At 64.8% G+C, this 50,260-nt stretch carries 42 protein-coding genes, 2 tRNA genes, 2 rRNA genes, 1 pseudogene and 1 riboswitch (2 of these 48 running past the window's edge); of the genes and pseudogenes, 20 read left to right on the top strand and 27 right to left on the bottom strand.

All coding sequences use genetic code 11. The annotated features are described in order from the left end of the window. The 4 genes from GGD66_RS15940 to GGD66_RS15925 all read right to left on the bottom strand — a co-directional run. Positions 1 to 1,068: ribosomal RNA gene (locus tag GGD66_RS15940) — 23S ribosomal RNA — on the bottom strand; it reaches 1,778 nt to the left of the window's first position. A 414-nt stretch (positions 1,069 to 1,482) separates the two neighbouring features. Beyond that, positions 1,483 to 1,558 (bottom strand) — tRNA-Ala (locus GGD66_RS15935). A 109-nt stretch (positions 1,559 to 1,667) separates the two neighbouring features. Next, positions 1,668 to 1,744 (bottom strand) — tRNA-Ile (locus GGD66_RS15930). A 192-nt stretch (positions 1,745 to 1,936) separates the two neighbouring features. Further along, a 16S ribosomal RNA gene (locus tag GGD66_RS15925) occupies positions 1,937 to 3,425 on the bottom strand. Together the 16S and 23S rRNA genes with 2 tRNA genes alongside form the textbook arrangement of a ribosomal RNA operon. Positions 3,426 to 4,567: 1,142 nt before the next feature. Between GGD66_RS15925 and GGD66_RS15920 the strand changes: the two genes are divergently transcribed. Further along, positions 4,568 to 6,631, top strand: coding sequence for a M23 family metallopeptidase (locus GGD66_RS15920; RefSeq protein ID WP_026201632.1), 2,064 nt, complete (start codon positions 4,568 to 4,570; stop codon positions 6,629 to 6,631). Positions 6,632 to 6,784: 153 nt separating this feature from the next. After that, positions 6,785 to 8,404 carry an SMP-30/gluconolactonase/LRE family protein gene (locus tag GGD66_RS15915; RefSeq protein ID WP_183258308.1) on the top strand — a complete coding sequence of 540 codons (1,620 nt, stop codon included), beginning with the start codon at positions 6,785 to 6,787 and terminating at the stop codon, positions 8,402 to 8,404. A gap of 93 nt (positions 8,405 to 8,497) precedes the next feature. Here the strand turns inward: GGD66_RS15915 and clpB are convergent, their stop codons facing one another. Next, positions 8,498 to 11,137: an ATP-dependent chaperone ClpB gene (gene clpB / locus GGD66_RS15910; RefSeq protein ID WP_183258307.1), complete on the bottom strand. Its 2,640-nt coding sequence runs from the start codon at positions 11,135 to 11,137 to the stop codon at positions 8,498 to 8,500. A 239-nt stretch (positions 11,138 to 11,376) separates the two neighbouring features. On the opposite strand from clpB, the gene GGD66_RS15905 reads away from it, so the two are divergent. Further along, positions 11,377 to 12,165, top strand: a complete 789-nt coding sequence (locus GGD66_RS15905) for an MOSC domain-containing protein (protein WP_183258306.1) — start codon at positions 11,377 to 11,379, stop codon at positions 12,163 to 12,165. 148 nt (positions 12,166 to 12,313) lie between these two features. On the opposite strand, the gene GGD66_RS15900 is transcribed toward GGD66_RS15905, so the two are convergent. Continuing rightward, positions 12,314 to 12,973 (bottom strand): TIGR02594 family protein, encoded by a 660-nt coding sequence (locus tag GGD66_RS15900; RefSeq protein ID WP_183258305.1) that lies wholly within the window; start codon positions 12,971 to 12,973, stop codon positions 12,314 to 12,316. Positions 12,974 to 13,189: 216 nt separating this feature from the next. On the opposite strand from GGD66_RS15900, the gene GGD66_RS15895 reads away from it, so the two are divergent. Next, positions 13,190 to 14,050 carry an alpha/beta fold hydrolase gene (locus GGD66_RS15895; RefSeq protein ID WP_183258304.1) on the top strand — a complete coding sequence of 287 codons (861 nt, stop codon included), beginning with the start codon at positions 13,190 to 13,192 and terminating at the stop codon, positions 14,048 to 14,050. Positions 14,051 to 14,394: 344 nt separating this feature from the next. Here GGD66_RS15895 and metW read toward each other — a convergent pair whose 3' ends face one another. Both metW and GGD66_RS15885 read right to left on the bottom strand, forming a co-directional pair. Continuing rightward, positions 14,395 to 15,057 (bottom strand): methionine biosynthesis protein MetW, encoded by a 663-nt coding sequence (gene metW, locus GGD66_RS15890; protein ID WP_018316242.1) that lies wholly within the window; start codon positions 15,055 to 15,057, stop codon positions 14,395 to 14,397. A 2-nt stretch (positions 15,058 to 15,059) separates the two neighbouring features. Continuing rightward, on the bottom strand, positions 15,060 to 16,265 hold the full coding sequence (locus tag GGD66_RS15885; protein ID WP_183258378.1) for a homoserine O-acetyltransferase: 1,206 nt from the start codon (positions 16,263 to 16,265) through the stop codon (positions 15,060 to 15,062). An 89-nt stretch (positions 16,266 to 16,354) separates the two neighbouring features. Then, positions 16,355 to 16,434, bottom strand: a riboswitch (SAM riboswitch). A 156-nt stretch (positions 16,435 to 16,590) separates the two neighbouring features. Between GGD66_RS15885 and GGD66_RS15880 the strand changes: the two genes are divergently transcribed. The 3 genes from GGD66_RS15880 to GGD66_RS15870 are packed head-to-tail and all read left to right on the top strand — an operon-like array spanning position 16,591 to position 19,505. Next, entirely contained in the window at positions 16,591 to 17,439 is an 849-nt protein-coding gene (locus GGD66_RS15880) for a chorismate mutase (protein WP_183258303.1), read from the top strand. Positions 17,440 to 17,475: 36 nt separating this feature from the next. After that, on the top strand, positions 17,476 to 18,573 hold the full coding sequence (gene hisC / locus GGD66_RS15875) for a histidinol-phosphate transaminase (RefSeq protein ID WP_183258302.1): 1,098 nt from the start codon (positions 17,476 to 17,478) through the stop codon (positions 18,571 to 18,573). Next, positions 18,570 to 19,505, top strand: coding sequence for a prephenate/arogenate dehydrogenase family protein (locus tag GGD66_RS15870; protein WP_183258301.1), 936 nt, complete (start codon positions 18,570 to 18,572; stop codon positions 19,503 to 19,505). Before hisC ends, GGD66_RS15870 begins: the two co-directional genes overlap by 4 nt. 105 nt (positions 19,506 to 19,610) lie before the next feature. On the opposite strand, the gene GGD66_RS15865 is transcribed toward GGD66_RS15870, so the two are convergent. Beyond that, complete coding sequence (locus tag GGD66_RS15865; RefSeq protein WP_183258300.1) at positions 19,611 to 20,795, bottom strand: DUF2125 domain-containing protein; 1,185 nt, start codon at positions 20,793 to 20,795, stop codon at positions 19,611 to 19,613. Positions 20,796 to 20,905: 110 nt separating this feature from the next. Here GGD66_RS15865 and GGD66_RS15860 point away from each other — a divergent pair, with 110 nt between their 5' ends. Next, positions 20,906 to 21,514 carry a gamma-glutamylcyclotransferase gene (locus GGD66_RS15860; RefSeq protein WP_026201635.1) on the top strand — a complete coding sequence of 203 codons (609 nt, stop codon included), beginning with the start codon at positions 20,906 to 20,908 and terminating at the stop codon, positions 21,512 to 21,514. A 97-nt stretch (positions 21,515 to 21,611) separates the two neighbouring features. On the opposite strand, the gene GGD66_RS15855 is transcribed toward GGD66_RS15860, so the two are convergent. From GGD66_RS15855 to ftsE, 4 genes are all read right to left on the bottom strand, one after another. Continuing rightward, positions 21,612 to 22,385, bottom strand: a complete 774-nt coding sequence (locus GGD66_RS15855) for a 1-acyl-sn-glycerol-3-phosphate acyltransferase (RefSeq protein WP_183258299.1) — start codon at positions 22,383 to 22,385, stop codon at positions 21,612 to 21,614. 23 nt (positions 22,386 to 22,408) lie between these two features. After that, the gene (locus GGD66_RS15850; protein WP_018316251.1) at positions 22,409 to 23,113 is read right to left on the bottom strand and encodes a YdcF family protein; all 705 of its coding nucleotides are present in this window, start codon (positions 23,111 to 23,113) and stop codon (positions 22,409 to 22,411) included. A 102-nt stretch (positions 23,114 to 23,215) separates the two neighbouring features. Next, complete coding sequence (locus GGD66_RS15845) at positions 23,216 to 24,184, bottom strand: ABC transporter permease (protein ID WP_018316252.1); 969 nt, start codon at positions 24,182 to 24,184, stop codon at positions 23,216 to 23,218. Beyond that, positions 24,177 to 24,836, bottom strand: coding sequence for a cell division ATP-binding protein FtsE (gene ftsE / locus GGD66_RS15840; protein WP_020508614.1), 660 nt, complete (start codon positions 24,834 to 24,836; stop codon positions 24,177 to 24,179). The genes GGD66_RS15845 and ftsE overlap by 8 nt, the downstream gene beginning before the upstream one ends. Positions 24,837 to 25,010: 174 nt before the next feature. Between ftsE and GGD66_RS15835 the strand changes: the two genes are divergently transcribed. Next, complete coding sequence (locus GGD66_RS15835) at positions 25,011 to 25,892, top strand: MJ0042-type zinc finger domain-containing protein (RefSeq protein WP_183258298.1); 882 nt, start codon at positions 25,011 to 25,013, stop codon at positions 25,890 to 25,892. 41 nt (positions 25,893 to 25,933) lie between these two features. Beyond that, on the top strand, positions 25,934 to 26,308 hold the full coding sequence (locus GGD66_RS15830; protein ID WP_018316255.1) for a response regulator: 375 nt from the start codon (positions 25,934 to 25,936) through the stop codon (positions 26,306 to 26,308). A gap of 192 nt (positions 26,309 to 26,500) precedes the next feature. Here the strand turns inward: GGD66_RS15830 and GGD66_RS15825 are convergent, their stop codons facing one another. Next, positions 26,501 to 27,646 (bottom strand): DUF4175 family protein, encoded by a 1,146-nt coding sequence (locus tag GGD66_RS15825; protein ID WP_183258297.1) that lies wholly within the window; start codon positions 27,644 to 27,646, stop codon positions 26,501 to 26,503. Continuing rightward, a complete protein-coding gene (locus GGD66_RS15820) occupies positions 27,634 to 29,583 on the bottom strand; it encodes a TIGR02302 family protein (protein WP_018316257.1) in 1,950 nt (649 codons plus the stop codon). The genes GGD66_RS15825 and GGD66_RS15820 overlap by 13 nt, the downstream gene beginning before the upstream one ends. A 165-nt stretch (positions 29,584 to 29,748) precedes the next feature. Here GGD66_RS15820 and GGD66_RS15815 point away from each other — a divergent pair, with 165 nt between their 5' ends. Further along, complete coding sequence (locus GGD66_RS15815) at positions 29,749 to 30,132, top strand: carboxymuconolactone decarboxylase family protein (protein ID WP_018316258.1); 384 nt, start codon at positions 29,749 to 29,751, stop codon at positions 30,130 to 30,132. Positions 30,133 to 30,269: 137 nt separating this feature from the next. Further along, on the top strand, positions 30,270 to 31,160 hold the full coding sequence (locus GGD66_RS15810; protein ID WP_183258296.1) for an NAD(P)-dependent oxidoreductase: 891 nt from the start codon (positions 30,270 to 30,272) through the stop codon (positions 31,158 to 31,160). A 103-nt stretch (positions 31,161 to 31,263) separates the two neighbouring features. Here the strand turns inward: GGD66_RS15810 and lysA are convergent, their stop codons facing one another. The 3 genes from lysA to argH all read right to left on the bottom strand — a co-directional run bounded on the left by lysA (position 31,264) and on the right by argH (position 34,338). After that, positions 31,264 to 32,529 carry a diaminopimelate decarboxylase gene (lysA, locus tag GGD66_RS15805; RefSeq protein ID WP_183258295.1) on the bottom strand — a complete coding sequence of 422 codons (1,266 nt, stop codon included), beginning with the start codon at positions 32,527 to 32,529 and terminating at the stop codon, positions 31,264 to 31,266. A 23-nt stretch (positions 32,530 to 32,552) separates the two neighbouring features. Further along, entirely contained in the window at positions 32,553 to 32,846 is a 294-nt protein-coding gene (gene lptM, locus GGD66_RS15800) for an LPS translocon maturation chaperone LptM (protein ID WP_026201636.1), read from the bottom strand. A gap of 94 nt (positions 32,847 to 32,940) precedes the next feature. Then, on the bottom strand, positions 32,941 to 34,338 hold the full coding sequence (gene argH / locus GGD66_RS15795) for an argininosuccinate lyase (RefSeq protein ID WP_183258294.1): 1,398 nt from the start codon (positions 34,336 to 34,338) through the stop codon (positions 32,941 to 32,943). Positions 34,339 to 34,439: 101 nt separating this feature from the next. Here argH and tlpA point away from each other — a divergent pair, with 101 nt between their 5' ends. Next, a complete protein-coding gene (tlpA, locus tag GGD66_RS15790) occupies positions 34,440 to 35,105 on the top strand; it encodes a thiol:disulfide interchange protein TlpA (protein ID WP_018316263.1) in 666 nt (221 codons plus the stop codon). 5 nt (positions 35,106 to 35,110) lie between these two features. Here the strand turns inward: tlpA and GGD66_RS15785 are convergent, their stop codons facing one another. From GGD66_RS15785 to GGD66_RS15760, 6 genes are all read right to left on the bottom strand, one after another. Next, on the bottom strand, positions 35,111 to 35,305 hold the full coding sequence (locus tag GGD66_RS15785; protein ID WP_018316264.1) for a hypothetical protein: 195 nt from the start codon (positions 35,303 to 35,305) through the stop codon (positions 35,111 to 35,113). A gap of 178 nt (positions 35,306 to 35,483) precedes the next feature. Continuing rightward, positions 35,484 to 36,365: a 3-hydroxybutyryl-CoA dehydrogenase gene (locus GGD66_RS15780; protein ID WP_026201637.1), complete on the bottom strand. Its 882-nt coding sequence runs from the start codon at positions 36,363 to 36,365 to the stop codon at positions 35,484 to 35,486. A gap of 210 nt (positions 36,366 to 36,575) precedes the next feature. Continuing rightward, positions 36,576 to 37,520, bottom strand: a complete 945-nt coding sequence (locus GGD66_RS15775) for an electron transfer flavoprotein subunit alpha/FixB family protein (RefSeq protein WP_018316266.1) — start codon at positions 37,518 to 37,520, stop codon at positions 36,576 to 36,578. Then, positions 37,520 to 38,269 carry an electron transfer flavoprotein subunit beta/FixA family protein gene (locus GGD66_RS15770; protein ID WP_018316267.1) on the bottom strand — a complete coding sequence of 250 codons (750 nt, stop codon included), beginning with the start codon at positions 38,267 to 38,269 and terminating at the stop codon, positions 37,520 to 37,522. The genes GGD66_RS15775 and GGD66_RS15770 overlap by 1 nt, the downstream gene beginning before the upstream one ends. Before the next feature lie 127 nt (positions 38,270 to 38,396). Further along, complete coding sequence (locus GGD66_RS15765; RefSeq protein ID WP_183258293.1) at positions 38,397 to 38,969, bottom strand: cob(I)yrinic acid a,c-diamide adenosyltransferase; 573 nt, start codon at positions 38,967 to 38,969, stop codon at positions 38,397 to 38,399. 2 nt (positions 38,970 to 38,971) lie between these two features. Next, positions 38,972 to 39,166 carry a twin transmembrane helix small protein gene (locus GGD66_RS15760; protein ID WP_018316269.1) on the bottom strand — a complete coding sequence of 65 codons (195 nt, stop codon included), beginning with the start codon at positions 39,164 to 39,166 and terminating at the stop codon, positions 38,972 to 38,974. Between the two features lie 233 nt (positions 39,167 to 39,399). Between GGD66_RS15760 and GGD66_RS15755 the strand changes: the two genes are divergently transcribed. Continuing rightward, entirely contained in the window at positions 39,400 to 40,293 is an 894-nt protein-coding gene (locus GGD66_RS15755) for a YihY/virulence factor BrkB family protein (protein ID WP_183258292.1), read from the top strand. Here the strand turns inward: GGD66_RS15755 and GGD66_RS15750 are convergent. After that, entirely contained in the window at positions 40,220 to 41,500 is a 1,281-nt protein-coding gene (locus tag GGD66_RS15750) for an ATP-binding protein (protein WP_183258291.1), read from the bottom strand. The genes GGD66_RS15755 and GGD66_RS15750 overlap by 74 nt on opposite strands. Before the next feature lie 104 nt (positions 41,501 to 41,604). Next, complete coding sequence (gene gluQRS / locus GGD66_RS15745; protein ID WP_183258377.1) at positions 41,605 to 42,477, bottom strand: tRNA glutamyl-Q(34) synthetase GluQRS; 873 nt, start codon at positions 42,475 to 42,477, stop codon at positions 41,605 to 41,607. Positions 42,478 to 42,599: 122 nt separating this feature from the next. Between gluQRS and GGD66_RS15740 the strand changes: the two genes are divergently transcribed. Further along, positions 42,600 to 43,253, top strand: a complete 654-nt coding sequence (locus GGD66_RS15740) for a DNA-3-methyladenine glycosylase (protein ID WP_092255701.1) — start codon at positions 42,600 to 42,602, stop codon at positions 43,251 to 43,253. A 31-nt stretch (positions 43,254 to 43,284) separates the two neighbouring features. Here GGD66_RS15740 and GGD66_RS15735 read toward each other — a convergent pair whose 3' ends face one another. Continuing rightward, the gene (locus tag GGD66_RS15735) at positions 43,285 to 44,172 is read right to left on the bottom strand and encodes a LysR family transcriptional regulator (protein ID WP_092255703.1); all 888 of its coding nucleotides are present in this window, start codon (positions 44,170 to 44,172) and stop codon (positions 43,285 to 43,287) included. A gap of 180 nt (positions 44,173 to 44,352) precedes the next feature. Here GGD66_RS15735 and GGD66_RS15730 point away from each other — a divergent pair, with 180 nt between their 5' ends. From GGD66_RS15730 to GGD66_RS15710, 5 genes and pseudogenes are all read left to right on the top strand, one after another. Further along, positions 44,353 to 45,327, top strand: a complete 975-nt coding sequence (locus GGD66_RS15730) for a nitronate monooxygenase family protein (protein WP_092255969.1) — start codon at positions 44,353 to 44,355, stop codon at positions 45,325 to 45,327. A 35-nt stretch (positions 45,328 to 45,362) separates the two neighbouring features. Further along, on the top strand, positions 45,363 to 46,547 hold the full coding sequence (locus GGD66_RS15725) for an ABC transporter substrate-binding protein (protein ID WP_183258290.1): 1,185 nt from the start codon (positions 45,363 to 45,365) through the stop codon (positions 46,545 to 46,547). A 15-nt stretch (positions 46,548 to 46,562) separates the two neighbouring features. Beyond that, positions 46,563 to 48,098, top strand: a pseudogene (locus tag GGD66_RS15720) (acyl-CoA synthetase); the annotation flags it as partial. Positions 48,099 to 48,265: 167 nt separating this feature from the next. Further along, positions 48,266 to 50,029 (top strand): NAD(P)/FAD-dependent oxidoreductase, encoded by a 1,764-nt coding sequence (locus GGD66_RS15715; protein WP_183258288.1) that lies wholly within the window; start codon positions 48,266 to 48,268, stop codon positions 50,027 to 50,029. A gap of 48 nt (positions 50,030 to 50,077) precedes the next feature. After that, positions 50,078 to 50,260, top strand: partial view of a peptidyl-alpha-hydroxyglycine alpha-amidating lyase family protein gene (locus GGD66_RS15710; protein WP_183258287.1) — the 5' portion only. It continues 795 nt past the right edge of the window; only the first 183 of its 978 coding nucleotides appear in the window; the start codon lies at positions 50,078 to 50,080; its stop codon lies beyond the right edge, outside the window.

Below are 50,260 nucleotides of genomic sequence, written 5' to 3'. Positions count from 1 at the left end.
GGGTTGTTTCCCTCTCCACGACGGACGTTAGCACCCGCCGTGTGACTCCCGGATAGTACTCTCAGGTATTCGGAGTTTGGTTGGGTTTGGTAAGACGGTAAGTCCCCCTAGCCCATCCAGTGCTCTACCCCCTGAGGTATTCATCCGAGGCGATACCTAAATATCTTTCGCGGAGAACCAGCTATTTCCCAGTTTGATTGGCCTTTCACCCCTAACCACAAGTCATCGGAGCCTTTTTCAACAGGCACCCGTTCGGTCCTCCAGTGAGTGTTACCTCACCTTCAACCTGCTCATGGCTAGATCACTAGGTTTCGGGTCTAATACAACGAACTTGACGCCCTATTCAGACTCGCTTTCGCTACGCCTTCGCCTATCGGCTTAAGCTTGCTCGTTAAATTAAGTCGCTGGCCCATAATACAAAAGGTACGATGTCACCCAGAACGTATCTTGGGCTCCATCTGTTTGTAGGTGTCCGGTTTCAGGTCTATTTCACTCCCCTCGTCGGGGTGCTTTTCACCTTTCCCTCACGGTACTGGTTCACTATCGGTCGCTGAGGAGTACTTAGGCTTGGAGGGTGGTCCCCCCGCGTTCAGACAGGATTTCACGTGTCCCGCCTTACTCGTGGATACATCATCGCATTACTCGTACGGGGCTATCACCCTCTGAGGCCCAGCTTTCCTGACTGGTTCCGATTGTCTTTGATGTATCACTGGCCTGGTCCGCGTTCGCTCGCCACTACTAACGGAGTCTCTGTTGATGTCCTTTCCTCCAGGTACTTAGATGTTTCAGTTCCCTGGGTTTGCTTGAAACCTCCTATGTATTCAGAAGTCTCATACCTTCTCTTGATAACCGGAAATCCAAAACCTCGCGGTCATGGTCCCGATCATTTCTGGTCGAACACCAAGACACAAGGTCTTGGAGTTCCGGCTATCGAAGGTGGGTTTCCCCATTCGGAAATCCATGGATCAAAGCTTCTTCGCAGCTCCCCACGGCTTATCGCAGCGTAGCACGTCCTTCATCGCCTCTCAGCGCCAAGGCATCCACCGAACACCCTTAAGGCACTTGATTGCTCTCATTATCAATGTCCACACACTCGGCAGAATGTTGTCTGCAGAATTACCTTGCGGCACGCGCCCTCGATGAACGCTATCTGCAGCCGGACAATGATTAGAAAGACCAGCTTGCTTCGTAAGATCGTTCCGATAGCGAGGCGGTCAAGCTTCGCTAAAAGGATCATTTACAACTCGCTTGTCTTTCCAGCGCAGCCTTGTGAGCTACTCTTGAAAGACGCACGAGCGCCGAAATGATCCGGAGATAATGAAGTCTCGCGTAGCAATTGCTTGCTGCACGATCCAACTCGGATCGATCTCCTCTTTACGATGTCAGAAATCACGCAACTTGCTGTCTATCCAGACTAGCAAGATGCGAAGTGATGTTTCGCGGACGATTGTAGGTGCACGATCAGTCGATGATCAAACCATCTGGTGGAGCCAGACGGGATCGAACCGACGACCTCATGCTTGCAAAGCACGCGCTCTCCCAGCTGAGCTATGGCCCCGTAACCAGAAGACGAATGCTTGCTTGATTAGCCTGCCTTCGCCAAGGCCACCGCACGGCAGCCTTCATATCGAAGGGCTCGCCTAGCCGAAGCAGCGAAGCGCGAAGGCTGGTGGGCCTGGGAAGACTTGAACTTCCGACCTCACGCTTATCAAGCGCGCGCTCTAACCAACTGAGCTACAAGCCCCTAACGCATATCCAGTCAAGGACCAGGGATTCTGCAAGCTTGCAGCCCCAGCGCGTGTTCGTCCGCGAAGAAAGAGAAACGAAGACGGCGAAATCCCGCCAATGCAGCTCAACAATCCTGACGATTGTTGGCCACTGATGTTTCTAAAACGATCCGATAGTGAGCCGAAGCTCGCTGAAGGATCATCCTTAGAAAGGAGGTGATCCAGCCGCAGGTTCCCCTACGGCTACCTTGTTACGACTTCACCCCAGTCGCTGACCCTACCGTGGCCGGCTGCCTCCCTTGCGGGTTAGCGCACCGTCTTCAGGTAAAACCAACTCCCATGGTGTGACGGGCGGTGTGTACAAGGCCCGGGAACGTATTCACCGTGGCGTGCTGATCCACGATTACTAGCGATTCCAACTTCATGGGCTCGAGTTGCAGAGCCCAATCCGAACTGAGACGGCTTTTTGAGATTTGCGAAGGGTCGCCCCTTAGCATCCCATTGTCACCGCCATTGTAGCACGTGTGTAGCCCAGCCCGTAAGGGCCATGAGGACTTGACGTCATCCCCACCTTCCTCGCGGCTTATCACCGGCAGTCTCCTTAGAGTGCTCAACTAAATGGTAGCAACTAAGGACGGGGGTTGCGCTCGTTGCGGGACTTAACCCAACATCTCACGACACGAGCTGACGACAGCCATGCAGCACCTGTGTTCCAGGCTCCGAAGAGAAGGTCACATCTCTGCGACCGGTCCTGGACATGTCAAGGGCTGGTAAGGTTCTGCGCGTTGCGTCGAATTAAACCACATGCTCCACCGCTTGTGCGGGCCCCCGTCAATTCCTTTGAGTTTTAATCTTGCGACCGTACTCCCCAGGCGGAATGCTTAAAGCGTTAGCTGCGCCACTAGTGAGTAAACCCACTAACGGCTGGCATTCATCGTTTACGGCGTGGACTACCAGGGTATCTAATCCTGTTTGCTCCCCACGCTTTCGTGCCTCAGCGTCAGTATCGGGCCAGTGAGCCGCCTTCGCCACTGGTGTTCTTGCGAATATCTACGAATTTCACCTCTACACTCGCAGTTCCACTCACCTCTCCCGAACTCAAGATCTTCAGTATCAAAGGCAGTTCTGGAGTTGAGCTCCAGGATTTCACCCCTGACTTAAAGACCCGCCTACGCACCCTTTACGCCCAGTGATTCCGAGCAACGCTAGCCCCCTTCGTATTACCGCGGCTGCTGGCACGAAGTTAGCCGGGGCTTATTCTTGCGGTACCGTCATTATCTTCCCGCACAAAAGAGCTTTACAACCCTAGGGCCTTCATCACTCACGCGGCATGGCTGGATCAGGGTTGCCCCCATTGTCCAATATTCCCCACTGCTGCCTCCCGTAGGAGTTTGGGCCGTGTCTCAGTCCCAATGTGGCTGATCATCCTCTCAGACCAGCTACTGATCGTCGCCTTGGTGAGCCATTACCTCACCAACTAGCTAATCAGACGCGGGCCGATCTTTCGGCGATAAATCTTTCCCCGTAAGGGCTTATCCGGTATTAGCACAAGTTTCCCTGTGTTGTTCCGAACCAAAAGGTACGTTCCCACGCGTTACTCACCCGTCTGCCGCTGACGTATTGCTACGCCCGCTCGACTTGCATGTGTTAAGCCTGCCGCCAGCGTTCGCTCTGAGCCAGGATCAAACTCTCAAGTTGGACTTGAACTTTGAACCGGCTGATCACAACGTTTGACGAGGTCCCACCATTATCGACCGAAGTCGATGTGCTGCCTGCGATTCACATCGCTGGCAACGATGGTGTTTCCTTTGAAACGTGTACCGCCGAAGTCTTTCGTCCGGTCCCGACCAGAAAAGCCGAAGCTTTTCAGGAGCGAGACCCGCAAGGACTCCGCCGTCCACGTTTCTCTTTCTTCATCTTCACTTGTCAAACAGCCCGGGACCGTGGAGGCCCCAACCTTCCTGAGAGGAAGGGTTCCGACACCCTTACCGACGATGGATGAACTCCAATCGACTTACGTCGACTGTTGTGTCACTCAACAAGGTGAGGAGCATCAGTGGCGCGTTCGCTCGCCTTGGTCAGTGACCCGGCGGCGCCGCGCTCAGTGGTCGGGTTATAGGCCCCCGCACTCGGGATTGTCAACGCCCATTGTCAACAAATCGTCGCACGGTGGATTGTCGCGAAAAACAACGTGTTTCCAGGCGGTTACAAGGACCGCAGATGCGCCGATCCGGTCGGGCCGGTGAAAAAACTTGAAAAAAGTTTGGGCCCCAGGGGGCTCCGGAGCCGACCTGGGAAGGGTTGTGGGTGGGGACTGGGAAGCGACCTGGCGAGCCACCTGGGAAGCCACATGGGGAACGGCTTGGCGAGTGGATTGGCGCGCGGGTCGGGATCGACACAGGGTACTTGGGGAGGGCTTGAGGGGCGGCTTACCGTACCTTCGCGGTGGGAAGCAGCTTGCAGCACCCTCTCGGGAGGCCCCCGCCCTCCGGCCGTTCAGGAAACTTTTTCGATGACAGGCGCCGTACTTGAGCCACAATCCCGCGGCGTTCTGATAAGAGACAAGCTTGAATCGCAGGGATGCCAGTGGGGGCTGCCGGCGGTTTTCATGGGGTCAGAGGAAGGCGATCTTGCAGATGACGCGGCCTTCCTCCGACATTCGAAAGACATCGAGAGAGCTTCACCCGTCCAGCTGTTCGTAATTTCGGCCGGCCCCACCCGAGGGCCTTCTGAGCACGGACGCCTGCGCGGCTTGCCTTTTCCGGCGATCCCCCTTCAAGAGGGCGACCAGGACGAGGTTCGAAAGCGGGCATCTTGGGTCGTTGATTGGGGGACTTGCGTTGAACCACAGGACATCACGCGGCGCTTACGGGCGTGAGACCGGGATCATCGATCTCGGCCACGAGCCGCCGCTGTCCGTCGATGGTTCTGAAGCCGCCGTAATCGACCGCCGTCGCGTCTCGGTGCAATGGTTCAGCGGGACAATTTTGACCGGACTCTGCGGCGCAGCCCTGATCGGCGGCGCCGTTTTCGCATCGCTCGACGGCGAGATGACCTTCGCCAAGGTGCCGGAGCGGGTCGAGGGCGCGTTGCGCGGTGCATTCGGCGCCGCCGATCGCGCCGCCACGCTGCACAAGAGCGACCGCCTGCCGCCACCGAGCGAATCCACCGCGTCCCGCAACATCATGCGCGTCTCCACCGTCGCCCGCGTTGGCAACCGCGACGTGATGCGGGTGCGCCCCTTCGTCCGGATCGCCGGCAATCTGTCGATGACGACGAGCGACCTGTCGGCGAAGATCCCGCCGTTCAACGCCCAGCGCCTGCTCACCGATGTCGGCTCCGATCCGAAGACCGCATCCGACGATCCCAACAATCCCGAAGCGGTCGAGCCCGACGCCGAAGTGTCCTTTGTCACCAAGGACCTGTCGCCGGTGCTGCCGAAAGCCAAGATTTCCGCGGTGGTGGCGCTCGACGACATCCTGATGCGGGTGCGCGATGCCGCCAACTGGCGCGGCAATGGCGGAGTGCGCTACGCCTCGCTCGCCAATGCCGCAGCCGATGTCTCCGGCGCGACCGGCCCGTCCGACATCAGAACCGCCTACGCCGCCGAGGCCTCGCCCTCCGATCCCTATGCCGGCTTCGAGACGCGCGTGGTGCCGGAAAACGTCACGCTGCTGCCCAAGACCAAGGAGCAGATCACCGGCGGCAATCCCAACGGCGAACGCGTCCATCTGGTCAAGAAAGGCGACAGCGTCGCCTCGGTGCTGCGCGATCTCGGCGCGAACGCCGACGAGATCAAGGCGATCACCGCGACGCTCGGCCCCCGCGGCCGCGACGGCGGCCTCAAGGACGGCGAGAAGCTCCGCATCCTGATGGCACCGGCGAGTCCTGGCGCCCGCCTGCAGCCCTACCGCGTCGTCGTCGCCAACGAGACCATGGTCGAGGCGATCGCGGCGCTGTCCGATCTCGGCAAATACGTCGCGGTCGACGTCTCCAGCATGAACACCGTCGCCGATGCCGCCGCCAGCGCCAGCAGCGACGACGACGATGATGACGACGGCTCCGGCGTGCGGCTCTACCAGAGCATCTACGAGACCGCGATGCGCAACAAAGTGCCGATGCCGGTCATCGACGACATGATCAAGATCTACTCCTACGACGTCGATTTCCAGCGCAAGGTGCAGCCGGGCGATTCCTTCGACGTGTTCTACGCCGGCGAGGACGAGGGCGTGACGTCGACGGAGAAGAACGACGTGCTGTTCGCCTCTCTCACGGTCGGCGGCGAGACCAAGAAATACTACCGCTACCAGAGCCCCGACGACGGCGTCGTCGACTACTATGACGAGACCGGCAAGAGCGCGAAGAAATTCCTGGTCAGAAAGCCCGTCAACAACGCTATCATGCGCTCCGGCTTCGGCGGCCGCCGCCACCCGATCCTGGGCTATGTGAAGATGCACACCGGCGTCGACTGGGCCACCGCCTACGGCACGCCGATTTTCGCGTCCGGCAACGGCGTGATCGAGAAGGCCGGCCCCGAAGGCGGCTACGGCAAATATATCCGCATCAAGCACAACAACGGCTACGAGACGGCCTACGGCCACATGTCCGCGTTCGCCAAGGGCATGGAGATCGGCAAGAAGGTGCGGCAGGGCCAGGTAATCGGCTTCGTGGGCTCATCCGGCTTGTCGACCGGCCCGCACGTCCATTACGAGATCCTGGTCAACGGCCGCTTCGTCGACCCGATGCGTGTGAAGCTGCCGCGCGGCCGTTCGCTCGAGGGCCCGATGCTCGCAGGCTTCGAGAAGGAGCGCGACCGGCTCGACGGCATGATGAGCGGCCGCGGCGGCGCCATCGCCCGCATGTCGGATGCGACCGGCGGCCCGTTGCAGGTCAGCAACCGCTAATTGCAACCGGCCCGGCATCGGCCGGACATCTCAAGATCCGATCCGAATTCGACGTTCTCGCGCGAGGCGCGCTTGGCGGCGTCTCAACGTCAAGTTTCGTTTGCCAAAGCGGCACCAGGGGCGAATACTTTCCAAAAAACGGGAGGTCTCGCCATGAAGAACAGGCTCGCCTGCGCAGCATTCGTCGCTGCCCTTTTCGCTACCACGAGCGTATCGGCCGAGACTTGGGAGGTCACCAAGCTGGTCCAGGGCTCGGCATTCCATGGCGTGCATGGGCTCGGCATCGACAAGGCCGGCCATCTGTTCGCCGGCAGCGTCGCCGGCGCCGCTCTCTACGAGGTGGATGTATCAGGCGGTACCGCCAAGGTTGCAATCCCCTCGCCGATCGGAATGGCCGACGACATCGCCTTCGCGCCCGACGGCACCATGGCCTGGACCGGATTCCTCACCGGCGATCTCTATGCGCGCAAGGGCGACGGCCCGATCAAGAAGTTCGCGAGCGGCCTTCCCGGCATCAACTCGCTCGCCTTCCGCAAGGACGGCAGGCTCTACGCCACCACCGTTTTCCTCGGCGACACGCTCTATGAGATCGACGTCGAGGGCGTCAAGCCGCCGCGCCAGATCATGGAGAAGATGGGCGGCCTCAACGGCTTCGAGTTCGGTCCCGACGACAAGCTCTATGGTCCGCTCTGGTTCAAGGGCCAGGTCGCAAAAGTCGACGTCGACAAGTCCGAGCTGACCGTCGTGGCCGACGGCTTCAAGGTCCCGGCCGCGGTGAACTTCGATTCCAAGGGCAATCTCTTCGTGGTCGACACCGCGCTCGGCCAGCTCGTCCGGGTCGATCCCAAATCGGGCGCCAAGACCATGGTCGCGCAATTGAAGCCGTCACTGGACAATCTCGCCATCGACGACAAGGACCGCATCTACGTCTCCAACATGGCCGACAACGGCATCCAGGAGGTCGACCCCGCGACCGGCCAGGCCAGGCAGATCATCATCGGCAAGCTCGCTTTGCCCGGCGGCATCGGCGTCACCTCGGAGAACGGCAAGGATACGATCCACCTCGCCGACGTGTTCGCCTATCGCACGGTGGATGGGGCGACCGGCGAGGTCACCGAGAAGGCGCGCATGCACGCCGCCGACACCACGCTCGAATATCCCATGAGCGCGACGGCGCGGGGCAACGACGTGGTGCTGTCGAGCTGGTTCACCGGCACGGTGCAGGTGATCGACGCCAAGACCGGCGCGACGCGCGACATGCTGCATGGCTTCAAGGCGCCGCATGATGCGATCGTGCTCGCCGACGGCAGCATTTTGGTCGCCGAGCTCGGCACCAAGTCGCTGGTCAAGGTGAGCGGTGAGCACGGCAAGGATCGCACCACGCTGATCGGCGACCTCGAGGGCCCGGTCGGGCTCGTTCGTGGCAAGACCGACGAGGTCTACGTCACCGACGCCTTTGCGGGCACTGTCTCGAAGATCGACAGCAACGGTGAAAAGACTGTGGTCGCCAAGGAGCTGAAGATGCCGGAGGGCATTGCGCGCGGCAGCGACGGCAAGCTGATCGTTGCGGAAGTCGGCGCCAAGCGGCTGATCGAGATCGCGCCGGAAAGCGGCAAGATCACCGAGATCGCCGCCAATCTCCCGATCGGCCTCGCGGGCGCACCCGGCGGGCTGCCGACCAACATTCCGACAGGCGTGGCGGTCGGGGCGACGGGCGTGATCTACTTCTCGTCCGACATCGAGAACGCGATCTACAAGGTCTCGAAGAAATAGCGATCGGCCGGCGGGCAAGCCGGGCAAAAACAATTCGCCCCGGAGAGGATAATCCCTCCGGGGCGATAATGTTTAACGGCGACCGCCCGCGTTTCAGTTCAGCTTCCGCTTCGCCACCGGCGCCTCGAACTGGGTGATCTCGGCGGTCTGCGGCGCCTTGCCGTTGAAGGTCAGGACGTTCCCTTCGGACGAGATCGCGACGGTGTCGCCGTCCCTGACGTCGCCGGCGAGGATCATCTCGGCGAGCGGGTCCTGGACGTGACGCTGGATCACGCGCTTCAGCGGCCTTGCGCCGTAGGCGGGATCCCAGCCCTTGGCGGCGAGCCAGTCGCGTCCGGCGGCATCGAGCGTCAGCACGATCTTGCGATCGGTCAGCAGCCTCTGCAGCCGCGCGAACTGGATCTCGACGATCCGGCCCATCTCGCTCCGCTGCAAGCGGTGGAACAGGATGATCTCGTCGACGCGGTTGAGGAATTCGGGGCGGAAATGCCCGCGCACCATTGCCATCACCTGCTCGCGCACGGCCGAAGTGTCCTCGCCCTCCGGCTGGTTCACCAGGAATTCCGAACCGAGGTTCGAGGTCATGATGATCAGCGTGTTGCGGAAATCGACGGTGCGGCCCTGGCCGTCGGTCAGGCGGCCGTCGTCGAGCACCTGCAACAGGACGTTGAAGACGTCAGGATGCGCCTTCTCGATCTCGTCGAACAGCACCACCTGGTAGGGCCGGCGCCGCACTGCCTCGGTGAGCGCGCCGCCTTCGTCATAACCGACATAGCCCGGAGGCGCACCGATCAGCCGCGAGACCGAGTGCTTCTCCATGTATTCGGACATGTCGAGGCGGACCATCGCGGTCTCGTCGTTGAACAGATACTCCGCGAGCGCCTTGGTCAGCTCCGTCTTGCCGACGCCGGTGGGCCCTAAGAACATGAACGAGCCCGTGGGGCGGTTCGGATCCTGCAAGCCCGCGCGCGAGCGACGCACGGCGGTTGCGACCGCGCGCACGGCCTCGGCCTGGCCGACGACGCGGGTGCCGAGCTGCTCCTCCATCTTCAGGAGCTTTTCCTTCTCGCCCTCCAGCATCTTGTCGACGGGCACGCCGGTCCAGCGCGAGACCACCTGCGCGATGTGGTTGGCGGTGACCGCCTCCTCCATCATCTCGCCGGAGCCTTCACGCGCCTCGATATCCGCAAGCTGCTTCTCGAGCTGCGGGATCCGGCCATAGGCCAGCTCGCCGGCCTTCTGGAATTCGCCGCGACGCTGGGCGTCGGCGAGATCGACGCGCAAGGCGTCCAGCTCCGACTTCAGCTTCTGGGCGTTGGAGAGCTTGTTCTTCTCCGCACTCCAGCGTGCCGTCAGCGCCGCGGACTTCTCCTCGAGCTCGGCGAGCTCTTTCTGGAGCGCCTCGAGACGGGACTTGGAGCCGGGATCGCTTTCCTTCTTGAGAGCTTCCTGCTCGATCTTGAGCCGGATGATCTCGCGGTCGAGCGAATCCAGCTCTTCCGGCTTGGAATCGACCTGCATCTTCAGCCGCGCAGCCGCCTCGTCCATCAGGTCGATCGCCTTGTCGGGCAGGAAGCGGTCGGTGATGTAGCGGTTGGACAGCGTCGTCGCGGCAACAAGCGCGGAATCCGTGATCCGCACGCCATGATGCTGCTCGTACTTGTCCTTCAGGCCGCGCAGGATCGAGATGGTGTCCTCGACCGAAGGCTCGCTGACGAAGATCGGCTGGAAGCGCCGCGCCAGCGCGGCGTCCTTCTCGACGTGCTTCTGATACTCGTCGAGCGTGGTCGCGCCGATGCAGTGCAGTTCGCCGCGGGCGAGCGCGGGCTTGAGCAGATTGGAGGCGTCCATCGCGCCGTCGCCTTTGCCGGCACCGATCAGGGTGTGCATCTCGTCGATGAAGAGAACGTAGGTGCCCTCGCTCGCGGTCACCTCCTGGAGCACGGCCTTCAACCGCTCCTCGAACTCACCGCGGTACTTCGCGCCCGCGATCAGCGCGCCGAGGTCGAGCGAGAGCAGCTTCTTGTCCTTCAGGCTCTCGGGCACGTCGCCGTTGACGATGCGCAGCGCCAACCCTTCCGCGATGGCGGTTTTGCCGACGCCGGGCTCGCCGATCAGGACGGGATTGTTCTTGGTCCGGCGCGACAGCACCTGGATCGTACGGCGGATTTCCTCGTCGCGGCCGATCACCGGGTCGAGCTTGCCGTCGCGCGCCGCCTGCGTCAGGTCGCGGGCATATTTCTTCAGCGCGTCGTACGCGTTCTCGGCAGTGGCCGAGTCGGCCGTGCGGCCCTTGCGCAGGGCCTCGATCGCCGCATTGAGGTTTTGCGGGGTGACGCCGCCCTTGGCGAGGATGGTGCCGGCCTCGCTGGTCTTTTCCAGCGTCAGACCGAGCAGCAGCCGCTCGACGGTGACGAAGCTGTCGCCGGCCTTCTCACCGGCCTTCTCAGCCGCGTCGAAGGTGCGGGCGAGCTCGGGCGCCAGATAGATCTGCCCGGCACCGCCACCGCTGACCTTCGGCACCTTGCTGAGGGCATCCTCGGTCGCCTTCAGAATTGCACGGGAATTGCCGCCGGCGCGGTCGATCAGACCGGAAGCCAGCCCCTCATTGTCGTCCAGCAGGACCTTCAGCACGTGCAGGGTGGAGAACTGCTGGTGTCCCTCGCGCATCGCGAGCGACTGCGCGGACTGGACGAAGCCCCTGGAGCGTTCGGTGTATTTGTCGATATTCATCTTTTCTGTCCCTCGGCCTGCCCTCAGGGCCCTCTAAGGCACCCCAAACGGCATCTTCATTGGGTTTCCGATTACCGCATTGACGTTTCTCAACCGGTAACGGTCGTGTTTTGCCGACGTTGCCGCCGGCCTGAGCCAGATGTGGGAAGCAGGTTGCAGATGCGAAAGAGGCCAGTTCACAATTTCGTGCGCTGATCCGCCGGCTTGGCGGGCCCGGGGCGAATCCCTTAAGTAGCGGCATGACAGCTAGCCAGACTGCCGAAATCACCGGCCTCTACCGCTATCCGATCAAGGGCCTGACGCCGGAGACCCTGCGCCGCGTCCCCTTGCGGACCGGCCAGACCCTGCCCGCCGACCGCCGCTACGCCATCGAGAATGGCCCGAGCGGCTTCGATCCCGAGGCGCCCGAGTGGAAGCCGAAAATCCAGTTTCTGATGCTCGCACGAAATGAGCGGCTTGCCGAGCTCGATAGCCGGTTCGACGACGCCACCAATGTCCTGACCATCCGCAAGGACGGCCAGACCGTCGCCAGCGGCGATCTGGAAACCGCGGTCGGGCGCGCCGCCATCGAGCGCTACTTCGCGGAAAATTTCCAGCCGGAGCTGAAGGGCCCGCCGAAGCTGCTGTCCGGCCGCGATCACAGCTTCTCCGACGTCGCCCGGAAGGTGGTCTCCATCATCAATCTCGGCAGCGTCCGCGCCATCGAGACCATGCTGGGCGGGACCGCCGTGCATCCGCTGCGCTTCCGCGCCAATCTCTACGTGAAGGGCTGGCCGGCCTGGTCAGAGCTCGATCTCGTCGGCCAGACGCTGGCGATCGGCGCGGCGCGGCTGAAGGTGGTCAAGCGCATCGTCCGCTGCCCGGCCACCAATGTCGACCCGGTGACGGCCAAGCGCGATCTCGAGATACCGCCGACGCTCTCGCGCAATCTCGGCCACATGGACTGCGGCATCTATGCCGAGGTGATCGAAGGTGGCGAGATCGGCGTCGGCGATGCGGTCGCGGTGGAAGAGCCGAAGCTGGTTTGAGCCGGCACCGGTACCGTAGGGTGGGCAAAGCGACTTGTCCGCCATAGCTCGAAGAGCGACGGCAGAAGCGTGCCCACGCAATTTCTGCGACGGAGAGAGATGGTGGGCACGGCGCAAGTGCGCCTTTGCCCACCCTACGGCTCCGTCGTTAGTTCGGCATCACATATGCGTAGATCCGGCCGCGCGAGACCGGCGCCTCGCGGACGCGGTTGCCGTTGTTGCCGGAGATCATGATCGGATTGCCCTGTGCATCGATGCCGGTGATGATGCCGACATGACCGCCGCGGCGACCGCGCGACATCACTGCGATGGCGCCGACCTGCGGACCGGAGACGCGGGTGCCGTAGCGGGCGAACGAGCTCGCCATGTCGGAGCCTGAGCCCTTATGGCCGGTATGCTCCAGCACCATGTTCATGAAGCGCGCGCACCACAGGCTGCCGCGCCCGGTCGGATTGCCGCCGACATAGCGGCGCGCCTCGGACACAAGGCTCGATCCGCCGCCGAAGCCGCCGCTTGCAGCCATGGTGTTGTTGGCCATGCCGCCGCTGTTGGCGTTCGGATCATAGCTCGCCTGGGTGTCGGCGAATCCGCTCGCCCGCAACTGCGTCGCGCTGCGCTCGAAGCGCGAGCTGCGTGCATGGTGGCGATAATGATGATGTCTGGCGTGGTGCACGTGTGCGTGCCGCTCTGCGCTATGACGATGATGCGGCCGCGCTGAGGCCGGAGAAACGAACGCGGCAACCGCCGCGAAGAAGATCGCCAGCGCGACTACACAACGCGACAGGCGAGACGCAAACAACTCAAACATTCTTCATCCTTCGTTGACACCCCACTTCCCGATCGGCCCGTGCAACGGCCGACATCGGTCTGGCCGTTAAGCCGTCCGATGTGGCGAGAAAAAGACGCGGGCTGCCTGCGAATAGCTGTGATGATTTTGCGCCGACACTGATCGAGGCCGCCGCATTGCGGACAACAACATTAACTGCAATCCTGCAAAGGCGGCTTGAAGAGAGGGAAACGGTTAATGCCCCACGCCACGACCAGGGACGACGTCCGCATCTATTTTGAAGAAGCGGGTCAGGGAACGCCGATCATTTTTCTGCACGAGTTCGCGGCCGACTACACCAATTGGGAGCCGCAGATGCGTTACTTCTCGCGCGGCCACCGCTGCATCACCTATTCGGCGCGCGGCTACACGCCGTCGGACGTGCCGGAGGGCGAGGTTTACAGCTACACGCATTTCTATAGCGATGCGCTCGCGGTGCTCGATCATCTCAGGATTGAGCGCGCGCATCTGGTCGGCCTGTCGATGGGCGCCTACTCCTCGCTCCAGATCGGGCTCAACGCGCCGCAGCGCGCGTTGTCGATGACGCTGGCCGGCGTCGGCTCCGGCTCGGAGATCGAGAACCTGGAGGCCTGGCGCAAGCAGTGCCGCGCCAATGCCGAGCAGTTCGAGACGCTGGGCTCCGCCGAGGTCGCAAAGGTCACGCGCGAGGCGCCGAGCCGGATTCCCTTCCTGGTGAAGGATCCCCGCGGCCACGCCGATTTCTACGCCGCGCTGGCGCGCCACGACGCCAAGGGGTCGGCACGCACGATGCGCGGCTTCCAGGGCCGCCGCCCCTCGATTTACACGATGACGGATGCGATCAAGCGCGCATCGACGCCGGCGCTGATCATCTGCGGCGACGAGGACGATCTATGCGTCGGACCGAGCCTGTTCCTGAAGAAGCATCTGCCTGCGGCGGGGCTGGCGATGTTTCCGAAGTCGGGCCACGTGCTCAATCTCGAAGAGCCCGCGCTGTTCAACGCGAGCGTGGAGCGCTTCGTCACGCTGGTCGAAGCCGGACGATGGCCGGAGCGCGATCCCAGGTCGCTGGCGCATTAGGCACAGGCGCAGCAAATACTCCGTCGCGTAGCCCGGATGGAGCGAAAGCGTAATCCGGGATTGTCAACGCGGCGCGACTTGCCCCGGATTGCGCTGCGCTTCATCCGGGCTACGGGGTTCGGTTAGGTCTGCACTATGAAACGCCCCGCGCTCTCAACTCCGTCACCCTGAGGTGGCCGCTTCTTCAGCGGCCCTCGAAGGGCGACGGCCACGCTCTCGCCACAGCGAGAGATGAGCACGCCGAAACACTCGGCCACTCATCCTTCGAGGCTCCCGGCGCGATGCTTCGCATCGCGCCACTCGCGCCTCAGGATGACGGGTCAGGCCGCAGCAGGCGAGAAAAACTACTTCCCGCCGCCGCGGCTGAGCAAGAACACCGCCTGCTCGCCGAACATGTTCCACACCCACCAAGGCAGATTCAGCGGCACCGGGCGGCCGTAGAGATCGAGCGCGACCGAGCGCTCCATCTTGACGTTGATCTCGTCGCAGAGCTGCACGAAATCCTTGATGGTGCAGAAATGGATGTTGGCGGTGTCATACCATGTCGCCGGCAAATTCTCGGTGCGCGGCATGTGGCCGCCGACCAGGAGCTGCAGCCGCATCTTCCAGAAACCGAAATTCGGGAACGAGACGATGGCGCGGCGGCCGATGCGCAGCAGATTCTCCAGCACCACGCGCGGCTGCCGCGTCGCCTGCAGCGTCTGCGACAGGATCACATAGTCGAAGGCGTCATCCGGATAATTGACGAGATCGGTGTCGGCGTCGCCCTGCACCACCGCAAGGCCCTTGGCGACGCAGCGATTGACGCCCTCGCGCGACAGCTCGATGCCGCGGCCGTCGATGCCGCGCGTCTCCAGCAGCTGGAGCAGATCGCCCTCGCCGCAGCCGACGTCGAGCACCTTCGAGCCGGGCTTCACCATCTCGGCGACCAGCAGATGATCGGCGCGATATTGACCGGACGAGGTGGTCGTCACGCCGTTCAGCGGCAGCGCTTCCTGTACAGACATCGCTAGCCGTCCTTCTTGCCGGTGAGCCCGCGCGCCTTGCCGGCGGATTGCAGGAAGGCGCGGGAGATGTCGAAGAATTCGGGCACGTCGAGCAGGAAGGCGTCATGGCCGCGATCGGTCTCGATCTCGGCGAACGACACCCGCGCGCTCGAGGCGTTCAGCGCGTGCACCAGCGCGCGCGATTCCGAGGTCGGAAACAGCCAGTCGCTGGTGAAGGAGACCACGCAGAAGCGGGTCGCAATTCCCGCGAACGCCTTTGCGAGCACGCCGCCATGGTCGGCGGCGATGTCGAAATAGTCCATCGCGCGCGTCAGATAGAGGTACGAGTTGGCATCGAAGCGCTCGACGAAGGACGAGCCCTGGTAGCGCAGATAGCTCTCGACCTGGAAGTCGGCGTCGAACGAGAAGGTCGGCAGCTCGCGGTCCTGCATGCGCCGGCCGAATTTTCGATGCAGCGCCGCATCCGAGAGATAGGTGATGTGCGCCGCCATCCGCGCCACCGCGAGCCCGCGATGCGGATGGATGCCGTGATCGGCATAGCCGCCGCCGTGCCAGTCGGGATCGGCCATCACGGCCTGGCGGCCGAGCTCGTGGAAGGCGATGTTCTGTGCCGAGTGCCGCGTCGCGCAGGCAATCGCCAGCGCGGAGAACACGCGGCCCGGATAGGCGGCGGTCCATTGCAGCACCTGCATGCCGCCCATCGAGCCGCCGACCACCGCAAACAGCGTGTCGACGCCGAGCCGGTCGACCAGCATCGCCTGCGCGCGCACCATGTCGGGAATGGTGATGACCGGGAAATCCAGGCCCCAGACCTTGCCGGTGGCAGGATTGATCGAGGCCGGCCCGGTCGAGCCCATGCAGCCGCCGATCACGTTGGAGCAGATGATGAAGTAGTGCTTGGGATCGATGGGCCGGCCGGGGCCGACCAGCGTCTCCCACCAGCCGGGCTTGCCGGTGACGGGATGCACATTGGCGACATGTTGATCGCCGGTCAGCGCATGGCAGATCAGCACCGCGTTGGAGCGATCGGCGTTGAGCTCGCCATAGGTCTGGTAGGCGATCTGGAACGGGGTGAGATCGACGCCGCAATCGAGCCGCAGCGGCTGCTCGGCGCCGAAATGCGCGATCTGCGAGCTTGGATGATCCACCTCGTGCGACCGCTCGTCGGCGCTGATCGCAGGACTCGGTATCGACTTGACGCCACCCATCTGACCATCGACCTCGTTTGCGATCACGCGTGATCGCCACTTGCATCAGGCCATGAAAAACCCGGCCTGAACGATAGGTTCGGCCGGGATCGGAAGCGTCCCCGGCCTGTTTAGCGAGTTTTTTAACGTGGCTGCAAGCCGGCCGGCTCAAATGACCACGGAACGGGCAAAAACTACCGTCTTGGGTGGTTTTCGTCAAGTCGCGGCCGGGATCGGCCCAATTCGTCTCTCTCGCGTCGTCCGAAAAGGACGTGATTTCTCTTTGCTTTCGCCGTCCCGACTGCCTAATCAGGACATCCCCCATCGAAACCATCGACAGCCAGACATGTCCCAACGTCCGCCCGCGCCACCATCGCTTCAGGAACTGCGCAAGGAGATCGACGCGATCGACGAGGGCATGCATCGCCTGCTGATGCAGCGCGGCGACATCATCGACCGCCTGATCCAGGTGAAGCAGACCCAGGAGGTCGGCTCGGCGTTCCGCCCAGCGCGCGAGGCCGCCATGATGCGCGAGATCGTGCAGCGCCATCGCGGCATCCTGCCGCTCGACACGGTCGAGAGCATCTGGCGCGTCATCATCTCGACGTTCACTTACGTGCAGGCGCCGTTCTCGGTGCATGCCGACATCTCGGCGAGTGAGCCGGCGATGCGCGATTCCGCGCGCTTCCATTTTGGCTTCACGGTGCCTTACGTCGCGCATTTCAGCGCACAGGCCGCGGTCGAGGCGGTGGCGAAATCCAAGGGCGATCTGGCGCTGGTCTCGGCGACGTCGAGCCGCACGCCATGGTGGCTCTTGCTCGAAACGGAAGGCGCGCCGAAGATCATCGCGCGGATGCCCTTCGTCGAGCGCGCCGACCATCCGGCGGCGCTGCCGGTGTTCGCGATCTCGCGGGTCGCCGACAGCGCCCTGGTGACGGAGGTCGAGACCTTCAGCGTCCGCGTCTCCGGCTGGAACGCCGAGGTCGCGCGGGCCCTGTCGCCGCTCGCGGAGATCGTGGCGGTGCCCGACACCGCCTTCGACGGCGCAGCGCTGCTGGTCTCGGTCACGAATGCGACCAGCATCGACAAAATCAGGGCTGCCCTGATCGAGGCGGGGGCCTCGGTGCGCTCCACGGCCCTCGTCGGCAGCCACGCAACGCGCTATACGGTGCCCCCGACCGGGGCGAAATCGTAAACCACGCGCCGCGCCCCGCCATTTTCGGAGTTCAAGATGTCCCGCCCCGTGCCGAATCCCGGCATTCTCGATATTGCGCCCTACACGCCCGGCAAGAGCCCGGTCGCGGAGCCGGGCCGCAAGGTGTTCAAGCTGTCGGCCAACGAGACGCCGTTCGGGCCCTCGCCCAAGGCAATCGAGGCCTTCAAGCAGGTGGCGGACCACCTGGAAGACTATCCGGAAGGAACCTCGCGCGTGTTGCGCGAGGCGATCGGCCGCTCCTTCGGTCTCGACCCCAACCGCATCATCTGCGGCGCCGGCTCCGACGAGATCCTCAATCTGCTGGCGCACACCTATCTCAGCCACGGCGACGAGGCGATCTCCACCACGCACGGCTTCCTGGTCTATCCGATCGCGACCATGGCGGTCGGTGCCAAGAATGTCGTTGCGCAGGAGACCAACCTGACCTGCGACGTCGACGCCATCCTCAAGGCAGTGACGCCGAAGACCAAGCTGGTCTGGCTCGCCAACCCCAACAATCCGACCGGCACCTATGTGCCGTTCGACGAGGTCAAGCGCCTGCGCGCCGACCTGCCGTCGCACGTGCTGCTGGTGCTCGATGCCGCCTATTGCGACTACGTCTCACGCAACGACTACGAAATGGGAATCGAGCTGGTCGCCACCACCGAGAATACGGTGGTGACGCACACCTTCTCCAAGATCCACGGCCTCGCCGCACTGCGCATCGGCTGGATGTTCGGCCCCGAGCACATCGTCGACGCGGTCAACCGCATCCGCGGCCCGTTCAACGTGTCGACGCCGGCGATGTACGCCGCGGTCGCCGCGATCGAGGACACCGCACACCAGGCGATGTCGAAGCAGTTCACCGAGACCTGGCGCAACTGGCTGACCGAGGAGATCGGCAAGCTCGGACTGAAGGTGACTCCGAGCGTCGCCAATTTCGTGCTGATCCACTTCCCGACCGACAAGGGCAAGACCGCTGACGACGCCGACGCCTTCCTCACTAAACGTGGCCTGGTGCTGCGCGCGCTGAAGAATTACGGCCTGCCGCATTCGCTGCGCATGACCATCGGCACCGAGGAGGCGAACCGCCTCGTCGTCGACGGCCTGCGCGACTTCATGGCCGGCAAATGAGCAGCGCACCGCACTTCCAGCGTGTCGCGCTGATCGGCTTCGGCCTGATCGGCGGCTCGATCGCGCGCGCTGCGAAGCTCCAGGGCCTGGCGGGCGAGATCGTCACCACCGCGCGCTCGGAGAAGACCCGCGCGCGGGTGCTCGAACTCGGTATCGTCGACCAGGTTGTGGCGACCAATGCGGAGGCAGTGAAGGATGCCGATCTCGTCATCCTCTGCATTCCCGTCGGTGCCTGCGGCGAGGTCGCGCAGGAGATCGCCGCGCATCTGAAGCCCGGCGCAATCATCTCTGACGTCGGCTCGGTCAAGGGCGCCATCGTCAGGGACATGGCGCCGCATCTGCCGAAGACCGTTCATTTCGTGCCGGCGCATCCCGTTGCGGGCACCGAGCATTCGGGGCCGGATTCGGGTTTCGCCGAGCTCTTCATCAATCGCTGGTGCATTCTCACCCCGCCGGAAGGTGTCGATGCGGCCGCGACCGATCGCCTGCGCGCGTTCTGGGCGGCGATGGGCGCCAAGGTCGAGGTCATGACGCCGGATCATCACGACCTCGTGCTCGCGATCACCAGCCATCTGCCGCATCTGATCGCCTACACCATCGTCGGCACCGCCGACGAGCTGGCGCAGGTGACGGAGTCCGAGGTGATCAAGTTCTCCGCCGGCGGTTTCCGCGATTTCACCCGCATCGCGGCGTCCGATCCGACGATGTGGCGCGACGTCTTCCTCGCCAACAAGGAGGCGGTGCTGGAAATGCTCGGCACCTTCACCGAGGATCTCGCAAAACTCACCCGCGCGATCCGCCGCGGCGACGGCGAGGCGCTGTTCGACCATTTCACCCGCACCCGCGCCATCCGCCGCGGCATCGTCGAGATCGGCCAGGATTCGGCGGCCGCGGATTTCGGCCGCCAGCACGGGGCGCTGAAGAAGCCGTGAGTTCGTAGCCCGGATGGAGCGCAAGCGTAATCCGGGATTCTTGATCGTGGCTGGCACCGTCCCGGATTGCGCTTCGCTCCATCCGGGCTACGGCAGCTACGCCACCTAATACAGCGGCGGGATCTGGCCGACCTTGACCGGCCCGAGCAGCACGGCGCCGTCGACGAATTTCAGCGGGAAGCTTCTCGCCTTCTTGCCTTCCAGCATGCTCTCGGTGCCGATCGAGTTGATGCCGGCGGCAACGCCGGCATTGGCGTTCTGCTTGATCACCTTGCCGAGGCCGGGAACGGCGCGATCGAGCGCGCCGAACAGATTGTTGAGGTCCTGCGACTTCACCCCGGGCGCAACGCGGTCGAGCGTGGCCTGCGGCACACCCTCCTCCAGCATCTTCTCGATGCCCAGCGCCGGGATCACGCGCTCGAGCCCCGTCACCGTCATCTGCAATTCGCCGTCGAGCCGGCCGTTGGCCGAGAGGGCGAGCGTGCCGGCCGCAACCGCGATCATCTCGCCCTGCTGAATCCGCGACAGCACGATCTCGATGTGGCCGCCGGCGGCCTGGATCTCGCGGAAGCGCTGCGGCCAGGGCTTTGGCGTCAGGTCGGACAGGCCCGTGATCTTGGCGCGCGTGTCCGCCTCGAACGGCTCGGCAAGCAGGGGATGAACGCCCTGGATGCTGCCCTGCGCGACTTGGAGCACGGTCTCGATCACAGGATGATCGGCCGGCGAGCCATCCGCGAGGCGTCCGTGCAGCTCGACCTGCTTGGCGCGCGCGAGCGGCACCTGCATGCTGCCGTCGAGACGATTGATGTTGGGATCGTCGAACACGATGGAGGCGCGGTCCGGCACGGCCGGCAGGCCGACCACGCTGCTGCGGCCCTTGCTCCAGTTCACCACGAAGGTGTTCTGCGTGACGCCGTCGGTCAGCGTCGCGGGCGCTGAGAATTCGGCGATGACGAGCTTGGGATCGTATACCTGGGCAACGACCAGGATGTTGTCGAGCTTGGCCGTGAACGGCGTCTTGCTCGCATTCTGCGAGACCAGGGCGACGCTGGCGCCGGAGCACTGGACCTCGAAGCGGAACGGGAAGCCGGCGATCGAGCGCTTGGCGCAATCATAGATGCGGCCCGACTTGGCCTCCTGCGCCCGCCACGCGTCGGCGGCCACTTCGGCCTGCGAGGCCGCGTAGAACCAGAAGCAGCTCCAGGCGACGGCGAGGATCAGGACGAGGACGGGGGCAATGAAAAGGCCCCAACGGGAACGGCGGCCTGCGGCAACGGTCATATTGGACATGCGGCGACCCTTTGGCCCCAGATTTTGGCAAATGTAAGCGAGGCCCGCCCCCGACGAAAGGCGGAGAATTCGCTTCGCTTGAGGGCGCGGTTCTGGTAGCCGTGCCCGAAATGTCCGAAATCACCCTCCCCTCCGTCACCACAGCCACGGGCGACCTCTGGGTGTTCGGCTATGGCTCGCTGATGTGGCGTCCGGGCTTCGACTTCGAGGAGCGCGTCCCGGCGCGGCTGGTCGGCGAGCACCGGGCGCTCTGCGTCTATTCCTTCGTCCATCGCGGCACACCGGAGAAGCCGGGCCTGGTGCTCGGGCTCGACCGCGGCGGCGCCTGCCGCGGCATCGCCTTTCGCGTCGCTGAAAAGAACCGCACCGACGTGGTCGCGTATTTGCGGGCGCGCGAGCAGGTCACCTCGGTCTATCGCGAGGTCATGCGCTCGGTGTGGCTGGAGAACGATGCGCGCCAGCGCGTCTCCGCGCTCGCCTATGTCGTCGACCGCGGCCATGTGCAATATGCCGGCCGCCTCTCGCTCGCCGAGCAGCACCGCCATGTCGTCCAGGGCCACGGCCAGTCCGGCGCCAATCGCGACTATGTCACCGCGACGGTGAAGGCGATCGAGGCCGAAGGTTTTCGCGATACGCAATTGCATCAGCTCGCGACCATGCTGCATGGGGAGGCGCATTCCCTGCACCCGCCGGCTCGCGACGATCGAGAGAGCCGCTAGAGCATGATCCGGAAAAGTGCGCAGCGGTTTTCCGGAAAGATCATGCTCAAACAATAAACTAAAGCGCGATGACGATTCATCCTAATCTCATCGCGCTTTAGCCCTCCGACGGCGCGTAACTCGGCGAGGCGCCGATCAATTGCTCCTGCTCCTTGCGGCCGGCCTCGACGAGGCGGCCGGTTGCCTCTTCGATCGCCGTCTGCACACGGGAGAGAAACTCGTCCTTCGGCAGGCCCGATGGCAACGGATCGAGGAATTCCACCACGAGCGTGCCGGGATAGCGCATGAAGGTGCGGCGGGGCCAGAACAGGCCGGAGTTGAGCGCGATCGGCAGACACGGCACGCCGCAGGACGAATAGATCTGCGCAAAGCCGGTCTTGTAGTCGGGCGGCGCGCCCGGCGCGCGGCGCGTGCCTTCCGGAAAGATGACGAGCTGCCGGCCCGAGCGCACCGCCTCGCGCGCCCGCCGCGTCATGTCCAAGAGCGCCTTCACGCCGGCCTTGCGGTCGATCGCGATCATCCCGGTCTTGACCAGGAACTGGCCGAACACCGGGATCTGCATGAGCTGACGCTTGAGGATGAAGATCGGACGATTGAAGAAGCCGGGCAGCACGAAGGTCTCCCAGAACGACTGGTGCTTTGCCACGATCACAAGCGGCCCCTGCGGGATGTTCTCGACACCGCGGAATTCGACCTTGATGTTGCAGACCACGCGCATCAGGACCAGCGTCGCCTTGGCCCACCATTGCGCGACCGTCAGCATGGCGCGCGGCGGCAATGCGAAGGTCGGCAGCGCCACGATCGCGAGGCAGACCAGCACGGCGTAGAACAGCACGTTGAACACGAGCGAGCGCAGGAAAATCAGGAACATCGACGATCCGATTAATTTGCCGATCAATTGGCCTGTGCGGTGGCAGGCCGCTTTGGCTGCTGACCTGCAGGCTGCTCCGACATCTCGGGCGAAAGGTCAATCCCGAAATCCTCCAGCCGCACCCTGAGCTCGGCCGCGACGTACTTGACATATTCCGACAGCAGCAGCCGCAAGGTGGACGCCGAGGTCCACCACGGCTCCTCGCGCCATTTGTCGCCGACCACCGCGAACGGGATCAGCGTCGTCTGCGGCATCGCATGCGAGAATTCCACCAGCGCGCGCGGCATGTGATAGTTCGAGGTGACCACGATCAGCGACTTGAATCGGCGGCCGTCGGCCCAGCGCCGCGCCTCCGCCGCATTGCCGCGGGTCGAGAGCGCGGTGCGGTCGAGATCGACACAACAGGTCATGAAGGACTGGTTCTCCGGCAAGGTCCGGGAGATGTCACTCGCCGTCGACGTCGGGTGCACGCCGGAGATCAGGAGCCGCCTGCCGTAGCCGGCAGCGAGCAGCTCCATCGCGTCCGACACCCGCGAGGAGCCGCCGGTCAGGACCACGATGCCGTCTGCCTTGCGGCTTGGGGCGATCTCGGCGCCGCGCAATTGCGACAGGAATGCGATGAAGCCCGCCGCCGCGCCGACGAAGGCGAGCGCAATCGTCGACACCACGGCCGCGCGCAGCCAGCCGCGCGGCAGGTTCGGCGATCGATCGTCGGTCGGCGAGGTCATATGATGTCGATGATCCCTTCCCTGAGGTGATTTTAAAAGGTTTTGAGGCGAAGTGGAGTCCGGTTTCTTCGCCCTCTCCTGCCGGAGAACGGAAGAAAGAACTCAATCAACATCGTTCAACGTCGCAAACAGGGTCTGGCGTGAGGCCACCGCGGTGATGGCGCCGATCAGCACGGCCTGGGCCGCGAGCACGATGTAGCCGGACGGCCGCAGCGAGAAGGTGCCGAGCAGCGCGGCGAACTGGTCGCCGACGGGCGTACCGGAAAACCAGCCGGCGATCGACTCGGAGAAGCCGAACACCAGCATGGCGGCGCCGCCGCCGATCACGCCGCCCTCGAGGCCCAGCCTCAGGAAATGACGCAGGAAGTGATTGGCGATGTAGCGGTCGCCGGCACCGACGAAATGCAGCACCTCGACGATCGGACGGTTCGCCGCCATGGCGCCACGGGTCGCGAACGAGACCGAGATGATGGTGGCGATGATGACCAGCGCGAGGATGCCGAGGCCGGCGAGCACGGTGGCGTTGGTCATCGAGCGCATCCGCTCGATCCAGGCGCGGTGATCGTCGACGCTGGCACTTGGCGCGACCTGGGTCACGCGCGCGCGCAAGGCGCCGAGATCGAGCAGCGTGCCAGGTTGCACACGCGCGATGATCATGCGCGGCACCGGGAGGTCGTCCATCGACAGCCCGGTGCCGAGCCAGGGCTCGAGCAGCTTGCCACTCTCCTCCCGGGTGAACGGCTTGACCTCGACGACGCCGGCTTGCGCGCGCATTGCCTCCGTCACAGCCGCGGTGTCGCGTTCGAGATCGCGGCCGGCCTGCGGGCGAACCTGGATGGTGATTTCGCTGGCGACGTCCGACTGCCATTCCGCGGCGGAGGCGCTCACCAATAGCACCGTGCCCGTGGTCATCGACGCCAGGAAGGTCATGATGGCGACGACGGCGACCAGCGCGCGGCCCTGGATCGAGGCGCGCGGCACGATCGGCGACATGTTGCGCGCGTTGGCCGGAAGCTGCGGACGCTCCTGTCCGAGGTCGACCAACACGCCGCGCTCGTCGGTCCTACTCATAGACGTGCAACCGTCCCTGGTGCAGCACCAGCCGCCGGGCCTCGTACTGGTCCATCAGGCCGATGTCGTGGGTCGCGATGATGACGGCGGTACCCGATTTGTTGAGCTCGATGAAGAGCCGCAGCAGGCGACGTCCCAGCGTCGGGTCGACGCTGCCGGTCGGCTCGTCCGCGAGCAGCAGCTGCGGCCGCGAGATCACGGCGCGCGCGATCGCCGCGCGCTGCTTCTCGCCGCCCGACAGGATCGGCGGCAGCGCGTCCATGCGGTCGCCGAGCCCGACCCAGCGCAGCAAATCGATCACCTCCTTGCGGTAGCTCGACTCGCTGCGGCCCATGACGCGGAACGGCAGCGCGACGTTCTCATAGGTCGTCATGTGATCGAGCAGGCGGAAATCCTGCAGCACGATGCCGATGCGCTTGCGCAGATCGGCGATCTCGTCCTTGCCGAGACGCGAGATGTCGTGGCCGAACAGATTGACCAGGCCCCGCGTCGGCCGGTGCGACAGGAACAACAGGCGCAGTAGCGAGGTCTTGCCGGCACCCGAGGGGCCGGTGAGGAACTGGAACGAATGCGCGGGGATCTGGAAGCTGAGGTCGCGCAGGATCTCCGGCCCCAGACCGTAACGCAATCCGACATTTTCGAACCGAACCAAGCTCAGCTCCGTTCGAGAGGGGGGCGCGGGTCGCACTGCTGCGCTCCGCCATACGCGACCAACGGGTTTTGCCGCCGTTATGGTTTCCGGTTCGTTAACGGTCGCGCTGTAGCATACATCGTAGCATCCTTGCCGCGCGGCTCTCCCCGACGCGGTCATCGTCAAGGCTCGTCCATGCATATCGTCTGCCCCCATTGTATGACATCCTACGCGATCAAGCTCGCGAGCCTTGGGGCGAACGGACGGGCGGTCCGCTGTTCCCGCTGCAAGGAGACCTGGATCGCCCACGCCGAGGATGCCATCGAGGAGGCATCCGTCCCGGCCATGGCCGCGGCCAGCCAGGCCGACGACCAGACCGACCTTGCCGAGCAGTGGAACTCCTATGCCAAGGACGACAGCGCCACTGACGCACCTGTCGTCGACAGTCCCTCGATCGCCAGCGACTGGCCCGATGAAGAGGCCCCCAAGGAAACCGAGGACGAGTGGTCCGCGGCGGCCCGGGAAGCCGAGGAGGAGGTCGTCGGCGCGCAGCACCAGTCCTGGTTCCGCGGTCTGTTCGGCCGCCGCGGCGCGCGGGTGAGCCGTCCGGTCGCCACCGCGTCGCCCAAAAAATCCCATTTCGGCCTGCCGACCGCCTGCGCCGCCATGGGCGCGCTGGTGCTGGCGCTGGTGATCTGGCGCGGCGACATGGTGCGGCTGCTGCCGCAAACCGCCGCCTTCTACAAGATGGTCGGGCTCGAGGTGAACCTGCGGGGCCTCGCCTTCAAGGATGTGAAGCTGTCCAGCGAGACCGTAGACGGTAAGCAGGTGCTGGTGATCGAGGGCGTGATCGTCGGCGAGGGCAAGAAGCCGCTCGACATTCCGCGGCTGCGCTTTGCCGTGCGCGACGGGCAAGGCGCGGAGATCTACGCCTGGAATACGGTGCTGGAGCAGACCGTGCTGCGGCCCGGCGAGCGCGCCTTCTTCCGGTCCCGCCTGGCCTCGCCGCCGCCGGAAGGCCGCAATATCGACGTTCGCTTCTTCAACCGGCGCGACATTGCCGGCGGCAGCGTATAATCGTGCCGCCCGGTACCGAGGTTGGTCCGAAAGTTGGTCCCATGCCGAAGATCTTGATCGCCGACGACGAAGATTCGATGCGCACGCTGGTGGCGCGCGCCATCGCCATGGATGGGCACGAAACGGTCACCGCGCAGGACGGCGCCGAGGCGCTGGAGATCCTGACCCGCGAGGACGGCGCGTTCGACCTGCTGCTCACCGACATCCAGATGCCCGTGATGGACGGCATCGCGCTGGCGCTCTCCGCCGCGCGCGATTTTCCCGACCTGACCATCTTGCTGATGACCGGCTTTGCCGACCAGCGCGAGCGCGCCTCGAACCTCAATGCGCTGGTGCACGACGTTGTGACAAAGCCGTTCTCGGTCGCCGACATCCGCACCGCCGTGGCGGATGCGCTGGCGGCGAAGAAAACCTGACACCTCAACACAGTCACAGCTGATCCGTCATCCTGAGGCGCGAGCCGTGCGGCGCAACGCGCTGCATGGGGAGCCTCGAAGGATGTACGGCCCCGATGTAGCCGATCCAGCCGGGCCGTCGCCCTTCGAGGCTCGCCGAAGAGGCGAGCACCTCAGGGTGACGGTGATAGATAGGGCACGTACTGGGCCGCCTCAAAAATCCTTCAGCAGCCGCTCGATGTAGTCGAGCTCGATCTGCGGACGCGAGCTGTCGCCGAGGCGGCGGCGGAGCTCTTCGAGGATGCGGCGGACGCGCTGGGCGTCGATCTCGCCCGGGATCTTGACGGTGTAGTCGTCGCTGAGATCGCGGCCATGAAGCGGGCGCCCGAGCGGATCGGTCTGGTTGCCGCCGCTCTGCTGACGGCCGGCCCGATTGCCGGGACCATCGCCCTGCCCGTCGCCATCGCCCTGCTGCATCGCCTCGGCCATCTTCTGCGCGCCCTTGCGCATCGCGTCGAGAGCCTTGCCCTGCGAATCCACGGCACCGTCGGCATTGCCTTCACCGAGCTTCGAGCCGGCATCACCCATGGCACCGTCGGCGGCGTCGAGGCTGCCGTCGTCATCACCCTGATCGCCGTCCTGATCGCCGCTCTGGCCCGGATCTCCCTGCTGGCCTTTCTGACCCTGCTGCCCTTTTTGACCCTTTTGTCCCTTCTGTGCGAGGCCGCGCTTGGCGAGCTCGTCCTGCAGCTTCTTCAGGCGATCGCGCAGCGACTGCTGATCCTGCTGCAGGTCCGACATCGACTGGTCGCCCTGCTGCTTGCCGCGCGAGCGGTCACGCCGGGAATCCTGGCCCTGCTTGAAAGTCTTGTCGCGCAACTGCTGCTGCTTGCGGATCATGTCGCTGAGCTCGTTCAGCGCCTGCTCCATGTCGCTCTCGCCGGATTGCCCGGGCTGCGCCATCTGGAGATTTTCCATGATCTGCGCGAGCTGCTCGAGCATGCGCTGGGCCGCCTCTTTATTGCCCTCGCGCGCCGCCTTCTCGATCTGCCGCAGCAGGTCGTCCAGATCGCGCTGCGTGATGACGGAACGATCGCGATTGGAAGACTGGCTTCTTTCCGTGGCGCGCTTGTATTCCTCGAGCTTCTGGATGGCGTCGGACTGGTTGCTCAGGCTCTTCCCGGATTCCTTCTGCCTGAGGCTGTCGCCGGATTCCTGCATCGCCTTTTCCGCGCTGTCGAGCAGCGCATCGGGATCCTGATCCAGCTGTGCGGCGGCCGGCGAGACGCCGCCCAACAGCAAGGCGAGGCAGGCGATCGACATCGCCTTCAAGACTGGCACGGGTGCTAGCTTCCGCATTTCCGGTCCCGCGTAAACTGGTTGGTCCTGTCGTCCCCCGCCTTGTTGGCACGGTTGTTCGCCGACTTGCGATAGGCCTGAAGCTGCTCGCGCAAGACGTCCTGCTGCTGCGCCAGCTCGGCGAGCTGCTCGGGCGTCGCGTGCTGGGTCTTTTGTCGCAGCTCGACGGCCTTGTCGAGGATGAGCTGGACCTCTGCCGGGAACGGCTGCCGGGCGCCGAGCGGATTCTGCTCGGCGCGGCGGGCGAGATCGCGCACCTTGCCGGCCATGGCCTCGCGCAGCTTCTGCGTCAGCACCCTGAGCTCGTCCTCGCTGGCGCCGCGGTCCAGCGCCGCCTTGAGCGCATCCTGCGCCGAGCGCAGCGCGGCGTTGACGCTGCCGGCGACGCCGTCGTCCTCGATGGTCGTCGCGAAGGCCCACATGCTCGCCACCACGTTGCGCAGCGCATCGTCGGTGCGGGCAGCCTCAAGCTGGCTCGCGAGGCTGCGGAGGCCGAGATAGCAGCCGGCATCCGGCGTGAACAATTCGGGTGCGATCATCAGCGCGTCGAGCGCGGTGTAGACGTCCGAATTCCTGTTGGCGTCGAGCGCGAGGATGCGGCGCTGCTCGATCAGCGCGCGTGCGAGCGAGTTGGTGAACAGGCGCTCGGGCAGGCGCATGTTGAAGGGTTCGCTCCTGGCCTCGTTGCCGGCCTCGTCCTTGGCGGTGAGCGTCAGCGTGACGTCGGCGCCGGCATAGGGGTCCTCGCTGAGATCCTTCACTGTCTGGCCGACGCCGTTGCGGGTGCGCGCGTTCGGCAGCACGAGCGGGAATTGCGGCGGCTGGAACAGCGGCCGCGCCGCGGCCTTGCCGTCGGAATCCTTGCTGCCATCCTTGCTACCATCCCTGGCGTCGGCGGGGCGCAGGGCAATGTGGGCATCCGCGCCGGTCACGCCGTAATCGTCCTCGATCTTGTAGGAGAGCTGGAGCCCGCCGCGCGCCTGGCGCTCGGGATCCTTGGCGAGCGCGATCGTCGGTGCACGGTCCGGCGTTGCCGCAAACGCCCATTGCGGCTGGCCGGAGGGCGCGCGGACATGCGCGGTGCCATCTGCCGTGATGGTGAAATGCTTCTCGTTGGTGCCCTTGGGCGCGGCTTCCGCGGAAGCAACCTCCTTGAGGCCGCCGGAGACAACCACATCCAGGCTGCCGCCGGAGGAGCGTACGATCAGGGTCGAGCCGGCGGGAACGGCAAGCGGGCCGGCGGCGGGCAGCGCCGCGGCCTCCTTGTTGGCGGCCGACAGGATGACCGGCGGCTTGCCGGTATAGAGCGGCGGAGTGACCCAGGCATCGACGCGAACATTAGCCGGCGCCAGCACGCCGTTCCAGTCGAAGGCGGCCCCGAGCCGCATCGCGCGCTCGTCGCCGGCGGCAAAGAAGGTCGCGACCAGCATCACCATGACCAGCGCGCGCAGCGCCCAGGGATCATGCAGCGCGAGCCGCGGATGCGGCAGCCCGGCGCGGATGCGCTTGAGCGAAGCCAGCGTACGCTCGCGCTGCGCCTGCCACAGCGCCTGTGCGACCGGGTCCTGCGAGGACAGCGTGTCCGTCAGCGTCGTGGCCGGGCGGTGACGGATGCCGGAGCCACGATCGAGCCGGCTGAGCGCCTCCTCGCGGCTCGGCCAGCGGAAACGAATCAAGGGAAACAGGACGGCAATCGCGATGCCGGCGAAAACGACGAGACCGATGGCACGGGCAACGAACGGCAGCGCCAGCCAGAGGCCGGCCCAGGACACCACCAGGAACAGGCCGACGACGGTCAGCAGCCGCGCCAAATTCGGCCAGGCACGCTCCCACGCGATGGCATAAATGGCCCGATCGAGGGCCTGCGCCAGCTTCAGCCGCGACAGAGCATCGCCGTTGCGGATCGGGTCTGACGGGTCGGGGGTGACGCCGTTCAATCAACTCTCCAGGTTGCCCGGTAGAGAAGCCTATCACAACGGCAGCACTGAGGCATCCGTTCCGGTACGGGAGACACCCCTTTTCCCGCATAACACGAGGACGTGACTGGCCCGCTGCAACCCCGTAATTTCCGCGCCGCCCCGAGGGGGACGAGAGGAAACGCCATGGACAAGAAGATGCACGACAAGGGCCTGGAAGTCCGCAAAGCGGTGCTGGGCGAGGCCTATGTCAACAATGCCCTGAAGAATGTCGACGACTTCAACCGCCCGTTCCAGGAGATGCTGAACGAATATTGCTGGGGCACGGTGTGGGGCCGCGAGGAGCTGCCGCGCAAGACCCGCAGCATGCTCAACATCGCCATGATCGCGATCCTCAACCGCCAGCACGAGTTTCGCGCGCATCTGAAGGGCGCGCTGACCAACGGCGTCAGCCGTGAGGAGATCCGCGAGATCCTGATGCAGGTGGCGATCTATGGCGGCATGCCCGCCGCAGTCGACAGTTTCCGCATCGCGCGCGAGGTGTTTGCGGAGATCGATGGGAAGGCGTGAGCCAAACTAACCGCTCTCAATTGTATTGCTCCGCCATTGCGAGCGAAGCGAAGCAATCCAGAAATCCCTCCGCGGAAACATTCTGGATTGCTTCGTCGCTTCGCTCCTCGCAATGACGAGGAAGAGGAAAAAACACCATGGACATCGGATTCATCGGGCTCGGAAACATGGGTTTCCCGATGGCGCGGCGGCTGATCGAGGCGGGACACAGGCTCGTCGTGTTCGACACGCGCAAGGAGGTCACGGACAAGCTCACGGCGCTCGGCGCGACGGCGGCGACATCGCCGCAGGACATCGCCGACCAGGTCGAGACCGTGATGGCGAGCCTGCCATCGCTGCAAGCTTCGCTCGAGGTTGCAACGGGAGCGAACGGCGTGATCGAGGGCCGCCGGGCAAAACGCTTCATCGACCTCTCCACCGTCGGCTCGGCGATGGCCGTGAAGATTCACGACCTGCTCGCCAAGCGCAACATCGTCCAGATCGACTGCCCCGTCTCCGGCGGCGTCGGCGGCGCCGAGAAGGGCACGCTGGCGGTAATGGTCTCCGGACCGAGAGCAGAATTCGAGCTGCTCAAGCCCGCGCTCGACGTGATCGGAAAGGTGTTCTTCATCGGCGAGAAGCCCGGCGCGGCGCAGACCATGAAGCTCGCCAACAATTTCCTGTCGGCCACCGCGATCGTGGCGACGTCGGAAGCCGTGGTAATGGGCGTGAAAGCCGGGCTCGATCCCGCCGTGATGATCGACGTCATCAATGCCGGCTCCGGCATGAACACGGCGAGCCGCGACAAATTTCCGCGCGCCGTGCTGCCGCGCAGCTTCGATTTCGGCTTCGCCACGGGACTGATGGTGAAGGACGTCCGGCTGGCGCTGGAGGAGATGAAGCAGCTCGGCCTGTCGATGGAGGTCGCGGACGCGGTGGGGCGGTTGTGGGAGACCGTGATCAGCGCAGAAGGCGCCGAGTCCGATTTCACCGCGGCGATAAAGCCGATCGAGAAGAAGGCGGGGGTCGTGGTGGGCGAAAAAAAATAACGCCAAACCCGTAGCCCGGATGGAGCGCAGCGTAATCCGGGGTTGTTACGGCTCGGCGAGAACCCGGATTTCGCTGCGCTCCATCCGAGCTACGATCACTGTCTCACAGCCACGGCGCCGGCGTATCCATCGCGATCAGCTGCTCGACCTCGATGCGCGGGCGGACCACGGCGTACTGATCGTCCTTCACCAGCACCTCCGGCACCAGCGGGCGGGTGTTGTAGGTGCCGGCCTGCACCGCGCCATAGGCACCGGCGGTCATGATGGCGATGAGATCGCCGGGCGCCGGCGTCGGCAGCGTGCGGTCGAGCGCGAGATAGTCGCCGGTCTCGCAGACCGGGCCGACGACGTCGGCCATGATGGTGGCGGCGCCCTTGGTGGGCTGCGTCACCGGCAGGATGTCGTGATGCGCCTCGTACAGCGTCGGGCGGATCAGGTCGTTCATGGCGGCGTCGATGATGACGAAATTCTTGCCGTCGCCGTGCTTCACATAGATCACCTTGGCGACCAGGATGCCGGCATTGCCGACGATCATGCGGCCCGGCTCGAACATCAGCGTGCAGCCGAGATTGTGGCTGACGCGCTTGACCATGGCGGCGTAGGCCGCCGGCGCCGGCGGCGCCTCGCGGTCCATGTAATAGGGAATGCCGAGGCCGCCGCCGAAATCGACATGGGAGATGTTGTGGCCGTCGGCGCGCAGCGTCTGCACGAATTCGGAGAGGATGCGGAAGGCGGTCTCCATGCCGGAGAGGTCAGTGATCTGGCTGCCGATATGCACGTCGGTGCCCGTCACCTCGATGCCCGGGAGTTTCGCGGCGCGGGCATAGACCTCACGGGCATGCACGATCGGGATGCCGAACTTGTTCTCGGACTTGCCGGTCGAGATCTTGGCGTGGGTGCCGGCGTCGACATCGGGATTGACGCGCAGCGAGACGCGCGCGGTCTTGCCCGTCTCGGTCGCCAGGCGCGACAGCAGCTCGAGCTCGGGCTCAGATTCGACGTTGAGACAGAGGATGTCGGCGGCGAGCGCGGCGCGCAGCTCTTGTTCAGTCTTGCCGACACCGGAGAACAGGATCTTGCTTGGCGGAATGCCGGCGGCCAGCGCGCGCTTCAATTCACCACCGGAGACCACGTCGGCACCGGCGCCGAGCTTGGCGAGCGTGCGCAGCACCGATTGGTTGGAGTTCGCCTTCATGGCGTAGCAGACCAGCACCTTCTCGCCAGCGAAGGCCTCGGTGAAGACGCGATAGTGCCGCTCCAGTGTCGCGGTCGAATAGCAATAGAACGGCGTGCCGACGGTTGCGGCCAGCTCGGACAGGTTCACCGCCTCGGCGTGCAGCACGCCGTTGCGATAGTCGAAATGGTTCATGACGCAGGCTCGGTTGTCCCGGCTTATTTCTTGCCGGGAGGTTCGTCCAGGAGCGGATCGAGAATGAACGGTTTCTTCCTGCCCTTGGCCGCCGCGGGTGCGGCATCCGCACCGGAGGTTGGGTCGAAAAGGCTCGGCGTCTTCTGGGCTGCGGTCTCGGTGTCGGTCGGAGCTGCGACGTTGCCCGTTGGCGCGTTGGAGGCGGTCGGCGGCAAATCCAGCGGACCCTTGCGGCCGCAGCCGGCAAGCGCGAGCGCCGTCAGGCTCAAGACAATGATGGCCCACCCCGAGCCGGCCGGGCGAAACTTTGACGTCACGACGAAATCCCCACTACGCGGGGCGCACCATACAGAGATTGGCGCGCTCTGGCGAGAGCCGGATGACCATGAAACATAAGCGAAATTTTGCCCCTCAGCCCAATTTTCGCTCTTTTTCCAGCCGCTTCGCCCAGGCCTTGGCCTGCGACGTCACGTTCTTCGGCGCGGTGCCGCCGAAGCTGGTGCGGCTCTTCACCGACGATTCGACCGAGAGCACGCCGAGCACGTCCTTGGTGATCTTGGGCTCGATCGCCTGCATCTCCTTGAGCGGCAGCTCGTGCAGGGCGACGCCACCCTCGGCGGCCTTGGCGACGATGCGGCCGGTGACGTGATGGGCCTCGCGGAACGGCATTTTCAGCGTCCGCACCAGCCAGTCGGCGAGATCGGTCGCGGTGGCATAGCCCTCGCCTGCGGCGGCCTTCATCTTGGCTTCGTCAGGCACGAGATCGCGAACCATGCCGGTCATGGCGCGGATCGCCAGCGACAGCGCGGCAAAGCCCTCCATGGCGCCCTGCTTGTCCTCCTGCATGTCCTTTTGATAGGCGAGCGGCAGGCCCTTCATCACGATCAACAGGCCGTTGAGCGCGCCGATGACGCGGCCGGTCTTGGCGCGCACCAGTTCGGCGGCATCCGGATTGCGCTTCTGCGGCATGATGGAGGAGCCGGTGGTGAACTTGTCGCTGAGCCGGATCATGCCGACCAGCGGCGAGGTCCAGATCACGATCTCCTCGGCAAAGCGCGACATGTGCACGGCGCAGATCGAGGCCGCCGACAATGCCTCCAGCACGAAGTCGCGGTCGGAGACGGCATCGAGCGAGTTCGCCATGGGACGGTCGAAGAGAAGCGCCTTCGCGGTGGCGTGGCGGTCGATCGGGAACGAGGTGCCGGCCAGCGCGGCGGCGCCGAGCGGGGATTCATTCAGCCGCTTGCGCGCATCCTGGAAGCGGCCGCGATCGCGCGCGGCCATCTCGACATAGGCGAGCAGATGATGGCCGAAGGTCACGGGCTGCGCGGTCTGCAGATGGGTGAAGCCGGGCATCACGGTTGCGGCATGCTCCAGCGCGCGATTGACCAGCGCGGCCTGGAACGCGGCGAGCGCCGCGTCGGTTTCGTCGATGATGTCACGGACGTAGAGACGGAAATCGGTCGCGACCTGGTCGTTGCGCGAGCGCGCGGTGTGCAGGCGGCCGGCGGCGGGGCCGATCAACTCGGACAAGCGGCTCTCGACATTCATGTGAATGTCCTCGAGCGCGCGCTTGAACTCGAAGCCGCCCTTGCCGATCTCTGACAAAATCGTGTCTAGACCCTTGCCGATATTTTTCGCATCAGAACCCGTGATGATGCCCTTCGCGGCAAGCATCGCAGCGTGGGCCTTGGACGCGGCAATGTCCTGGGCGAAGAGGTGACGATCGACGTCGATGGAGACGTTGATCTCTTGCATGATCTCGTCGGGACGTTCCGAGAACCGGCCGCCCCACATCTTGTTGCTCATGATCCCCTGCTCACGCCTTGATTTGCCGCACGTTTGCTGGCCGCCGCCAGCCGTATTAAGAGGCCCCTGATAGCCATATCTGCGACCGGATGACAAACGATATGCTCGACAAGACGCCCTCCGCCACGCGCCGGGTCCCCCTCGTCATCGCCACCGTGGCGGTCGTAGGGCTGGCCGGCTTCGCTGCGCTGTACGGACTGGGCCTGAGCCGGGCCCCATCAGGCGATCCGGCCTGCCGGGCGGCGGTGGCTACGGCGCAAAAGATCGCCCCGCTGGCCCATGGCGAGGTGGCGGCGCTGACCATGGCGAGCGCGCCGCTGAAGCTGCCCGACCTCGCCTTCGAGGATGCCGACGGTAAGCCGAAAAAGCTGTCCGATTTCCGCGGCAAGACGCTGCTGGTGAACCTCTGGGCCACCTGGTGCGTGCCATGCCGGAAGGAAATGCCGGCGCTGGACGAGCTCCAGGGCAAGCTGTCGGGCCCGAATTTCGAGGTGGTGGCGATCAATATCGACACTCGCGACCCCGAGAAGCCGAAGACCTTCCTAAAAGAGGCCAATCTGGCCCGGCTCAGCTATTTCAGCGATCAGAAAGCCAAGGTTTTTCAGGATCTTAAGGCCATAGGCCGGGCGCTCGGGATGCCCACCTCGGTGTTGGTCGATCCGCAAGGCTGCGAGATTGCGACGATCGCGGGGCCGGCGGAATGGGCGAGCGAGGACGCGCTCAAGTTGATCCGGGCGGCGACCGGCAAGGCCGCCGCAGCGCTCTAGGATTTTCAGGCGGTGATGTTGAGGTTGCCGCCGACGCCGGCACCGACATTGGCCAGCGAGGGCTGACCCGCACCGAGCAGCGTCAGGACGGTGGATTTCTCCATATCCGCGTTCTGCTTGGTCAGCGTCGCCGCAATATTCGACTGCAGCGCGCCTTGCTGAGCGGCCAGCATGGTGCTGACCATTGCCATCATGTCCATTACGCGAACCCTCTTACCGGCTGCAGCCTAGGCGCGAGGGGTTAACGCGACATGAATCGACACAGGATAGGTGCCGTAGGGTGGGCAAAGGCGCACTTGCGCCGTGCCCACCACCTCACCAGGGTCGCGAAAAATGCGTGGGCACGCTTCGCTTTGCCCACCCTACGGCACCGCCGCCTTAGCGCGTCGGAACCGGCTTGGCGCCGCGGTAGTCGTAGAAGCCGCGCTGGGTCTTGCGACCGAGCCAGCCGGCCTCAACGTATTTCACCAGCAGCGGGCACGGGCGGTACTTGGAATCGGCCAGCCCCTCATGCAGCACCTGCATAATCGAGAGGCAGGTATCGAGGCCGATGAAATCGGCGAGCTCCAGCGGGCCCATCGGATGGTGCGCGCCAAGCTTCATGGCCGCGTCGATCGCCTCGACATTTCCGACGCCTTCATACAGCGTGTAGATCGCCTCGTTGATCATCGGCAGCAGGATGCGGTTGACGATGAAGGCCGGGAAATCCTCGGACACCGCGACCTGCTTGCCGAGCTTGGCGACGAATTCCTTGGACGCCTCGAAGGTCTGGTCGTCGGTGGCGATGCCGCGGATCAGCTCCACCAGCTCCATCAGCGGCACCGGATTCATGAAGTGAATGCCGATGAAGCGCTCGGGCCGGTCGGTGGCGGCGGCAAGCCGGGTGATCGAGATCGAGGACGTGTCGGAGGCGACGATCGCCTCGGGCTTCAACACGGCGCAGAGCTCGTGGAAGATCTTGCGCTTGACCTCTTCCTTCTCGACCGCGGTCTCGATCACGAGGTCGCAATCGGCGAGGTCGTCCAGCTTCTCGGCGGACGTGATGCGCGCCATCGCCTTGGCCTTGTCGTCCTCGGAGACGGCCTTCTTGGAGACCTGGCGCGCCAGATTACCGTTGATGGTGGCCATGCCCGACTTGAGGCGATCAACCGAAACGTCGTTGAGCACCACGTCGAAACCGGCCAGCGCCGCCACATGCGCGATGCCATTGCCCATCTGACCCGCGCCGATCACGCCGACCTTCTTGATCACTGCCGCCATCTTGTCATCCACCGGAACGGCGCGCGACGAGCGCGCCTGCCTATCCCCCGAGCCGGGAGGTCTGATTTGATCAGAAGCTTGATTTAATCAGAACCCGGGCTCGAAACCTAGATTGGATCGCTTCGAAGGCGTGCCCCACGCCAAAGAAAACGCTTCAGAAATGAAACACCGGCCGGAGTTTATGCCTCCGGCCGGTGTTTTTGGCGTCTTTTACTTGCCGAGCTTGCCGAGTTCGGCCGTCAGCTCCGGAACCGCCTGGTAGAGATCGGCGACCAGGCCGTAATCGGCAACCTGGAAGATCGGCGCGTCCTCGTCCTTGTTGATCGCGACGATCACCTTGGAGTCCTTCATGCCGGCCAGATGCTGGATGGCGCCGGAAATGCCGACGGCGACATAGAGCTCGGGCGCCACCACCTTGCCGGTCTGGCCAACCTGCCAGTCGTTCGGGGCGTAGCCGGCGTCCACCGCCGCGCGCGAGGCACCGACACCGGCCCCAAGCTTGTCAGCGAGCGGCTCGATGTACTTGGCAAAATTCTCGCGGCTCTGCATGGCGCGGCCACCGGAGACGATGATCTTGGCCGAGGTCAGCTCGGGACGGTCGCTCTTGGCGACCTCCTCGCCGATGAAGGACGACAGGGCCGGATCGGCCGCCGCCGCGACGGTCTCGACCGCCGCGCTGCCGCCCTCGCCGGCTGCGGCGAAGGTCGAGGTCCGCACCGTGATGACCTTCTTGGCGTCCTTGGACTTCACCGTCTGGATGGCGTTACCGGCATAGATCGGACGCTCATAGGTGTCGGGGGCGACCACCTTGATGATCTCCGAGACCTGCATGACGTCGAGCAGGGCGGCGACGCGCGGCATCACGTTCTTGAAGCGCGAGGTCGCGGGCGCGACGATCGCATCGTAGCCGGAGGCCAGCGAAACGATCAGCGCGGCCAGCGGCTCGGCGAGATCGTGCGCGTAGAGCTCGCCGTCGGCGAGCAGCACCTTCTTGACGCCGGCAAGCTTGGCAGCGGCATCCGCCGCGGCCTTGGCGTTCTGGCCGGCAACGAGGACCTCGACGTCCGCGCCGAGCGCGGCGGCCGCGGTCAGGGCCTTGTTGGTCGCATCCTTGAGCGACGCATTGTCGTGTTCGGCAATCAGCAGCGTCGTCATCAGAGCACCCCGGCTTCGTTCTTGAGTTTCGACACCAGCTCGGCGACGTCCTTGACCTTGACGCCCGCCTTGCGGCCGGCCGGCTCCGTCGTCTTGACGACCTCGAGACGCGGAGCGACGTCGACGCCGTAATCGGCGACGGTCTTGTCGGCGATCGGCTTCTTCTTGGCCTTCATGATGTTCGGCAGCGAGGCATAGCGCGGCTCGTTGAGACGCAGATCGGTGGTGACGATCGTCGGTCCCTTCAGCTTCACGGTCTGGAGACCGCCATCGACTTCGCGGGTGACCTTGAAGTCAGAACCTTCGACCTCGAGCTTCGAAGCGAACGTCGCCTGCGACCAGCCGAGCAGCGCAGCCAGCATCTGGCCGGTCTGGTTGCTGTCGTCGTCGATCGCCTGCTTGCCGAGGATGATCAAACCGGGCTGCTCTTCTTCAGCAACCTTCTTCAGGATCTTGGCGACCGCGAGCGGCTCGACCGTGCCTTCGGCCTTCACCAGGATGCCGCGATCGGCGCCCATGGCAAGACCCGTGCGGATCGTCTCCGACGCCTGCGCAGGTCCAATGGAAACCACCACGACTTCGGTCGCCTTGCCGGCTTCCTTCAGGCGCAGTGCTTCCTCAACCGCGATTTCGTCGAACGGGTTCATCGACATCTTGACGTTGGCGAGTTCAACGCCCGATCCATCGCCCTTGACGCGGACCTTGACGTTGTAATCGACCACCCGCTTTACCGGCACTAAGACCTTCATCGATCCTCTTTCACTCAATTTGGGAGGGGGGTTATCAACTGGCGCGGAACCTAAAGGCCTGATCTGCCCCGGTCAACGCGCGAACGAGTCTAATTTCGGCCTTCTGAAATGCCGAGGGCACGGTAGGTCAGCGGTTCTGGCCCGGAACCCAAAGCACGTCGCCGGCGCCATTCCCGTTGGCGGCCCGGCTGGCCACGAACAGGAAGTCCGACAGGCGATTCATATAATGGATGCCAGCCGCGCTGACCTGCTCCCCCGGTTGCGCCGCCAGTTCCACGATCACCCGTTCCGCCCTGCGGCATATCGTGCGCGCCACGTGGAGATAGGCCGCAGTCGGCGTGCCGCCGGGAAGCACGAAGGAGGTCAGCGGCGCGAGCTTGTCGTTGAGCGCGTCGATGTCGCGCTCGAGCCGCTCGACCTGGCTCGCCACCACCCGCAGCCGCTCCGCCTTGCCCTCACGCTCGGGCACCGCAAGGTCGGCGCCGAGATCGAACAGGTCGTTCTGGATGCGGCCGAGCATCACATCAAGCTCGGGCATGTCCGCGGTGTGGAGCCTGACCACGCCGATCGCGGCGTTGGTCTCGTCGACGGTGCCATAGGCCTCGATGCGCAGATCGTATTTCGGACGCCGCTCGCCGGTTCCGAGCGCTGTCGTGCCGTCGTCACCGGTCTTGGTGTAGATGCGATTCAGTACGACCATGATTACCGCCCCATCGCCCAGACCGCGAGCATCGCGATGATGATCGCCACGAATTGCAGCAGCACGCGCCAGCGCATCAGCTTCTGCGAAATGTTGGGCGAGCCGCCGCGCATCATGTTGATGAGCCCGAGCAGCAGCACCAAGGCCACGGCGCCAGCCGCCGCCGGCAGGATGAAAGTCGTCAGGAGAGATGCCATTGGGGGGTGATAACACCGTGCGCGCCGGTCCGCCATGGTGCCGCGGCAGCCTCCGGCGTCATTCCGGGGCGATGCGAAGCGTCGAGCCCGGAATGACAGCGAGACGCTTCGCGAACTGGCTTTTGGGGCAAGAATATCAGATGGTATTGCGATGATTTCCGATTTGCGCCCATTGCCTATTCTCCTGACCTCTCCCTACGTGCGGGGAGAGCGGGCAGCGGTGTAGGTGCCATTTGAAAGCCATCCGCTACATTTACTGCGTCTTGGAGGATGCGTTCTACACGTTCCTGGCCGACGACGGCTGGGCGATCGCGAGCCACATCGCGCTGTCGACGCTGATGGCGTTGTTCCCGTTCCTGATCGTGCTGACCTCACTCGCGGGCTTCTTCGGCTCCAAGGAACTCGCCGACCAGGCCGCCAGCCTGATGCTGCAGATCTGGCCCAAGCAGGTCGCCGATTCGATCTCGGGCGAGGTGCATGACGTGCTGACCACGACCCGCACCGGCATTCTGACCATCGGCGCGGCGCTGTCGGTCTATTTCGCCTCCAACGGCGTCGAGGCGCTCCGGGTCGCACTCAACCGCGCCTATGCGGTGGTGGAGATGCGGCGCTGGTACTGGCTGCGGCTGGAATCGATCCTCTACACACTTATTGCGGCTTTCACGGCGCTCGCCATGGCGTTCCTGATCGTGCTCGGTCCGCTCCTGATCGAGGCGGCGCGGCGCCATATCCCGCTGTTCGTCGAATCCAACGAAAGCATCCTGACCTGGCTGCGCTACGGCATCACCATCAGTGCGCTGGTGGTGGCGCTGATCATCCTGCACGTCTGGCTGCCGGCTGGTCGGCGCGGCTTCCTTCAGATCCTGCCCGGCATCGTCTTCACCATCGTGGCCTCGCTGATATCAGGCATCGTGTTCGGACAATATCTGGCGCGCTTCGCCAACAATTACGTGACGATGTATGCGGGGCTCGCCTCGGTGATCATCGCGCTGGTGTTCCTGTACTTCATCGCCGCGATCTTCGTTTACGGCGGCGAGCTCAACGCCGCGATCATCAAGTCGCGGCTTCCTCACGGCGTGTCGCTTCAAGCAGCGCAGTCGCTAGCGCCCGCGGAGACACAGGCTTAACCAGGAAGGCGTCGGCGCCGGCCTCGCGCGAGGCCGCCTCGTCCTCACCGCGGCCGGACACCCCGATGATCGGGATCTGAGCCAGCGGCGCCTCCATGGTGCGGATCCGCCTGATGGCCTCGACGCCGTCGATGCCCGGCAGGACCATATCCATCAGCACCGCATCGAACGCCCCTTGCGCCAGCCGGCCGACGGCGTCCTCGCCGCGCCCGATGAACTCGGCATGATGGCCGAGCTCGGTCAGAATCGTGTTGAGCACGACGCGGCCGAACGGATTGTCCTCGACGCTGAGGACGCGCAGCGCCGCGACCGCATCTGCCTCGGCTTCACCCTTCGCCTTGCGGGATTTGCGCGGTCCCGCCGCATCGAGCGACACCGTCAGCGTGAAGGTAGCACCACCGCCGCGGCGCGGTGCGACGGTGATGTCGCCGCCCATCGCGCGCGCCAATTGCTTGACCGAAGACAGCCCTAAGCCGGCGCCGCCGAAGCGCGAGGCGATGGTGACATTGGCCTGAGTGAACGGGCGGAACAGCCGCTTGATCTCGGCCATGGTGAGACCGATGCCACTGTCGGACACCGCGAAGGCGACGCCGACCCTGCCCTTCTCTTTTGACTTGCCCTTTGCCTTGCCCTTGGCAGGACGCCAGGGCACGACCTCGAGTGCCACGCCGCCCTGGTCAGTGAACTTCACGGCATTGTCGATCAGGTTCTCGAGCGCGGCGCGCAGGCGGACGGGATCCCCGACCACGAGGCCGGGGAGCTTGTCGGAGATCTCGACCTGGGCCTGGAGACCCTTGGCCGCGGCACGCCCGGCCAGTGAATCGCCGGCGCTGCGGGCGAGCGTGCGGAGATCGAACAGGTCCTGCCGCAGCGCACTTCCGCCCTTTCCGGCCCCCTTGCCGGTTCTGGCGGCATCCACGAACAGCGTGGCAAGGCTCGCCAGATGCTCGGCACCAGCCTTGATGGTGTCGGCCCAGCGCCGTTCCCGCTCGCCAAGATCGGAGGTCGCGAGCAGGTCGCTGATCGCCAGAATGCCGGTCAGGGGGGTGCGGACCTCATGGGCAAAAGCGGCGAGCGCCGCCTGGACCACGTCCGGCGCGACCGCCTTGGTGCTGCGCTTGCGCAACCCGCCGGTCGTCCCGGACCGCTTCCGAGGCGGTCGCCTGGACGTCCGCGTGGTGCGCGCTGGGCGCGTTTTCGCCGCCATAAATCCCCTTCGAAGTATCCCCTTCGAACCCCGGGCTGTCGGCCAAGCATGGCACGGCGGAACCCCCGGAGTCACGGCGGCGTTTGGCTAACCCCCAGAGAAACTTAATCTAATCCCACCAGCTGACGGATGCCGGCAGGCGTGATGCCGGCCGCGCGCAAGGCGCGTAGACCGGTCGAGCCGCTCGATTTCGACAGCTTCCGCCCGTCGCTGTCGCCAATCAGCCGGTGATGGCGGTAGGCGGGTTCGGGCAGGCCGAGCAGGACCTGGAGCAGGCGGTGGACGGCGGTGGCGTGAAACAGGTCCTGGCCACGCACGATCTCGCTGACGCCCTGAAGCGCGTCATCGACGACGACGGACAGGTGGTAGCTGGTCGGCGTCTCCTTGCGCGCCAGGATGACGTCACCCCAGGCCTCGGGCCGCGCCGGGACCGTGCCGCGCTCGCCGTCAGGCCCCTCGCCCAGCTCATTCCAGGTCAGGCCGGCGACGCGCCGATAGGCGGCCGCCATGTCGAGCCGCAGCGCGTAGGGCGCGCTTGAAGCGATCAGGCGCGCCCGCGCGTCGGCAGGCAGCGATTTGGACTCGCCGGGATAAAGCGGCGCGCCGTCGGGATCACGCGGCCACGGACCATCCGCCTCGCGCGCGGAGACGAGCTTTGCGATCTCGGCGCGGCTTTCGAAGGCGGGATAGATGAGCCCAAGCGCCGACAGCTTGTCCAGCGCGGCGCGATAATAAGCGAGATGCTCCGACTGCCGCCGCACCGGCGTCTCCCAGTTGATCCCGAGCCAGGCCAGATCCTCGTAGATCGCCGCCTCGAATTCCGGCCGGCAGCGCGTTGCATCGATGTCCTCGATCCGCAGCAACAAGCGGCCGCCAGTCTCGCGCGCGCGGTCGAAATTCAGCAGTGCGGAATAGGCGTGGCCGAGATGGAGGTGGCCGTTCGGGCTCGGGGCGAATCGGAAAACGGGTGGTGCCATCATATCAAACTCGTCATGGCCGGGCTCAGCCCGGCCATCCATCTTCCAAGTACTCTGTTACGATAGGAGATGGATGCGCGGGTCAAGCCCGCGCATGACGTCGAAGAGAGCTTGCCAATCGCATGACCATCCATCTCGAAACCCAATCCGATCTCGAAGAGGCCGTCCAAGCGCTGATCAAGCGCGATCCCCGTCTCAAACCCGTGTTCGAGATCGCAGGCATGCCGGCGCTGCGGCGGCGGGAGCCGGGTTTTGCGGGCCTTGCCCACATCGTCTGCGGCCAGCAGCTCTCGACCGCGAGCGCCGCGGCGATCTGGGGACGGTTGTCGGCGGCCTTCGATCCGTTCGACCATGACGCGGTGCGCCGCGCCCGCACTGACCGGTTGGGGCGGCTCGGCCTGTCGGCCGCCAAGATCAAGACGCTGAAGCATCTCGCGCGCGAGATCGGCGCGCAGCGGCTGAACCTCGACGTGCTCGCCGAGGAAGACGCCGACGCCGCGCATCACACGCTGATCGCGCTGCCCGGCATCGGCCCCTGGACCGCGGACGTCTATCTGTTGTTCTGCCTCGGCCATGGCGATGCCTGGCCCGCCGGCGACCTCGCCGTGCAGGAGGCTATCCGCGTCGGGCTCGGCCTTCAGGCAAGGCCGACGGAAAAGCAGATGGCGCCGCTCGCCGAGCCCTGGCGTCCCCTGCGCGGCGCGGCGGCGCATTTGTGGTGGAGCTATTATCGCGCGGTGAAGAAGCGCGAGGGCGTGCTCGCCGGCTCGGGCTAAAGAAACCGCTGCGCACTTTTCCGGATCATGCCTAGCCCCGCAGCCTCGCGCGGTCGGCCCGGGCGCATTCGGCGACGAAATCCACGACGGCGCGCACCGCCGGAAGCTCGACGAGGTCGGGATGGGCCAGCAGCCACAGGTCCGCCACGCTGGCGAGCTTTTGCGGGGCGACGCGCACGAGGTCGGGATAGCTTTCCGCGACGAAGCAGGAGAGCGCCGAGATCCCAATCCCGGCGCGAACCGCCGCCAGCATGTCCCCCTGGGAAGAGCAGCGCATCACCACCCTGGCCTGCCGGGTGACGGCGTCGCTCCAGCGCGCAAGCTGCGCATTGGACGCCTGGTCGGCGAAGCCCACGACGCTATGCTCCTTCCACTCGCCGCGCCGTTCAGGCAAGGAACGCCCCGCGGCATAATCGCGCGAGGCATAGAACCCGGTGCCAAGGCGGCCGATCTTGCGGCCGACCAGGTTTTCCTCGCCGCTGTCGAAAGGCCGCAGCACCACGTCCGCCTCACGCCGGCGCACGCTCGCCGGAAACGGGTGGGTGATGATCTCGAGCTGGACATGATCGTGCGCACGCAGGAAGGCGGGCAGGCGCGGCATCAGCCAATGCGAGGCCAGCGTCGCGCCGATCGAAAGCTTGACGATGCCGCGCGCCTTATGTCCTCCGGCCGCAACCGCGGTCTCGGCCCGCAGCGCCGCCGCCGCCATGGCCTCGGCGTGCTCGCGCAATGTCCGTCCATCCGCCGTCAGCGCCAGGCCGTCGGCGGCGCGCGCCACCAACCTGGTGCCGAGCTGAGCTTCCAGCGCCGCGATCTTGCGGCTGACGGTCGGATGGCTGGTGTGCAGCCGGCGGGCGGCGGCGGTGAAGCTTCCGGTATCGGCGACCGCGACGAAGGTCTTGCAAAGATCCCAGTCCAATCGGCACCCCCGTTCATATCTGAATGGCTATCCGTTCATTATTGAACGACCGGAGCGCGCCGTCCAACCTTATAGTGGGTTCAAACCCGCGACACGGGCGGCAATCGCCCGCGCGACAATCAACAGGGAAACGCCTCGTCATCCGCCCGCCGGCGGGGCCGCGTTTCCAGGGAGGACATGATGGCGCTGCCCGCTCTCTTGAAGGATTCGCTCGCGCTGCCCGTGGTGGGCTCGCCGCTCTTCATCGTCTCCGGACCAGAGCTGGTGATCGCCCAGTGCAAGGCGGGCGTCGTCGGATCCTTCCCCGCGCTCAATGCCCGTCCGGTCGCGAAGTTCGACGAATGGCTGAGCCGCATCGAGGACGAGCTCGGCCAATACAAATCGCTCAATCCGGGCAGGAAGGTCGCGCCCTACGCGGTCAACCAGATCTGCCACGCCTCCAACGACCGCCTGATGAAAGACATGGAGACCTGCGTGAAACATCGCGTCCCCATCATCATCACCTCGCTGCGGCCGCCGGCCGAGATCGTCGAGGCCGCGCATTCCTACGGCGGGCTGGTGTTCCACGACGTCATCAACGTCAAGCATGCGCGGAAAGCGGCCGAGCACGGCGTCGACGGCCTGATCCTGGTCTGCGCGGGCGCCGGCGGGCATGCCGGAACGCTGTCGCCCTTCGCGCTGGTGCGCGAGGTCAAGCAATGGTTCAAGGGCACGATCCTGCTGTCAGGCGCGATCAGCGACGGCTTCGGCATTGCCTCCGCGCTGACGCTGGGCGCCGACCTCGCCTATATCGGCACGCGCTTCATCGCGACCAGGGAAGCCAACGCCGACGAAGCCTACAAGGCCGCGCTGACGCAGCATGCCGCGCACGACATCGTCTACACCAACCTGTTCACCGGCGTGCACGGCAACTATCTCGGCCCCTCCATCGCCGCCGCGGGACTCGATCCGGGCAATCTGCCGGTGGCCGACAAGACGAAGATGAATTTCGGCTCCGGCGGCAACACGAAATCAAAGGCCTGGCGCGACATCTGGGGTTCGGGCCAGGGCATCGGCCAGATCACCGACGCGCCGCCCGTGGCCGACCTGGTCGACCGGATGAAGGCGGAGTTCGATCAGGCCCGCCAGGATTTCCTGCTCCGCGCCAGCGCCTGACGTCTCGGACTGACAAGAAAAAACGGGAGGACACCATGAAGCTCGCAGCCGCATTGATCGGCATGTCGTTGCTGACGCTCGGCGCCGCCAGCGCCCACGCCGAGGGCAGCGCCGAGATCCGCATCGGGCAGACCCTGCCCTATAGCGGCCCGGCCTCCGGCTTCGGCGCGATCGGGCGGACACAGGAAGCGTTCTTCGAGAAGATCAATGCCGAAGGCGGCATCAGCGGCCGCAAGGTCAAGTTCATCACGCTGGACGACGCCTATTCGCCGCCGAAGACGGTCGAGCAGACCCGCAAGCTGGTCGAGCAGGACGAGGTGCTGATGATGTTCGGCTCGCTCGGCACCGCCACCAACAGCGCCGTGCAGCGCTATCTCAACGCCAAGAAGGTGCCGCAGCTGTTCGTGCTCTCGGGCGCCACAAAATGGGCCGAGCCGCAGAAGAATCCATGGACGATGCCGGGGATGGCGGCCTACGAATCCGAGGGCGTGGTCTATGCCAAGTACATTCTGCAGACCAAGCCCGACGCCAGGATCGCGATCCTGGCGCAGAACGACGATTTCGGTCGCGACTATGTCGCAGGCTTCAAGCGCGCGCTCGGAGCCAAGGCGGCCGGCATGATCATCGCCGAGCAGACCTACGAGACCAGCGCGCCGACGATCAGCTCGCAGCTCTCGACCCTGAAGGCCTCGGGCGCCAACGTGCTGTTCGGCGTCGTGCTCGGAAAGTTCACCTCGCAGATGGTCAAGGGCGTGGCCGAGATCGGCTGGAAGCCCGAGCTGTTCTTCGTGCCGACATCGGCTTCGTCGATTTCGTTCCTGGAGCCGGCCGGGCTCGACAACGCGGTCGGCCTGATCTCGTCGAGCAACCAGAAGGACACGATGGATCCGCAATGGGCCAACGATCCCGGCGTGAAGGAGTATTTTGCCTTCATGAAGCAATACATGCCGAACGCCGACCTTTCCAACTCCAACTACGCCGCCGGCTACCACTATGCGACGCTGCTGATGACGGTGCTGAAGGCGTGCAAGGATGATGTCAGCCGCGACAACATCATGCGCCAGGCGGCCTCGCTGAAGGAGGTGAAGCTGCCGCTGCTGCTGCCAGGAATATCGGTTACGACCGGTCCCGACGATTATCTGCCGTTCCAGCAGCTTCAGCTCCGCCGCTTCAACGGCAAGAGCTGGGTCGGCTTCGGCGACGTGCTGGACGATCGCTAGGCTCGCGCGAGACAAGGACACGCCATGATCATCAGCGGCGAGCGCCGGATCAGCTATGACGAGATCCAGTCACGCATCAGGCGGGCGGCAAGCGGATTCCGCGCCCTGGGCCTTGCCGAGGCCGCGCCGGTTGCGATGATGCTGCGCAACGACTTCGCCCTGTTCGAGGTGGTTGCGGCCTCTGCCGCCCTCGGCAGCCCGGTGGTGCCGATCAACTGGCACCTCAAGGCCGAGGAGGTCCGCTACATCCTGACCGACAGCGGCGCGAAGATCCTGGTCTGCCACGCCGACCTGCTGCCGCAGATTCGTGACGGCGTGGCGCCGGATGTCCGCCTCCTCGTGGTCGCGACGCCGCCCGAGCTGGCGGCGACTTTTGCTATTCCCGCGGAGCTGACCGCGGTCCCCGCCGGGCTGACCGATTGGGACCGCTGGCGCGACGGCCAGGTGGAAGCTCAGGAACCGCCGCGCCGGGCCGCGGCGATGATCTACACGTCGGGCACGACCGGGATGCCGAAGGGCGTGCGGCGCATGCCGATGCAGCCGGAACAGGCCGCCGCCTCCGAACGCGTCGGCGCCATCGCCTATGGCATCAAGCCGCGTGACAACCAAATCGTGCTGATCAACGGGCCGATGTACCACTCGGCGCCGCATTCCTACGGCATGATGGCGTTTCGCAATAGCTGTACCATCATCCTCCAGCCGCGGTTCGATGCGGAGGAGCTGCTGGCGCTGATCGAGCGTCACCGCGTGACGCACATCCACATGGTCCCCACCATGTTCGTGCGGCTGCTGCGGCTGCCCGAGACCGTCAGGCGCCGCTACGACCTGTCGTCGCTGCGCTTCGTCGTGCACGGCGCTGCGCCCTGCCCGCCCGAGGTGAAGAAGGCGATGATCGATTGGTGGGGGCCGGTCATCAACGAGTACTTCGGCTCGACCGAGACCGGGATCCCGGTGTGGCACTCTGCCGAGGAGGCGCTGAAGAAGCCCGGCACCGTCGGCCGCGCCATCGAAGGCGGCATCGTCAGAATCTTCCGCGACGACGGCAGCCCGTGCAACGCCAACGAGGTCGGCGAAATCTACATGCGTCAGACGGCGGTGCCCGATTTCGATTATCACGGCAAGGCGCAGGCGCGCGCCGAGGCCGGGCGCGACGGCCTCGTCAGCGTCGGCGACGTCGGCTATCTCGACGAGGACGGCTATCTGTTCCTGTGCGACCGCAAGCGCGACATGGTGATATCGGGTGGCGTCAACATCTATCCCGCCGAGATCGAGAACGCGCTGATCGGCATGCCCGGCGTACGCGATTGCGCCGTGTTCGGCATTCCCGACCCGGAATATGGCGAGCGGCTCTGTGCCTGCATCGAGCCCGACACCGGCGAGCAGCTCTCCGCTGCCGCAGTGCAGGCCTTTCTGCGCGAGCGGCTGGCGAACTTCAAGGTGCCGAAGGAGATCCGGTTCCTGGATGCGCTGCCCCGGGAGGCGACCGGAAAGATCTTCAAACGCAAGCTGCGCGATCCCTATTGGACCGGCCGCGGTCCGGGCGGCGCTTAAACCTTCACCGGCCGGCGTCCCGCGCGCGAGTGGAGGGCCAGGCCATATTCCGCCCGAGCAGGGCTGCATTCCTGCCTCGCTCGGGTCGGCAGCTTTTGGCGGGCGAGGAAACCGTATAGCGTTCGATCTCAGAGGAAACGCCGCGAAAGACGGCCAAGAGGTCGCGCATGCTCGACAAGACCAAGGATCTATCCGCGTGCGCCCAGGCCTGGCTCGATGAATTCGAGCGCGCGCTGGGCAGGCCCGATCCCGCCACGCTGGACCGCCTCTTCCTCGCCGACAGCTTTTGGCGCGACGTGCTGGCGCTGAGCTGGAACCTGCAAACGATCGCCGGCCGCGAGACGATTGCGCAAGCGCTGACCGCGCTCGCGCCCAAGGCGGCACCGACCAGCTTCAAGATCGCGCCGAACCGCGCGCCGCCGCGCTGGGTGACACGCGCCGGTACCAACACCATCGAAGCGATCTTCAATTTCGAAACGGCGTTCGGGCGTGGCAGCGGCATCATCAGGCTCATTCCCGATGGCGCTGACGGCGACCGCCTGAAGGCCTGGACATTGCTCACCGCGCTCGACGAGCTCAAGGGATTCGAGGAGCAACTCGGCACGTCGAGGCCGCGCGGCCAGGCCTATTCGCGCGATTTCCGCGGGCCTAACTGGCTCGATTTGCGCAACGCCTCGCGCGACTACGCCGATCGCGATCCGGCCGTGCTGGTGGTCGGCGGCGGCCAGGCCGGGCTCGCGATCGCAGCACGGCTGAAGCAGCTCAAGGTCGACGCGCTGATCGTCGATCGCGAGACGAGGATCGGCGACAATTGGCGCAAGCGTTATCATGCGCTCACCCTGCACAACCAGGTGCAGGTCAATCACCTGCCCTACATGCCGTTCCCGCCGAACTGGCCGACCTATATCCCCAAGGACAAGCTCGCCAACTGGTTCGAGGCCTACGTCGATGCCATGGAGCTGAACTTCTGGACCGGCACCGAATTCGCAGGCGGCGCCTATGACGAGGCGAAGGGACGCTGGACGGTCACACTGTGCCGTACCGACGGCAGCAAGCGGACCATGCATCCGCGTCATGTCATCATGGCAACCGGCGTCAGCGGCATCGCCAATATTCCGGCCATTCCGACGCTCGACAATTTCAAGGGAACGCTGCTGCATTCCAGCCGCTACGAGGATGGCGAGAGCTGGACCGGCAAGCGCGCGATCGTCATCGGCACCGGCAACAGCGGCCACGACATCGCGCAGGACCTTCATTCCAGCGGCGCCGAGGTGACGCTGGTGCAGCGTTCGCCGACGCTGGTCACCAATATCGAGCCGTCGGCGCAGCTCGCTTATGCGACCTACAACGAAGGCACGCTCGAGGACAATGATTTGATCGCGGCCTCGATGCCGACGCCGCTGGCGAAGAAGACGCACGTGATGCTGACCGAGCAATCGAAGCAGCTCGACAAGGAGCTGCTGGACGGCCTCTCCCACGTCGGCTTCAAGCTCGACTTCGGCGAGGCCGGCACCGGCTGGCAGTTCAAATACCTCACCCGCGGCGGCGGCTATTATTTCAACGTCGGCTGCTCCAACCTGGTCGTCGAGGGCGCGATCAAGCTCAGGCAGTTCTCCGACATCGAGGGTTTCGTCGAGGAGGGCGCACGGATGAAGGACGGCACGCTCCTTCCCGCCGATCTCATCGTGCTCTCGACCGGCTACAAGCCGCAGGAATATCTGGTGCGAAAACTGTTCGGCGAGGCCATCGCCGACCGCGTCGGGCCGATCTGGGGCTTTGGCGATGGTCTTGAGCTGCGCAACATGTACGCGCGCACCAGGCAGCCCGGGCTCTGGTTCATCGCCGGCAGCCTCGCCCAATGCCGGATCAACTCGAAATATCTCGCGCTGCAGATCAAGGCGATCGAGGAAGGGATTTTGGGGCGAATATAGCCGTCATTCCGGGGCGCGCGTAGCGCGGAATGACGAGAGGAGAGATCAATGCCAGCCATTCTCGGCAGCGGCGAGCACCGCTACCGCGTCATCGACAATTTCGCGAAACTGCCCGAAGGCTGGCAGCTCACCGACGTCGCCTCCGTCGCGGTCGACAGCAAGGATCGCGTCTACGTCTTCAACCGCGGCGCCCACCCGATGGTGGTGCTCGACCGCGACGGCAATTTCCTG

Origin of the sequence: Bradyrhizobium sp. CIR48 (assembly GCF_014198315.1) — a bacterium.
GTDB lineage: Bacteria > Pseudomonadota > Alphaproteobacteria > Rhizobiales > Xanthobacteraceae > Bradyrhizobium.
This window is presented reverse-complemented; position numbering and strand designations above follow the sequence as displayed.

Bases quoted from the DNA above. Each gene is read 5' to 3' on its own strand.
- GGD66_RS15915 (WP_183258308.1), top strand. From the start codon at position 6,785: ATGAAGAACAGGCTCGCCTGCGCAGCATTCGTCGCTGCCCTTTTCGCT.
- clpB (WP_183258307.1), bottom strand. From the start codon at position 11,137: ATGAATATCGACAAATACACCGAACGCTCCAGGGGCTTCGTCCAGTCC.
- GGD66_RS15905 (WP_183258306.1), top strand. From the start codon at position 11,377: ATGACAGCTAGCCAGACTGCCGAAATCACCGGCCTCTACCGCTATCCG.
- GGD66_RS15900 (WP_183258305.1), bottom strand. From the start codon at position 12,973: ATGTTTGAGTTGTTTGCGTCTCGCCTGTCGCGTTGTGTAGTCGCGCTG.
- GGD66_RS15895 (WP_183258304.1), top strand. From the start codon at position 13,190: ATGCCCCACGCCACGACCAGGGACGACGTCCGCATCTATTTTGAAGAA.
- metW (WP_018316242.1), bottom strand. From the start codon at position 15,057: ATGTCTGTACAGGAAGCGCTGCCGCTGAACGGCGTGACGACCACCTCG.
- GGD66_RS15885 (WP_183258378.1), bottom strand. From the start codon at position 16,265: ATGGGTGGCGTCAAGTCGATACCGAGTCCTGCGATCAGCGCCGACGAG.
- GGD66_RS15880 (WP_183258303.1), top strand. From the start codon at position 16,591: ATGTCCCAACGTCCGCCCGCGCCACCATCGCTTCAGGAACTGCGCAAG.
- hisC (WP_183258302.1), top strand. From the start codon at position 17,476: ATGTCCCGCCCCGTGCCGAATCCCGGCATTCTCGATATTGCGCCCTAC.
- GGD66_RS15870 (WP_183258301.1), top strand. From the start codon at position 18,570: ATGAGCAGCGCACCGCACTTCCAGCGTGTCGCGCTGATCGGCTTCGGC.
- GGD66_RS15865 (WP_183258300.1), bottom strand. From the start codon at position 20,795: ATGTCCAATATGACCGTTGCCGCAGGCCGCCGTTCCCGTTGGGGCCTT.
- GGD66_RS15860 (WP_026201635.1), top strand. From the start codon at position 20,906: ATGTCCGAAATCACCCTCCCCTCCGTCACCACAGCCACGGGCGACCTC.
- GGD66_RS15855 (WP_183258299.1), bottom strand. From the start codon at position 22,385: ATGTTCCTGATTTTCCTGCGCTCGCTCGTGTTCAACGTGCTGTTCTAC.
- GGD66_RS15850 (WP_018316251.1), bottom strand. From the start codon at position 23,113: ATGACCTCGCCGACCGACGATCGATCGCCGAACCTGCCGCGCGGCTGG.
- GGD66_RS15845 (WP_018316252.1), bottom strand. From the start codon at position 24,184: ATGAGTAGGACCGACGAGCGCGGCGTGTTGGTCGACCTCGGACAGGAG.
- GGD66_RS15835 (WP_183258298.1), top strand. From the start codon at position 25,011: ATGCATATCGTCTGCCCCCATTGTATGACATCCTACGCGATCAAGCTC.
- GGD66_RS15830 (WP_018316255.1), top strand. From the start codon at position 25,934: ATGCCGAAGATCTTGATCGCCGACGACGAAGATTCGATGCGCACGCTG.
- GGD66_RS15825 (WP_183258297.1), bottom strand. From the start codon at position 27,646: ATGCGGAAGCTAGCACCCGTGCCAGTCTTGAAGGCGATGTCGATCGCC.
- GGD66_RS15815 (WP_018316258.1), top strand. From the start codon at position 29,749: ATGGACAAGAAGATGCACGACAAGGGCCTGGAAGTCCGCAAAGCGGTG.
- GGD66_RS15810 (WP_183258296.1), top strand. From the start codon at position 30,270: ATGGACATCGGATTCATCGGGCTCGGAAACATGGGTTTCCCGATGGCG.
- lysA (WP_183258295.1), bottom strand. From the start codon at position 32,529: ATGAACCATTTCGACTATCGCAACGGCGTGCTGCACGCCGAGGCGGTG.
- argH (WP_183258294.1), bottom strand. From the start codon at position 34,338: ATGAGCAACAAGATGTGGGGCGGCCGGTTCTCGGAACGTCCCGACGAG.
- tlpA (WP_018316263.1), top strand. From the start codon at position 34,440: ATGCTCGACAAGACGCCCTCCGCCACGCGCCGGGTCCCCCTCGTCATC.
- GGD66_RS15785 (WP_018316264.1), bottom strand. From the start codon at position 35,305: ATGGACATGATGGCAATGGTCAGCACCATGCTGGCCGCTCAGCAAGGC.
- GGD66_RS15780 (WP_026201637.1), bottom strand. From the start codon at position 36,365: ATGGCGGCAGTGATCAAGAAGGTCGGCGTGATCGGCGCGGGTCAGATG.
- GGD66_RS15775 (WP_018316266.1), bottom strand. From the start codon at position 37,520: ATGACGACGCTGCTGATTGCCGAACACGACAATGCGTCGCTCAAGGAT.
- GGD66_RS15770 (WP_018316267.1), bottom strand. From the start codon at position 38,269: ATGAAGGTCTTAGTGCCGGTAAAGCGGGTGGTCGATTACAACGTCAAG.
- GGD66_RS15765 (WP_183258293.1), bottom strand. From the start codon at position 38,969: ATGGTCGTACTGAATCGCATCTACACCAAGACCGGTGACGACGGCACG.
- GGD66_RS15760 (WP_018316269.1), bottom strand. From the start codon at position 39,166: ATGGCATCTCTCCTGACGACTTTCATCCTGCCGGCGGCGGCTGGCGCC.
- GGD66_RS15750 (WP_183258291.1), bottom strand. From the start codon at position 41,500: ATGGCGGCGAAAACGCGCCCAGCGCGCACCACGCGGACGTCCAGGCGA.
- gluQRS (WP_183258377.1), bottom strand. From the start codon at position 42,477: ATGGCACCACCCGTTTTCCGATTCGCCCCGAGCCCGAACGGCCACCTC.
- GGD66_RS15740 (WP_092255701.1), top strand. From the start codon at position 42,600: ATGACCATCCATCTCGAAACCCAATCCGATCTCGAAGAGGCCGTCCAA.
- GGD66_RS15730 (WP_092255969.1), top strand. From the start codon at position 44,353: ATGGCGCTGCCCGCTCTCTTGAAGGATTCGCTCGCGCTGCCCGTGGTG.
- GGD66_RS15725 (WP_183258290.1), top strand. From the start codon at position 45,363: ATGAAGCTCGCAGCCGCATTGATCGGCATGTCGTTGCTGACGCTCGGC.
- GGD66_RS15715 (WP_183258288.1), top strand. From the start codon at position 48,266: ATGCTCGACAAGACCAAGGATCTATCCGCGTGCGCCCAGGCCTGGCTC.